The sequence below is a fragment of the Halobellus clavatus genome, from assembly GCF_900107195.1.
Classification (GTDB): domain Archaea; phylum Halobacteriota; class Halobacteria; order Halobacteriales; family Haloferacaceae; genus Haloquadratum; species Haloquadratum clavatum.
Genome location: NZ_FNPB01000005.1, coordinates 107,010 through 162,272, shown reverse-complemented (window position 1 = coordinate 162,272; position 55,263 = coordinate 107,010). Strand labels below are relative to the sequence as shown.

Sequence of the window (55,263 nt, the reverse complement as noted above, 5' to 3'; positions counted from 1 at the left end):
ACGGCCGCGAAAGTGTGGCGCGCGGACCGGCAGGACTGGAACACGGATACGGTCCGCATCGACGGATTCACGCGACAGAACGCCGACGTGAGCATCGGCGAACGGGTGACGATCCGCAAGGCCGAGGAGACGAAAGCCGAGAAACTGGTGCTCGCGCCGCCGGAGGAAGCGAGCGTCCAGTTCGGCTCCGACGCGGCCGGAATGGTCAAACGGCAGATCCTCAAGCGCCCGGTCGTCGAGCGCGACATCGTCCCGGTGATGTCGTCGACGAACCATCCGTTTATGCGGTCGCCGGGGCAGGCGATCCCGCTGATCGCCGTCGAGACCGAACCCGACGGGGTCTGTCTCGTGACCGAGGACACCGAGGTCGAACTCCGCGAAGAGCCCATCTCCGGCTTCGAGAAGACCGGCGGGGGGATCACCTACGAGGACATCGGCGGCCTCCAGAGTGAGATCCAGCGCGTGCGCGAGATGGTCGAACTCCCGATGAAGCACCCGCAGATCTTCAAGAAACTCGGGATCGAGCCGCCACAGGGTGTGCTCCTCCACGGCCCGCCGGGGACGGGCAAGACCCTGCTCGCGAAGGCCGTCGCCAACGAGACATCGGCCAGTTTCTTCTCGATCGCGGGGCCGGAGATCATCTCGAAGTACTACGGCGAGTCCGAACAGCAGTTGCGCGAGATCTTCGAGGACGCCACCGAGGAGTCGCCGTCGATCATCTTCATCGACGAACTCGACTCGATCGCGCCCAAGCGCGAGGACGTCACCGGCGAGGTGGAGCGCCGGGTCGTCGCCCAGTTGCTCACGATGATGGACGGCCTCGAGACCAGAGGCCAGGTCATCGTCATCGCGGCGACGAACCGGGTCGACAGCGTCGATCCCGCGCTCCGCCGACCGGGGCGGTTCGACCGCGAGATCGAGATCGGCGTGCCCGACGAAACGGGGCGGAAGGAGATCCTCCAGATTCACACCCGCGGAATGCCGCTGTCGGACGACGTCTCCCTCGATCACCTCGCGGACGAGACCCACGGGTTCGTCGGCGCCGACATCGAGTCGCTGACGAAAGAAGCCGCGATGAAAGCGCTCCGCAGGTACCTCCCGGAGATCGACCTCGACGAGGAGGACATCCCGCCGAGCCTCATCGATCGGATGATCGTCAAGCGACAGGACTTCCAGGGGGCGCTCGCGGACGTCGAACCCTCCGCGATGCGGGAGGTCCTCGTCGAGTTGCCGAAGGTGTCGTGGGACGACGTCGGCGGACTCGAAGATCCGAAACAGACCGTCCAGGAGAGCGTCGAGTGGCCGCTGACGTCCAAGGACCGGTTCGAACGGATGGGGATCGATCCGCCGAAGGGGGTGTTGCTGTACGGGCCGCCGGGGACGGGCAAGACCCTGATCGCGAAGGCCGTCGCCAACGAGACGAACGCGAACTTCATCTCGGTCAGGGGACCGCAACTGCTCTCGAAGTGGGTCGGCGAGTCCGAGAAAGCCATCCGGCAGACGTTCCGGAAAGCCCGGCAGGTCAGCCCGACGATCATCTTCTTCGACGAGCTCGACAGCCTCGCGCCCAGCCGGGGCGGTGAGACCGGCAACAACGTCTCCGAACGAGTCGTCAACCAGCTCCTGACCGAACTGGACGGGCTGGAGGAGAACGGCAACGTGATGGTGATCGGGGCGACCAACCGGCCGGATATGATCGATCCGGCGCTGATCCGCTCGGGTCGGTTCGACCGCCTCGTCATGATCGGTCAGCCCGACGAGGAGGGTCGCGAACAGATCCTCAAGATCCACACGCGCGACTCGCCGCTGGCACCCGACGTCAGCCTGCGTGAGATCGCAGAGATCACCGAGGGGTACGTCGGTTCGGACCTCGAGACGATCGGTCGCGAGGCCGCTATCGAGGCACTCCGCGAGGACGGTGAGGCCGAGGCGATCGAGATGCGGCACTTCCGCCAGGCGATGGAATCCGTCCGGCCGACCATCACGGACGATCTGATGGACTACTACGAGGAGATGCAAGAGCAGTTCAAAGGCGGCGGTGGCGATGGGCTCAGCGACCGTCGTGGCGGCCGGATCGGCTTCCAGTAACGGGGCCGGGCCGACTCGCGTCTCGATTTCGCCGCGCTATCTGACGATTGTCACTGGGACCGGTGAGCGGCGCGCGACGTGTTCGGCGACGCTCCCGAGGAGCAACCGCGAGACGCCGCGACGGCCGTGACTGCCGACGACGACGTGGTCGGCGTCGCGCTCGTCGGCCTGTTCGACGATCGTCGCGGCCGGCCGACCAACCTCGACGGCCGTCTCGACGCTGCCGTCACCCGCACGCTCGGCGCTGAACAGGTCGCGCCCGTCGTCGAGGGTCGCTTCGGCCTCGGCTTTCGCCTCCTGGTACCAGTCCTCCGAATCCGTCGGGAGGACGCCGGCGCTGTAGCCCGCCTGGACGGGATTGATCACGTGGAGCAGCGTCACGCTGGCGTCGCCCCACTCCCCGGCGGCGAATCGGAGCGCGTGCATCGACTGCGGCGAACCGTCGATCGGGACCAGCACGTGCCTCGGCATACCTCCGCCTACAGCGCCGTCGTATAAAAAACGGCGTCCGCGGGAGGGGTGAACGTGTCCCCGACGACTACCCACCGGACGCCCACCGTCGACGCCGTCGCTCACTCACCGTGACGAGTGAGGCAGACCGGGAGCCCGACGAGTTCGACCGGCTCGGAGTTGTCAGGCGAGTACACGACGGCCTGCCCCTTCTCCATATATGGCACCTTGTCTTCGAGCGTCGGAGGGATGTTCACGCTCTGGATGGCGTCCTCGTCGCCGAGATTGAGGACGAGTCGGGTGTTGATCTGTTTGAATACCGACTCGGCGACGTCCTGGGGGTCCTGCGTGACCAAACAGAGCCCGAGCCGTTCTTTCCGGCCCTGTTTCGCGGCTTCCGTGAACTTCGAGATGACCTTGCGCGCCTGAACGGTATCGGCGTCGGCGAGGAAGTTGTGCGCCTCGTCCATCCCCAAGAGCAGCGGGGTCTCCTTGATGCGAGCGGAGTCGGGCGCGTTCGAGAGTTTGTCGTCGATGAGCATACTGGAGACCGCGAGCACGAACAGTTCCTTCGCCCGGCTGGTCGAGAGGTGGTACGTCGGGATCACCGTCAGCCCGCCGGGGCGGACGAGCTGGTGGTCGAGTTCGGTGATCGGCCGGGCGGACTGATCGAAGACGCCATCTGGGATCCCGCGAACCCGTCGCTTGACAGCGTCGAACGTCGCCTCGTGGACCCGCCCCGCCTCGTCGAGTTCCGATTTGAGAGCCGGGTTGTCGAGGAACGTCAGGAACTCCGCGTAGGTTCCTCCGTCGCCGTACTCCCCGAAGAAGCGGTTCAGGAGCTGCCGGAGCGCGGGGTATTGGTTCTCGTTGAGGCTGCTCCCCGCGACGAGCCACGGGCGGTCCTGTGCCATCGAGAACGGAATCGTGAACGCCAACTGCTCTGCGCGATGGTTGCCGCCGCCGTAGGAGATGCCGTCTTCTTTCGGGACCAGAGCGAGCGTGTCGTCGTGGCCGCCGTGGACGATGCCCTCGCGCTCGTAGCGCCTGGCGGTCGCAGGATCCATTGCGGGGTTGTCGTCGTGCATCTGCGCGTACTCGTCCTGCGGGTCGAACTGGACGACGGCGAGTCTGGCGTCGCGACCGTCGTCCATCTCGTAGGTCCGGTCGTCGGCGAGCAGTTGCCTGAGGACGTTCTTCGTGGCGTGGGTCTTCCCCGAACCGGTGCCGCCGGCGACGAGCGTGTGACGGAAGAGCAAGGGGTCGCCGTCGGCGTAGTCGTCGCGGAGGCGGTAGTCGATCGTCGGTGGCTGAGCCGCGGTGCGGACCTTCTCGCCGCCCACAGAGAGGTGCCCGAGAAAGATCCCATCGCCCGGGATCTTCAGCCCGGTCTTGATCTGGTCGGGGTCGGTCGCCTCGGTGACGATCGCACCGGGCTTGGGGACGCGATCCACCATCCGTCGTTTCAGCGCCGCGTCCTCGTCCTCCCCGCTCGCGTCGCCGTCTTCGAAGAGCACGGCCAGCGGGTCGAGTTCGGCGACGAACTTGTAATCGCGCTCTTCGAACTCGTCGCGACGCATCGCGCGCCGGGCGTGGATCTCGGTAGCGTCGTCGGTCTGGAACTCCTGGGCGTACTCCAGGGCGGTGATCTTCCCGAACAGCAGCTCGTCGTCCGGGTACGGAACGAGCAGGTACTTCCCGAGTCGGACGGTGTCGCGGTTGTCCGTGGTGACGTAGGCGCGTAACGTCGTCTCGTCGCCGTCCTCGGCGACGCGGAGTCCCTGCGAGACGGCGATCGCGCCGAGGCCGCGGTCCTCTCCCGCCGGCGACGCGTCGTAGGACTCGAAGTCGACGTCCGGACCGGTCGCCTCGCCGCCGTCTGACGTCGGGTCGGTGCTGGCACCGGGATCGCCGGGAGACTCGGACGCTTCGCCGGAGGATGCCGGCTCGCCGGCGTCGGTCGGTGGCGCGTCCTCGCCTGCGTCGCTGTCACTCGTCGGCCGTTCGTCCGAACCCGGCTCGAAGTCCCCGAGATCCATCTCGTCTACGGTCTGCGTCGGCAGCGACTAAAACGCCTCGCACGCGGCGGGGGCCTTTTCACCGCCGGACGCCTATCACCTGTATGTTGCTCGTGCGCGGTCACGGTGGTGGGACGACGCTCACCGGGACGATTTTCGAACGGGGGGAACGCGCGCCGTCGTACAAGGGCGCGCCCGACGAGGACGCCCCGTACGTCTGGGTCTGCGATGCCTTCTACGAGGTCGAGAGCGGCGGCTCGGAGACGACGATCGACGGCGAGACCAAGCACGTGGCGTTCGAATCGCCGATGCCACGCGGCTTCGAGACGCGCGAGCAGGCGCTCGAATCCGCCCGCGAGCACGTCCGGACGCAGTTCGCCCGTGTCGGCGTCGCCGAGTCCGACGTCGAGATCGAGGTGCTGAAAGAAGAACCGAGCGCAGAGCACTCGTAAGCCGGACGCAGCCGCCATCTCGGCCACACGACGCTTACTCGAAGTCGCCCCAGCGGAGTTCGTCGTAGCGCTTGACCTCGTCGGTCTCGAGTGTCTCCTCGAACTTCCGCCGGAGCGCGGACTTCTCGCCGGCGCTGATGCGTGCGAGTTCGTCCGCCTTCGCGACGGCCTCGGGCGGCCCGCGCCGCGCCGCTACCTCCCCGACGAACTGCCGCGTGAGCGCGTCCCTGATGGATTCGTTACGGGCGAACGCCCGCGGCGTCTCGACACGATAAAGCACGTCGGTCTGTGGCTCGTAGATGGCGAAGAAACACGTCTCGTACAGTTCGGGATCGAGTCGGCGCTCGACGCCGTAGGCGTCGCCGTCGGCCGCGACGGTGGCGTCGACGCCGCCGCGGGAGACGAACCAGTTCGTGAACGTCACCGCTGCGGTGCGGCGGCCCTCACGGCCGTGAGTCGGTTCGTCCGGGCCCAAGTCGCCCTCGCGGCGTTCGAGGAGTCGGGTGAAGAACGCGGCGTCGTCGGTCCACGGGACGTCGACCGCGCCGTCTCCCTCCCGGTTCCGGAGCGTTCCAACGATCCGTTTCGAGGCTGGGTTCTTGACGAACCCGCAGAGCGGGACGCCTCGCTCGACGAACGATTCGACGAGGCGGACGTAGTTCTCGACGATCGAGCGGGGCTTGAGTTCCTCCGAGAGCGCACGGAGTTCGGCGTCGCGTTCGCGCCAGTTGAGCAACTCGACGGGATAGAGCGGGCCGTCGAGGATCAGGAGATCTGAGACCGTCTCGGCGTGTTCGAGCGCGTGCGAACTCTCGGCCAGATAGAGTGCGAGCGCGTGAACGATCCCCTCGGCGTAGCGGTTGACCCGCGGGACGTTGAGCACTCGCCATCGACAGTAGCCGTCGTCGACCTTCCGCCAGGGCTCGTCCAGCGGCACGGTGGCGTCGGTGACGTGCGTGGCCGCGACGATGCTCCGGTGGCGGTGGAGATCGAGATCGGACGGCACCGATGCCATCGCGGCCTGCGCGAGGTCGACGACGAGTCCGTTCTTGAACGTGGTGGGGTTGATCGTCCCCGAGTCGAGACCGTGAACGGTCTCGAACGGGCTGTCGGCGAGGGCGACAGCCTCAGCGTCGGCCGCCCGGAGTCGCTGCTCGCCGATCGGCTCGATTACGACGCGTCCCTCCGGGCCGTAGAGGGGATCGAGAAACTGCGACCAGATCCGCGCGGCGACGTCGGCGTGGTCCGTGTCGTCCACCTGGCTCGCGAGATACGCCGCGAGATCCGCGATGCTGTCGACGTGGACGGGGTCGAGTGTCACATCCGCACTCTCGGCGGCGGGCGAGAAAAAGCCCCCGAGTGGGAACAGTCATACGTCACGACGCTCTATGGGCGCGCGTGACTATCACCGCGGTGGGGTTCGATCTCGACGAGACGCTCGCTGTCCCGACACGGGACCGGGCGACGATCCTCGGAGACGCCGCAACGATCGCCGACGCACCACCGCTCTCCCGCGAGGCGTACCTCGACGCCCACCGCCGGAATCTGACCGGCGAAACCCGGACGCCGATCTTCGCCGACTTGCTCTCCGCGTACGAGACCGACGTCGACCCCGAAGCCGTCGCCACCGCGTACCGCAACGAGATCGCCGACGCGCTGGTCCCCGTCCCCGACATCGAGTCGTTTCTCGACCGACTGCACGACGAGTACCGCGTGGGGCTGCTCACCAACGGCCCGCGGGTGGCCCAACGCGACAAACTGAGCACGCTCGGCTGGACGGATCGCTTCGACGCCGCGCTCGTGACTGGCGAACTCGACGCCGGAAAACCGGATCCGATCGCTTTCGAGGCCCTGCTGGACGCGCTCGGAACCGAGCCCGGTGAGACCGCATACGTCGGCGACGACGTGACCGCCGACATCGCCGGCGCGGCCAACGCCGGATTGGTCCCCATCCAGGTACTCTTCGAGGGCGGTCCCGAGCCGTCACCGAAAGCGGCCGCACACGTCCCACGCGACGAACTCGTCTCGCGGTTGCCAGACCTGCTCACAGAACTCTGATCGCGAGCGTCCGGGGCAGCGGTCTGTGACCCTTATGCGGTCGGCTCCGACAGTTCACCGACGACGGTGTCGAGCGCTGGCAGGAGCCACTTGACCTGCGCGCCGTCCTCGACGAAGACCAGCGTCTTCGGCGGCCTGACGGCCTTCGGTCTGACGCGGAGCCCCTCGGCCTCGGCGGCCTCTGCGACGGCGTCGACGGCGCGCTCGAAGGCCAGGCGGACGCGGTCCGGTTGGACCGAGACCGTCGCGACGCGTTCTGAGTGGCCGTCGTCGTGATACTCGATGGCGTACGCGAACGCCCCGTCTGGCGTCGGCTCGACGTCGGGGGCAGGATCCGTGACCGCGAGCGCAGCGAGGGCGTCGTGACCGGTGATCTCCGAAGCGAGAAACTGCGCGATGCGCCGGCCGTCGGTCAGTCGGTCCTCGACCATACACCCGTTTCACCCCAGGGCGAAAAGAGGGCTCCGTTCGCGAGCGCACGGTCGCGCACCGGGATCACTCGCCGAGTTGGTCCCGGGCCGCCTGCGCCACGGCACCGACTGCCACGTCGTGCCGGCGTGCGTAGAGGGCCGCAGCGGCCTCGACGGAGATTCCGAGCGTCCGCTGTTTCTCGTTGATCGCCGCCACCGCCTCCTGTTTATCGTGGCCGGCGGTGACGAGCGCGTCGAGGATCTGCTCGAACGTCGACTGTTCTCGAAGGATCGACTCGTCCGGTTCGAACTCCTCGGGGACCGACACCTCGCTCGGGTCGAACTGCGCGACGACCTCGCCGTCCTCGCGGCCGAGGAGGCCCCGACTCGCCCCAACGTCGATGAGCCGCTTGGCCTGATCGGGGGAGAACCAGCTTCTATCGAGCGCGAGCGCGACGACGAACTCGCCCTCGCCCAGCCGCGTCGTCCCCTGTTGCTTGAACGGGACGGCGACGGCGACTTCCAGGCTCATACCACCTCCAGGACCGCCCCGGCACAAGAGTCCCCGGATTCAGGTCGCGACCACCGAGAGGTGTGGGTGCTGGCGGGAACGACGTCGGCTGGTAGGAGCGCTGTCGAGCGGCGGAACAGCGTCGGCCGGCGGGAACGGCACCTACTCGCGGTCTCAGAACTGTCCCACAGAGCCGACGAACAACAGCGCGGCAGCCACGAGCGACGCGACGCTGCTTGCGAGCACGAGCGGAACCGTCGACGCGACGCCGACGACACCGCCACACGCCAGACTGAGTCCCATCCCGCCCAGGACGTAGTCGAACCGCGTCGGGGCTCCGTTCGGCAGGTGGTGCATCGGTAATTACATCTAATTACCACGGCACACAAGTATTTTGTGACCTTCTGCCCGGCAGATTCGACGGAACGGAGGCAGCGCCGTGCGGTGAACGTCTCTCTCCCCGGCGCTGGGTTCCAGGAGTTTTCTGAGTACGAGACACACCGTTGGAACAGGCCGGGGCGGCTCGGACGGTGCACCCCGGTCCGACGGTCCTGGGTCAGTGACCATCGAACTCGACGGTGTCCGGGTCGACGTACTGTCCCGCGTCGACGACCGACTGGTCCGCGTTCGGTCCCCCGCGAGCGATGACGACGGTCCGTCCGGGATCGTCCGTGAGACTGCCATCCGCTGCGGCCGCCGGCCGCTCGTCCCCGTCGGGCAAGACGGTCGTCGCCCCGGCGAGAATGGGCGCGACGAGACCGGCCGCGACGACGCCGGGTTCCCTGATCGGTTCGTCGATCACGACGGTATCGCCCGGGGAGAGCCCCGCACTGTCGACGACCGTCACGGCCGCTGAGAGCATTGCTGCGTGGGTGTACGTTCGGTCCTCAGCGAGCAGGAGCGGATCGTCGGGGGCGACATCGGCCGGGTGGACCGCGGGATTCTCGCTCCAGACCTCGGCTTCCCAGTGCGTCGTCTTTGGATCGTCCGGCGGCCCGCCGTGGACGGCGAGGTTGTGCCCCGGCGGTAAGGCGAACTCCCGCTCGCGGGCGACTGGCGCGAGGACGGTCCGGGGCGGATCGCCGCGGACGGTGTCGGCGAACCGTGTCGCGGCGCCCAGTTGCGCCGCGCCGTAGAGCGCGAGGACGGGTTCCGGGGCGGTGCCGGGAACCACGAGCACCTCGTCGCCGCCGCGGACCCCGAGGTACCGGAGGACGTTCCCCGACTTGTACGACGTCGTGACGAAGTCGCGGTAGCTGTAGGCCCGACCGGACGACGGCGCCCGGAGCGCGACCCCGGACGTCCGTCGGTCGCGAGCGACGAGGTCTCCGAGCGTTTGCGGGTCCGAACAGGGCGCGGGCCACGACTCGTCCGACTCCGCAGGCTCGCCGTCGGCTCCGGCGTCGGCGTCGCTGTCGGGATCAGTGGGCATACCGGGGCTCAGTTACGGGTCCGCAAAACGCCGTCGGATGGGTGGCCCGAGCGGAGCGTCAGGGCGCGCCCACTGCGACGAACGTGCTCGCTTCCTCAGCAGTCAGCTGCCGTCCGGTGTCTCCGGCGACGCGCACCGCGTCGCCCGGTTCGAGTTCCACCTCGTCGCCCTCGATGTCGAGGGTGGCCGCGCCGTCGACGAGATAGTACACTTCCTCCTGTCCGTCGGACTCGTGATCGTGTTCCATCCCCTCCCAGCCGGCGTCGACTTCGATGACGGTGAACCCCAGGTTCTCACAGTCGAGGTCCTCTCGGAGGAAGTACAGTCCCGGTGCCTTCTCGTCGCCATCGGCGTAGTACGTTTTCGTGTACGACATCGTTCCGACGTACGGCCGAGTGCAACCTGAAAGTGAGGGTTGCGGAGGAACCGGACGACAGTGGGGCGCGACTCGGGACCACGTATTTGCCACTGGCTGCTGTGCGGGCGACTATGAGCCGCGAGTTCAGCGTCGTCGACCCCGAGGACGTGCCGACAGAGCAGTTCACCACCTGCGAGACGTCAGTCAGGAAGCTCAGCGAGCGGCTCGGTGCGACCGAACTCCGGGTGAATCAGGTGATCGTCCAACCGGGCGAGGTGACCACGCCGCACACACACGACGGGCAGGAGGAGGTGTTCGTCGCGATGACCGAGGGCCAGATCGGTATCGAGGGGACAGTCCACGAGATCGCGGCGGGAAACGTCGTCCGCGTCCCGCCGGAGACGACACGAAATCTCCGGAACCACAGCGACGACGAGACGCACGTGTGGCTCGCGTTCGGGGCGCCGCCGGTCGGGTCGGTCGAGGATTTCGGGGCCTACGTCGTCGAAGAAGAGGGGTGAACTGGCGGTCGGCGGAGGGAGACACACGCTATCGAGGGAGGCCGCGGTGCTGCCGTCCCGGTACGACTCCGTGCACGACGCCAGTGCACCAGTCGTCGAAAATGCGACCGCATTGCGTAGTCGTGATCGTGGCGAGTTGCTCGGTCGCGGTGCAACGCAACTGGGTTTCTGAGCGGTTGTTCGTGACGCCACACGGGAGTTCAAGCCCTCCACTCCGGGTTCCTGGTTGTGAACGGTGTTCGTTACCTCGTTCAGATCCCATCCGTGTGACCATTCATCATCCCAAGTGCAGCCGCTATCTTCGGCAGGTCGTCGTCTGTCGTCGTGGGCGTACTTGTGACAGGGAAAACCGCCACGGCGGTCGCTACCGCAGGAACGCTTGCCGACCTAGTCTTGAGCGACTGGTTCGGCCGGGGGCCCTGTCGCGGGGGCCGGCGGTTCGTGCGTCCCGAAGTCCGGGTGGGTCTCCTCCATCCAGCCGTAGACGACTGCGCCGGAGACGAACATCAAGAGTGCAGTCAGATAGAACGCCGCTTCGGCGTTCACGAACTCCATCGAGAGCCCGATGAGTACGGCTCCGACGGCATAGCCGGAGTCGCGCCACATCCGGTAGACCCCCATCCCCGCAGACCGCCACGTCGGGTGGGCGGCGTCGCTGGGGACGGTCATCAAGTTCGGATACAGGAGAGCCATCCCGAGCCCAGAGACCGCAGCCAGGACAGCCCACGCGAGGTACCCGTCGACGAGTACCATCCCAAGCACACCCGCGCCTGCGAGGAACATCCCCGCGATAACGGGCGGCCGGCGTCCGATGCGGTCCGCAAGCCCACCGGTCGCAATCTGCAAGAAGTACATCGCGCTGTGGACGCCGACCACGACCCCGACTGCCCCGATACCGAGGCCCTGGCTCACCAGGTAGAGCGGAACAGCGATCCAGAACAGCGTGTCCACGAAGTTCTCGACGTGGCCGGCCTGCGCGGCCGCGAACAGCGTCCGATCACCGTAGGTGGCGCGCGTCAGCACCTCGTTGAACGGGAGGTTCGCGTCGTGGTGATCGTCGTCTCCCTCCGCCTGGGCGTACTGGACCGTCTCTGTGATCAGGAAGATCGAGATGAGGAACGCCAATACGACGACGACGGCGAGGAAGTAGAACGGTTCGGGCCGGAGGTTCCACTGGCCGGCGATGAGGCCCGTGATCCAGGCACCGACTGCGACGCCGCTGTAGCCGAACGATTCGTCGATGCCGACAGCGAGACCGCGCTGATCGGGGCCCGCGAGGTCGATCTTCGCGTTGATCGCCATACTCCAGGTCAACGCCTGGTTGATACCCAGCAGGATGTTCCCGACCGTGATCCAGCCCCAACTGGGAGCGAAGATGAGGATGATCGGCAGGGGAAGCGCCGTCGCCCACCCGGCGACGAGCACCGGCTTGCGGCCGTACTCCTCACCCCATTTGCCAGCGTAGAGATTGAGGATCGACTTCACGATCCCGAACGAGACGACGAACGAGCCGATCACGAAGAACGACTCGACGCCGAGGACCTCCTCGCCCAGCACGGGGACGACGGTGCGTTCAGATCCGATAGTCAGACCGGTGGCGAACACCAGCAGGACGTGCAGCGAGAACTGCCCGAGGTGTTCGCGGATGCCCTGTGTGATCTCAGTGGTTGTGCTCATCGGTTCACTCGGCGGCGCAGTTGTTGGGGCCCAGTTCCAGTTCAGCCAACTCGTCGGCGGGAACTGCCTCTCGACCGACATTCGTTCGCTTGACGCGCTCGAAGTTCGGGGGATGCTCCGGGATGTCCGAGGCGAGTGCTGTGACGAAATCCGCGCGGTCGCGGCCGAGTTCGTCGTTCCGGTCGCTGACCGCCGCGAGTGTCGCGGTCACCGGCGGGTCAGGCGAGCCAGGGTCGTGTGCTGGCAGGACAACCGCGTCGTCCGGTCGGTCCAGCAGGCGCTGCAGGCTCTCATAGAGCGTCGCGGCGTTCTGCTCAACGTCGGAGTCTTCGATTCCCGCTTCCACACCGAGTTCGACGCGTCCCACGCTCTCGTGGAAGAGTGTATCGCCCGTGAGCAGGGCGGCACCGTCGATGTCGAACGAGACGCTGCCCTCGCTGTGTCCCGGCGTGTGAATGACCTCGATGTCGAGACTGCCGACTGTTACAGTTTGTCCGTCCTCGGCTGGCGTCGCATCGATTGCGAGCGCGTCTTTCGGGTGGAGGTAGTACGGGACGCCGTGTCGGTCGGCGAGTTCCGCAGCGCCGGAGACGTGATCCGCGTGGGCGTGGGTGTCGAAGACACCGGTGAGTTCGACGTCGTACTCGTCGAGAATCGCTTCGTACTCGTCGAGGTACTGTGACGGGTCGAAGACTGCGGCTTCGCCGTCCGAGATGAGCAGATGCGAGAGACAGCCCGTCCCCGGCCGTGCGACCTGAATGAGCGTGCCATCGAGGTCGACCGGCACTGGTGCGTGCCGGTGGACACGGCTCCAACCGTTCATTCCGTCGGTGAGCGTCACCGCGTCGTAGCCCAGCGTCTGGAGCACTTCCGTCGCGGTCTCCGAGACGACACCGGCAGCACAGACGGTAACGATCTGTTCGTCACGGGGGAGGTCTGAGAGGGCTTCAGCGGCCTGTGCAGAGCCCGCAGTCAGTTCGTCGTAGACGTCGACGTGGACGCTCCCCGGAATGTGCCACTCCTCGAAGTCCGCTTCGTGGCGAATGTCGAGGACGAGCGGGCCGTCGTCGCCAGTGTGCAACCGTTCGCTGAGTGCTTCCGGTGAAATCTCCTGCATCGGTACTCCCGAATACGAGGGATCCTCGCATATAGGCGCTGCCGGACATAACCGGCACTGTTAATCATCGCCATTACAAAGTCGTTCGTGTGAGTCTGTACGAGGCCTCCGTCCGGGTCAAACACGAGTGTCCATACCGGCAGCTCTCCGAGCGTCACCCGGATCTGACCATCCGTGAGTGGCCCCTGAGCGACTGCCAAGTACTCGAGATCACCGCAGAAGCGACACCGACTGCCGAGTTGCGTGAGGACATCGACGAACTCGGAACGATTCTGCACGAATCGAAAGACGACGACGGCTACCACGTCGTCACGCAGTCCTGTCTCTGCTCCCTCGAACAGTCGATCATCGATCGCTTCGAGGAACACAACTGTCTGTATCAGTCGCCGACGATCTACCGCCAGGGCTGGGAGCACTATACGATGGTCGCCTTCGACAGTGCAGACATTCGAGCGCTGCTCGGCGAGTTGCGGGCTGACAGGGAGATCGAGTTGCTCTCGAAGACCTCGATCTCAGAGACGCAGATTCCCCACAGTATGCTGGCTCCGGCAAGTCAACTGTTCGAGAGCATCACCGACCGGCAGTTGGCAGCACTCCAGTTGGCCCTGGAAAGTGGCTACTACGAGCAGCCGCGGCAGACCTCGCTTCGAGATCTGGCCGATCAGACCGCCGTCGCTCGGTCGACGTACGAAGAGCACCTCCGAAAGGCAGAGAACAAACTGCTCACGAACGCGGGACAGTTCTTACGCCTTGTCACCGCGACGTCCACGGCCGACCCGCTCCAGATCGAAGAGACACGACGGGCCGAGCAGGCTGCCGATTAGCTGCCAACAGACGACTGGCAACCCGTGCGCCGTTCAGCTCGGACCGCGATCAGTTACTCCCGCTCGACACGGGGTTGGCGGGGCGGTCGTCTGTGGGATCCCCGGTGATGACCCCGTCGAGACTGCTGCTCCGGCGACCGCCACCATCGGAGTGGGGAGAGGGCCCAGCCGGGTGACCGCAATATCCTTGGCTGGGTTGCGTGAACACGAATCATATGACTGACGGACCCGATTCGGACTCGTCTCCGCTTTTTGATGCGAAGGAATACGACGAACCGTCCGTGTTCACACCGAAAGCCCTGCTGGACAACGCCCGACAGCAAAAAGACCTCTCCGAGCGACCAGTTCCGGACGTCTGTGTCCTCGATCCGGACGGAGACATCGTGCGCCAACTGAAGGCCGCTGGAGACGCACGGAAAGACGACGCGTGGCCGGGCTATCACACGGATCTCTATCGGTTCGAGCGAAACGGCGAGGAGTTCGGAATCGTCGGGTGTGCTGTGGGGGCATCGTTCGCTGTGCTACTGGCGGAGCAACTGTTCGCTGCCGGCTGTGAGTTCCTCATCAGTGTCACCTCGTCCGGACAGATCGTGCCCAAAGATGACCCGCCCTACTTCGTGCTCATCGAACGGGCGCTCCGCGACGAAGGAACGAGCCATCACTATCGATCCGAAGGTCGCTACGCAGCGCTCGATGACGAACTCGGCGCGTCGGTCGAAGAGGCCTGCAGACGCGTCTCTCGGCCGGTGTACACGGGAGCCACGTGGACGACTGACGCGCCGTTTCGAGAGACGGAGACGGCGATTGCGCGTGCACGATCCGAAGAGATCCTCGCCGTCGAGATGGAGGCAGCGGCATTGTACACGTTTGCGGAGGTTCGAGAGCGGCCAGTTGTGTGCTTCGCGCACGTGACGAACCAACTGGGACAGACCGAGGACGACTTCGAGAAGGGTGACGCAGCCGGAAGTCGAGACGCCGTGGCGGTGATCGAAGCGGCTGCGACCGCCTGGCGATCGTCTGATTGAATCAGGGTCTACCGGAGACACGCGGCGGTCGGTGTACTGAAAGGAGATGGGAACTCGACGGTGCGTTGCCAGTGCTGGATGTCCTCGAAGGCCAGACTCGCGTCTGACAGCGCTCGAGTCGGTGAGGGGTCGGGACGACGCTCGACCCGCTGGCGCAGTAACAGATCGAAGCAGCTGACTGGGCTTCATCGGGTCGACGTAAGAGCACGGACCCGTCCGTGTCCACCTCAGTTCTCGGCGAACTGGAGCGCGCCAGTGGCCGTTTCGGTCAGCGCTTTTTCGTCCCGGCGGGAGTCGATCACGCCGCCGCAGTTCGGACACTCGTAAATGAGTGATTCGGCGAGTACGTGAAGGACCCAGTCGCCGTTGATACGACTTTCGTGACCGCAGTCAGGACAGTAGAGCGTCACCTTGTCGGGCGGCTGTCGCTCGGCAGTGGAGGTAGCGGGTGCCATTTCTTTAATTTGGCTCCAGATAGGCATAACCGTTCGGACTGCGGTCCGGACGGGATCGGAGCCGACGAGTGCGGCCGTCGACACACAGAGGGACTGACGGCCCGACGGGTGAGGCGGCTCCCAGCGCGGAAGAAGGACCCCATCCGTACGGTGCGACGGCGGCTACCGCGCGCAGGAATCGCCTACGAGTCGTCGAACGTCTGCCACTCCGTCTCCGTTCCCAGGATCTCAGCGAGCGAGGTGACCATCGACTGCAGTTCGCGGATCTGTCGTTGTTGTTGCTCGACGACGTTCTGCAACTCGGTGATCGCTGGTCGGTCCTCCTCGTACTGTTGGCTGAGCCCCTCGATGTCTGTCGAAAGTCCTTCGACCGCCTCGGAGAGGTGGGTGATGTCTTGCTCGGTCGCCAGCCCGTGATCGCGCGGTTCGGAGAGCATCTCGCGGTGAGCGATAATCGCATCCGAAACGCTCTCGCTGCCGTCAGGGAGCGCAATCGTGAGCGGGGACTCGTCGGAGGTCTCCGTGTCGGGAGCGGCGCTGTCGGAGTCACTGGAGGGCTGCTGGTCTGTGCCTGTGTCTGCGTCTGATGTTTCCTCGCTCATACGAACGGAGTCGTTCTGGAACGACAAAAGTGACCGTCAGACATCCCACGGCGCTCAACAGTTTCTGGTCGAGTCGAGAGTCGGTGGCGCGGACTGGAGTCGGTCGGACCCGGTCACTTCCTCTTTGCTCGGAGAGCAGTGGCGAGACCCGCTCGGTTTGGACACTGCCTCCGGGGTCGGTCGAAACAGGCGGTCACAGGTGGAGGGACCGGATGCAGGCGGCTCCGACGTCGAAGGCACGAATGATCTGAGGCAGGGAGTCGCGGTGCCGTGGAAAAGCGAAAAAATCTATGCGTCCGATCCGTGAGGTAGAATCGTCGAGTCGCGTGCGCGTAATCGACGTTGCGGTCCGAAAAACAGTGATCGAAATAACAGGACGGGGTATCACGGGGCGACGCCAGTGATGGTCCGGATCGGAGGAGGCGGGTGCTTGGACCGATAGCGCAATCAGCGATCGCGCTCGTGTTCTGGGTGACGCTGGTCCTGTACGGCGTATCCTCGCTCTGGTGGCTCCTCGAAGTGACTGTGCTGGCCTACGGATGGCGGGCCGACGACGAGACCGAGATCGGCCTGGACAGTATTCAGGTGCGCATTCTGACGTACAACTCGCCGTCGACGGTGCAGGTGACCGTGAACTCGGTCCCAGAGCAGATCGCCGAAACGAAGGTGATTGCCGAGGCCGAAATGGACATCGACGGTGCAACCGTCCACGTCGTGCCCGACGATTTCGAGAGTGAGGCGCAAAAGAAGGGCCGAGCGATCGAGTGGGCTCGGCAGCACCTCGACTGTGCACAGGAGTACGTCCTGTATCTCGACGAGGACAGTATTATGGTCAACTTCGAGGGGCTTCCGGCGGCGGATCTGATCCAGATCTCCGAACACCCGCTCCGAACCGGGTCGTGGTTCGTCTACCTCTGTGAGGTGTTTCGGGTCGGCTATCAGCGCGAACAGCGCGCCTTTCATCGGATGGCCTACCCGCTGTATGCGTGGGGTGGCGCCGTCGCCGTCCGTCACGAACTAGAGAATCAGGTCACCTGGGACGTCCCGACGATCACCGAGGATACGACGTTTATCTGGCGGGCCGCAGAGTACGTGGACCGGCAGGGGGGCCGCTTCGAGTATCGGTTGCTCAACAGGCGATTCAGAAACCAGGCCCCACCGTCGCTCCGGGAGATGTTCAATCAGCGACGGCGGTGGATGTCGGGGACGATCCGAGATATGCATCGGCTCCCACGCCGGTATCTCCCGCTGCAGTTCACGCGGATACTCACGTGGACGCTGTCGCCGGTGATACCACTGCTGTCAGTACTGGCGTTTCTGTACCCGACGTTCCTCCCACAGCACACCCTCTATCAGATCACCTCGATCGCCCTGTTCAGTATGCTGTTCGTGTATATGATTGCCGGGATGGTCGAGTACCGGACGTATCCCGAGAAGTGGCCGGTGTACCTCGTGCTGACACCGGTGGTCGTCGCACTCCACGCGGTCGGAGCGCTGTGGGGGGTGATCCGGCCGGCACGGGACTTCAAAATCACCGAGAAGACGCCCGGCAGGGTCGATATGGAGACGCTCTACGACTTGAATCCCGACCTGGAAGAAGAGGCTGTTACGCCGAACGGAAATTCAGATTCGACGACGACCTCAGGGGACGGCTGAGCGGCCGGTCACCCCCAGATGTTCCCGTTAGCATAGTCGGTCTCGCAACTGCACGTATCGATACCGACCGCAGCGTACACTCCACAGGTCCCGGTGATCGCACCGGTTCCGAGAATAAAGGCGAGTACCGCAAGCACACCGATCGCTGCGAACGTACTCGGGTCCTGTGGGAGCGAATAAAAGAGCCAGACCGCGAGTCCGACAGCGATTGGCGTGAGAATCGCTCGTACGATTCGGTCGCGGCGACCGACGTTCTGTTTCCGTCCCGCCATAGCGAAAGGTACGTTCGTTTGACAAATAAACGAATCGGAACCGCACCTCCCGGCCATTCAGCCGCGGTCAGGGGTGCAGTCCGCCGGTCACGGCGTCCTCAGTCGTGCTCAAAACGAGTTCTTGATCTTCTCGAAGAAGCCCTCGCTGATCTCGATGTCCTCGCCGCCGGCTTCGGCAAAGGCTTCCAGCGCCTCTTTTTGCTCCTGATTGAGGTCCTCGGGCGTCACGACCTGCACTTGGACGTAGAGGTCGCCGTGGCCGCGGCCGCGGAGGTGGGGCATTCCCTCGTTACGGATCCGGAACTCCTCGCCGCTCTGGGTCCCTGCGGGGATCTCCAGTTCGGTCGTCCCCTCGACGGTCGGGACTTCGACGGTCGCCCCGAACACCGCCTTCGGGAACGAGATCGCGTGTCGGTGATAGAGGTCGTCGCCGTCGCGTTCGAACGCGTCGTGATCGCGAACCGAGACGTCGATCAGCAGGTCGCCCTTGGGGCCGCCGTTCTCGCCCGGCGCACCTTCGCCTTCCATCCGGAGGGTCTGCCCGTCGCGGATCCCGGCGGGGATGTCCACCGAGAGGGTCGCCTCCTCGCGGGTGACGCCGTCCCCGCCACAGACCGAACAGGTCTCGCTGACGGTCTCGCCCGAGCCATCACACCGCGGACAGCTCTGGGTCTGCTGGACCCGCCCCAGCGGCGTGTCGCGAACAGTCGTCGTCTGGCCACGGCCGTTGCACTCCGGACAGGTGGTGACGTCGGCGTCCGCGGGATGCCCACGGCCGTTACACTCCGAGCACCGTTCCGGACGGGCGACTGTGAACTGCTTTTCGACGCCCTCGTAGACCTCACTGAGGTCGAGTGAGACCTGGGTCCGGAGGTTCTGTCCCTGTCGGGGGCGGTCCCGACCCTGGGCACCGCCTCCGCGGCCGCCGAAGAACTGATTGAAGATGTCCTCGAAGGGACTGCCCTGGCCGCCGCCGCCCATCCCGCCGAACGGGTCCCCCTGACCGCGACCGCGCCCACCCGCGCCGCCGCCACCGACGCCACCGCGTTTCTCGGCCTGCTCGAAGCGCTCGTGGCCCAGCTGGTCGTACATCTGGCGCTTCTCGTCGTCGGTGAGGACCTCTTTGGCCTTCTTGATCTTCTTGAACTTCTCCTCGGCGTCGGCCTCGTCGGAGACGTCCGGGTGGTACTCAGCGGCCTTCTTTCGATAGGCCTGCTTGATCTCGTCCTCGGACGCGTCCCGGGAGACACCGAGCACGTCGTAGAAGTCCTCGCTCATTCGTTGTCGGAGTCGTAATCGGTTGAGGTACTTCAACGGACCGGGTCGGCGGAGCCGCGCGGATGAGAGCGAGCGGGCGGTCGCTCGTACACTTTTGTACCCGCCGGACGAGAGGCGGGGTATGAAAGCCGTCACGTTCAGCGAACACGGCGACCGCGACGTCATCGAGTACACCGAGGTTCCCGTCCCCGACGTCGGCCGCGACGAGGTGCTGGTCGACGTCAAGGCCGCCGCACTGAATCACCTCGACGTCTGGACGAGGCGTGGATTGGGATTCGAGTTGGCGTTCCCCCACATCCCCGGGAGCGATATGGCCGGCGTCGTCGAGGAAGTCGGGACCGACGTGACGCGGTTCGAGCCCGGTGACCGCGTCGCGCTCACCGCCGGAGTCACCGGCGGCGACGGCCCGACGGATGGGAGTATCGCCTCGCGCCGCGACGACCCGACACTCGCGCCGGACTTCAGCATCATCGGCGAGCACAGTCGTGGCGTCCACGCGGAGTACGCCGCGGTCCCGGCGGCGAATCTGCTCCCGGTGCCCGAGGACGTCCCCTGGAAGGTTGCCGGGTCGGCCACGCTCGTCTTTCAGACCGCCTGGCGGATGCTGATCGACCGCGCGGCGGTCCACGCGGGCGAACACGTGCTGGTCCACGGGGCGTCCGGCGGGGTCGGCCACGCGGCCGTCCAGATCGCCGATCACGCTGGCTGTGAAGTGTCCGCGACTGCCTCGACCGAGGGGAAACTGCAGTACGCCGCCGACTGTGGCGCGGACCACCTGATCAACTACGAAACCACGGACTTCGCCGAGGCGGTACACGACATCACCGACGGCCGTGGCGTCGACGTCGTCGTCGACCACGTCGGCGAGGCGACCTACGAGGGATCGCTCGCGAGTCTCCGGAAGGGCGGCCGGTTCGTCACCTGTGGCGCGACCTCGGGACCGAACCCCGACGCGGCGCTCAACCGCATCTTCTGGAATCAACTCGAGGTCATCGGCTCGACGATGGCGACCCCCGAGCAGGCCGAAGCGGTGCTCGAATTAGTCTGGGACGGCACGCTCGAACCTCGGATCCGCGCGACCCTCCCGATGAGTGAGACTGCGCGCGCACACGAGATGATTGAGAACCGTGAGGGCTTTGGGAAAGTGGTCGTAATCCCCGATAGTGAACGCTGACGACGAGGGATACGTCCACCGCCCCGAGGGGGCCGAGACCGAGAGCGACGCGGATACCACGAACGACGGCTTCGGCGTCCGGGGGTGGGTCCTGATCGCCGTGCTCGTCGTCTGTCTGCTCGTCGTCCCCGGAATCATCTACGTCCGGCCGGGACTCCTCTCGGCGGTCGGCATCCCCTACGTTGCGTCGTTGCTGGTACTCCCGCTCCTGCCCGCCGCCGCGCTCGGACTCACGGCAGTCTGGGCGATGACCGCAGCGACTACCGACGACGAGACCTGACCGAATCGCCGGACGTCGAACCCCCTGATTGTAGTTCGACTTGTAGGTTTCCGGAAAGACTTATCAGCCTGTATGCGTGAGAACCTCTCGCACAGATGTTTGGACCGTTCTCCACGAGCTACTACCTGGGTCGACTGTACGTCGAACCGTCCGACCGCGACGTCCCGGCGATCCAACGGACGGAACACGAGCAGGTGAACGAGCAGCTCTACGGCGACGACGGACTCTTTCGGGTCGACGCCCCACTCGTGATGAAACTCGACAGCGGGCACATCCCGGTGCTCGGCGACGAGGAGGTACCCTCGGGCACGCTCGCCGTTCCCGACTCGGTTACCGATGACGACCTCCCGCGCGAGCGCGACGTCCTCCTCGCGAAGCCGGATCGCGCTGCCGAACTTCTTCGATACTCGGGCTATCGATTCGGTGACGACGAGGCGGTGGCCTGACGGCGAGAGCCGTCTGGCATCAGCGAGCACTGAACCGGCAGGACGGCGGACAGCGCGGGAATGAATTGTTTTTATGTGCCTCGCCGTGTAGTTGGGAAATAGTCAGTGAGGTATCTTGTCGTGGTTATTAGTATCCCCGTTGACATAGATGGGTGTGATGGAGAGAGACTCCACGGCCTTCGGAGCCAAGTGGGAGAGAGCCCGACGCCCTCGAGTGGATAGCCGGAGACTCATTCACCAGTGCGAACTTACGACGTGTGGGCGTACTTGAGCAGTATCACCCTCGAAGATGCGGGGGTCACTGACATCCATCCCGAGCACTGCACTGTCTCCCTCACGCGGGACGATGTCGGACGAACGCACCTGATCGAGACGACCGTGTCGAACGACTGGATCAGCGACGACAGTCGGTCCTCGACGGCCACGATCGATGTCCGGAGCTCGGCGATCCCTGCTCTCACCGATCGTAACTTGTCGTCCGCTAACCGAGCCGGCGGGAGCAACGACTTCGACGGGCTCGACGGCGGACGAGGAGACGTCTTCGGGATAAACGTCTTCAGTATAGACTCGACTGACACGCTCGGTCGCAGCGATTCCCACGCCGCCAGCGTCGGTTCCGAGGTGGCGTCCGGTTACGTCACGAGCCCAACAGGGGTCGAAGAACGGTGGACCCTCCCCGGTCACTTTCGGAGGGGGACACGGACCGTCGGCAGGGCGATGGCGTTCGAGGACGGTCCCGCTGACGACGACTTGGAGAAGTTAGATCCGAGTGGCTGTGTCACGGAGGACGAGGAGTACATCCTAACCAAGAGCACCCGGGGCTTCGATGACGGTATCGACTACGTCTTCAACGACGTTGCTGCGTTGACCGAGACCACTCACGGATCTACCGTAGACCTGCGACAGGCAGCGAACAGCTAGCTACCGACCCACACGCATCCCCAATTTCCTGATCGACACATCAGACCCGACGCTGATTACCACACCAACCAACCCGGACGACAATCAATGACAGACGACGCACCTCAGACGCGCTCGGCCGTGCGAATCCTCGCCATCGCGCTCGCGGTCCTCGTAGCCGTCGGCATCGCACCGATCGCGGTCTCCGCACAGGAGACGCCACCGCATCCACACGATCGGGTCTACGGAGACGTCACGCAGGACGCCGAGACACTCACCTCCGGAGTCGAGGGCGAATCAAGCACGAGGGAGTCCAGTTCGGCGGGCAGCGAACGGGTGGGCTTCCAGATCCCCGCCGAATCGACACCGATCCCGACAGAGAATACCGCGTCGGCGTCCACCACCACGCGGGCGGCCACTGCCACACCGTCCAGCAGCAGCGGGAGCGCTCCGAGCGATGGAGGTGGCGGAGACGGTACTGACGGCGATAACACCAGTCGCGGCGAGAACAGCGCCGACGCGACCGATGACGACGCGCCGACGCCGACCCAGACGGCCACTGGCCCCGTGGGCGCGCTCGGGGGCGGTAGTTTCCCGACGATCATCGGCATCGTCGTCATCGTCGGTGTCTTCACCGGCCTCTACGTGTACCGCTCCGGCTGAAGGCGTTTTCACGTTTGGTGCCGTTTCGGTTTCTCGCCGCACACACGTCTCAACAGCGGCAGCAACGCCGTTCTTGCCGTTCGACGGTGGACGGCAGTCCCGAGTGAGTTCGTCACCCGACTGCGTCGGTGATGCGGTAGGTGACGAACGGGACGACGAATCCGAAACAGAAGCCGAGAAAGTGCGTGTAGTAGTTCAGCACGGTCGAAGCGTCGGTGCTGACCGGCGGGAACGTGACGAACGGCGTCAGCCCGAACAGCAACAGCCCTGCGACCGCGAGTTCGCCGTATCCCGGCGGCGTCTCGGTGTGTGCGTCACAGAGACGAGAGACCGACGTCGCGCGAACGACTTCGTAGCCGTAGATGGCGAGTCCGAGCGTCGCGATCCCGACGGCGACGATGCCGGGAACGCGGGAGGGGACGATGAGCACCGCGATCAAAATCGATCCAGCGAAGAACAGCGTCAGGGCGTGGTCGATCGTGAAATTCGAGTCGAACTGCACGCCCGCGTAGTCCACGAGCGCAAGCGGCAGTAGGCCCAAGAACGCCATATTCACGCCGGAGAAGCCGTAGCCGACGAGCGGCCGGAGGATGATGACGTTGAGCGCCGACAGCACGAACGGGAGCACCGCGAGGAACACGACGAAAGCGACGCGGAAGCGGTCGGCTTCGTCCGCGAGCAGGTAACAGAGATACGCAGTCGGTGCCAAGACGAGATAGACGAGGACGTTCGTCAGGAAGTGCTCCAGAGAGAGGTGAACGAAGTTCGAGAGGTAGGCGTCGACGAGCGTCGGCTCGGCGTACGAGAGCGCGAACGACTGTCGGATCGGCCGCGGGAGGGCGAACACGGCCACGAGGGCCACCGGGACGGCCGCGAGGAGTACCACGTCGATCGCCCGAGTGCGTCCCCGCACTGCCTTCCCGAAGGGGTCCATCGCCTCTCGATTAGGCCACTCGTGGCAAATGGGTACCGAAGCAGCGTGGTGGGCGATCGAGCGGCCGCGGCGGTCTGAAGCGGCCGGAGTGGCCTCTCAGTGACGCGCCGGACCGACGGCAACCGCTAAGTGGCCCGCGGCCGGCCGTCGAGACATGCTCGACGAGTTGCTCGGCCGGGCGGAACTCAAAACCCGGATCGAGGAACTGGAGGAGGAGAAGCGCCACCTGAAGCGGCGGGCCGAGGCTGAAGAGGAGCGCCGCTCGGAGGCGGCCAAGAAGCGCCAGGAGGCCGAAGCGGAAGTAAACCGACTCGAGGATCGAATCGAGGGACTCGAAGAGCGCGTCGAGCGACTCTCGGCCGAAGACGACATCGAGGTCGGGTTCCGCCGAACCGAAGCGATCCGCGGTCGCCGCCGCGAGGAGGTCCTCGACCGGCTGCAGTCGTTCGAGACCGGTCCGGAGGGCGCACTCACGGCGATGGTCACGGATTCGGTGCCCGAAGCCGTCGCCGACGTGCTCGGCCACCGCGCGGCGCTCGTACGACGGGCCGCTCCGTGTCTCGTCTGTGTCGACGACGCCGGTCTCGTCGCCGCGGCGCTGACGCCGCCCACGCCCCCTGCTCCGTTTGCGACGTGGGGCGAGTCCTTCCGCCTCGACCCGTCGTGGTTCGTTCCCATCGCGCCTGTGTGGGTCGCGCTGGTGCGCTCTGACCTGTTCGCGCTCGGGATCTACGACGGGAGCGAGGTCACCCTCGTCGACGACATCGAGTCCGACGTGATGGGCTCGCACTCGAAAGGCGGCTTCTCACAGGCTCGCTTCGAGCGACGGCGCGACCAGCAGGTCGACGACCACCTCGACCGGGCCCGGGAGGTGCTGGAGGCACAGCTAGCTGCCAGTCCGGCGGACTCCGCGGTCGCCCCGGGGCCCGACGCCGACGTGATCGTCCTCGGCGAGGAGACTGTGCTCGGTCGGTTCACCGACCTCGCAGACCGGACCGCCGCCGTCGACGCCACCGGCGACCCGGATCGGGCACTCCGCGACGCCGTGCGAGAGTTCTGGACCGTTCGGCTGTCGCTGCTGTGAGCGATGGCGGCGAATTGCCCAGAGGCGTCCCGACGGGAATGGGATCACGACGATTAACACACCGGTCGTCCTCCTCACGACTATGACTGCAGACACACACGGCGACGACGAACGGGTCGTCGTCCTCGCGCACGAGAAGTTCCCCGAACGCGCAAAGACGGCGACGGGCGTCCTCAAGTACGCCGAGTACGACGTCGTCGCCGTCCTCGATCGCGACCGCGCCGGAACCACGACGACCGACCACCGCGCGGACCTGCCGGCGGTGCCGATCGTCGAGTCGATGGCTGACGCCCCCACCGCCGACACGCTCCTGATCGGTATCTCCCCCATCGGCGGCGAGTTCGACGACTCCTGGCGGCCGGACGTCCGCACCGCGATCGAGCGCGGTTGTGACGTCGTCGCGGGACTCCACTCCTTCCTTTCAGCGGACGCGGAGTTCGCCGAACTCGCGGCCGAACACGGTGTCGAACTCAGAGACGTGCGGAAGCCACCGGCGGATCTGACGGTCGCCTCGGGCGCGGGCGCCGATGTCGACGCCGACGTGGTCCTGACAGTCGGCACGGACTGTTCGGTCGGAAAGATGACCGTCGCGCTCGAACTGCTGGCGGCCGCCCGTCACCGCGGCGTGGACGCCGGGTTCGTCCCGACGGGCCAGACGGGGATTATGATCGCCGGCTGGGGGAATCCGATCGACCGGGTCGTCTCCGACTTCACCGCCGGTGCGGTCGAGGAGATGCTCGTCGAGGTCGGCGACGAGTACGACGTCCTGTTCGTCGAGGGACAGGGGAGCATCGTCCACCCAGCGTACTCCGCGGTTACCTGTGGAATTCTCCACGGCGCGATGCCGGACGCGATGGTCCTCTGTCACAGCGCGGGCCGGGAGGCCATCCACGGCTACGAGTCGTTCGACCTCCCGCCGATCGACGAGTACGTCGATCTCTACGAGGGACTCGCCGCGCCCGTTCACCAGAGCGACGTCGTCGCCGGCGCACTGAACACCTCGGCCATCGAAGACGACGAGGCGGCCCGGGCGGCCGTCGAGGAGTACGCCGGCGCGCTGGCGGCCCCCGCGACCGACCCCGTCAGGTTCGACGCCGACGCGGTTCTGGATGCGGTCCTCGAGGAGGTGTGAGCACGGATGCCGACACTCACCACAGACTTCGAACGGCTCACGCTCCCGCTCGCAGACGAGTTCACCATCGCTCGCGGGACGCAGACCGACGCGGCGAACGTCGTCGTGCGGATCACCGACGGGGAGGGACGGACGGGAGTCGGAGCCGCCGCACCCGCGAGTTACTACGGGGAGACGGTCGAGACGGTCGAGGCCGTGCTCCCCGACCTGCTGGCGGTCGTCGAGTCCGTCGGCGATCCCCACGCGAGCGAGCGGATCGAACGGGAGCGCCGCGCCGTCGTCGGCGACAACCCTGCGGCGCACGCCGCCGTCGACGTCGCACTCGCTGATCTCGCAGCCACGCGACTGGGAGTCCCGCTGTACCGCCAGTGGGGACTCGATCCGTCGCGCGCGCCGAAGACCTCGTATACGATCGGACTCGACGACACCGAGCGGATGCGCGAGAAGACCCGGGAGGCGGTGGCGGCGGGCTACGACGTACTGAAAGTGAAACTCGGGACGGATCGGGACGCCGAGATCGTCGCCGCCGTCCGCGAGGCGGCTCCCGAGGCCCGACTCAGAGTCGACGCCAACGAGGCGTGGACGCCGCGAGACGCCGTCGAGACCATCGATGAACTGGTAGCACACGACGTCGAGTTCGTCGAACAGCCCGTGCCGGCGAGCGATCCCGAAGGGCTCCGGTTCGTCTCCGAACACGCCGCGCTCCCGATCGCGGCCGACGAGTCCTGCGTGCGACTTCCGGACGTGCCCGCCGTCGCGGACCGCGTCGACATCGTGAATCTGAAACTGATGAAGTGCGGGAGTCTGCGGGAGGCGAGGCGGATGGTCCACGCCGCCCGTGCGCACGGGCTGGAGGTGATGCTGGGGTGTATGATCGAGACGAACGCGTCCATCGCTGCGGCCTGTCACCTCGCGCCACTCGTCGATTACGCGGACTTGGACGGGGCGCTCCTGCTCGACACCGACGAGTTCGCCGGCGTCCCGATGGACGGGAGCGAGATCCGCCTGGACGAACTCTCAGAGCGTGGGCTCGTCGGCACCGGCGCCAGACAGCCCTGAGTCGCGACCCCCCCACGTCGGGCGGAGGTTTATATACGAACCCGGGGCCAGTGGGCGTGTGAGCTGACGTTCACCCCGCGCCGTCTTGCGGTCGCTCGGCACACCGGCGCGGGCCGCACGGACGAGTGCCGACTGTTCGCCACGACGGACCCAGCATACACAGGCTTAACAGCGCGCGCCGACTAGCAACGCGTAGATGTCGATAGTCACGCTCATCGGAGACCGGCTCGCGTCCCCGGGGACCGAGTTCGTCTACGAGGGCGAGTCCGCGGCGTGTGAGGGCTGCCCATACCGTCAGCAGTGCCTCAATCTCACCGAGGGCGTCCGCTACGAGGTGACCGAGGTCCGAGAGAGCGGTCAGCTCCTCGATTGTGCCGTCCACGACACCGGGGTTCGCGCGGTCGAGGTCGAACCCACCTCGATCGCCGCCAACGTCGCCTCGAAGGGCGCCTACGCCGGCAGCAAGGTGTCCCTGCCCGGCCCGTGCCCGCACACGGAGTGCCCGAGCCATCAGTACTGCGTCCCGGACGGGGCGGACTTCGAGTCGGAGTATCGGATCGACGAGGTGCGAGGCGACCCGCCGCACGAATTCTGTTATCTGGACCGTGAGCTGACGCTCGTGGAGCTCGCCCCGCCGGAGTCGACGGACTGAGAGGTCAGGCGAGCGTTCCGAGTCGGTCGGCCGCGTACCCGTACACGTCCTCGTAGCCGTTCGCAGAGAGCAACACGGGGTAGAACTCGTTCTCGGCGTTGAACGCTTCACCGTCGGCGGCAGCGACGGGGTCGCCCGGCGCGACCCGCTGGAAGTTGTCGACGAAGACGCGGTAGTCCTCGGCCGGGCCCTTCGGAATCTGATCCAGCAGGCGGAAGACCGTCACCTCGTCTCCATCACGCCGGTGGAGCGACAGCGGTGGCTCGACGTCGCCCTCGATCGGCGCGGGGAGGACGCCCGTCGCAGAGAGGAACGCGCGGACGATCCAGTACGCGTTGGTGGCGGCCTCGTCGCTGCGCTGGAGGCCGCACTCGACTTCGATGGTATGCGGGTGGTCGATGAGTCGACCGACAGCGAACCGGCCCGTCTCGACGAGGTACTCGATCGGCAGGTACGGGCAGACGGATCGGGCGACGGCGTCGACCTCTTCGACGAGTGCGAACGGTTCGGCGTACGACTGCGTCGAGTGCAGCGAGAGCACCGTCTTCCCGCGGAGTTCGCGGGCGAGGTCGTGTGCGAGCCGCCCCTCGTGCGTGTCAGCGTTCGGATCGCCCGGGAACGACCGATTGAGATCCGCATCCAGGTAGCGGACCCCCGCTTCGAGGGCCTCTTCGTTCGCGATCACCAGCTTCACTGGTCGCTCGACGCTCGGATTGTCGGCGCGGAAGCGTTCTATCGCGCGCTCACCGCAGGGCTCGTCACCGTGGATCGATCCGACGACAGCGACCTCGGGTGTCCCCTCCCCGAGTTCGTAAATTCGCATCACGTTCGGTCAGGAGGTCGAGAGTCAAATCTCTTTGTTTGTGGACCGCGAACGGTCACGTGTGACCGACCACACCCGTGACGACACCGTCGGCCCCCCACCGTTCGGCTCACCGACGGGCTGGGACCCCGAGCGCCACACCTCGAACGGGTGGAAACACGGAACGCTCCGCCGAGCGACGGTTCACGGCGTCAGACTGTACAACTCGAAGGACTACCACGAGTCGCACGACTGCTTCGAGCACGAGTGGTACAACTACGGCTCGGGAACGACCGAGAGCGCGTTCCTCCACGGGATGGTCCAGGTGGCCGCGGGCGCGTACAAACACGTCGACTTCGAGGACGACGACGGGATGCGTTCGCTGTTCCGGACCGCCTTGCAGTACCTCCGCGGCGTCCCAGACGACTACTACGGCGTCGGCGTCGTGGAAGTCAGATCGACACTCGACGCCGCGCTCAGCGATCCAGCCGCCCTCGACGGCTGGCGGATCGAAATCGACGGTGAGCGCCCCGAGGCCGGCGAACTCGACTACGAGTACGCCGAGCAGATCGACTGAGCGGGCTACTCGTCGCTGGCGCGGGCGAGTTCCTCGTAGGCCGCCCAGGACGGATCGACCGCGGGGTGTTCGATCGGATCACCGTCGACGATGACCGTCCCGGCGCCGGTCGCTTCGGCCGGCGACGCTACCGTTCCTGCGACCCCGACGGGAACTCCCTCGGCTTCGAGCGCGTCAACGACGGCCGACGTCCGATCGGGATCGACAGCGAGCACCAGCGTGCCGCCGGTCGTCGACGTCCAGGGGTCGATGCCGAGCGCTTCGCACGTCTGGGTGACGCCCGGACGGATCGGGATCGGCCCGGTGTGGAGGTCGAGGCGCACGCCGGCCCCGTTCGCTAGCTCGACGAACGCTCCGAAGAGCCCACACTCCGTCGCGTCGTGCATCGCGTGGACCCCGCCGGCGGCGGCCGCCGTCATCGCCTCGCGGACGCAGGCGGCCTCGTCCAGGCGCGCCTGCGCGGCGGCGAGCGTGTCGGCGTCGAGGTCGAACTGGTCCGGGAAGAGCGTCGTGAGGAGGCCCGTCGTCTCGACGGCCGGTCCCTTCGTCACGAGGACGTCGTCGCCGACCTGCGCGCCGTCGGGGCGGATCACCTCGTCCCGCGAGCCGACCGCGAGTGCGGTCGCGCCACCGACCCACGGGAACGAACAGCCGGCGTAGCGAGCGGTGTGCCCCGTGACGATCGAGACGCCGAGGTCGTCGGCTTCGTCGTGGATCGCCCCCCAGAGGGTCGCGAAGTCCTCGTCGGCGAACCCCGGCGGGAGGGTGAACGAGATGGCCAGATGCGACGGCGCGAGGCCCGAGACGGCGACGTCGGCGAGGACGAAGTCGAGGGCGAACCGGCCGGCGCGCTCGAAGCCCAGATCCGGGATGACCGAGACCGGGTCGGTCGCGATTGCGACGGCCGTGCCGTTGAGGTCGATGAGTCCGAAGTCGACGCCGTGCGTGGGACCGATCGCGACGTCGTCGCGGTCGCGACCCAGCCGCGGGAAGACGTACTGATCGAAGAAGTCGTGGTCGACTTTGCCCAGCTCCGCCATACTGAGGCCTCGACTCGCGCCGGTTTGAACGTGGCGCTGCCGGCGGTATCGTCCCGCTGGGACTCGCCGCGTGTGGGGTGTCGAAGAGAAGTGACGGTCGGTCGAGAGGCGGGGGGAGCCACCGACCGACCGGCTCACGAAGAGACGCGAGCGACGTCCGGCGGAGCTCATCCCGCGGGCCGCTTCCCACTCGCGTCAACAGGGACTTTTCGAGAACAGTACAAGTAACTCGCTAAGTGTCCTCTTGAGGGATATATAGACGCACACCGGCGAGCCTCCTCACTCGTCGGTGTCGACCGAAAGCTGGTCCATCGCCGACCCGTCAGCCGACTCGCGCTCCCAGGTTCGCGAAGACGACCCCTCGATTTCGGCGCGGATCTTCTCTTCGAGCAGATTCACCGCGACGTTGTTCGCCCCCTCCGGGACGATGAGGTCGGCGTGCTTCTTCGTCGGTTCGACGAACTGCTCGTGCATCGGTTTCACCGTCGAGAGATACTGTTCGATGACGCCGTCGAGGTCCCGACCGCGTTCGATCACGTCCCGGCGGATGCGCCGCAGGATGCGGACGTCGGCGTCGGTTTCGACGTAGAGCCGCAGATCCAGCATCTCGTTGACCTCCTCGTCGTAGAGCGCCAGGATGCCTTCTAAGACGATGACGTCTGTGGGTTCGACGTGCTCTGGGTCGTCGGTTCGGTTGTGTCGCTCGAAGTCGTAGACGGGCATCTCGATCGGCTGGCCCTCCAGCAGCGTCGAGAGCTGGGTTCTGAGAAGCTCCCACTCGAACGCCGAGGGGTGGTCGTAGTTGACCTGTTCGCGCTCCTCGAACGCCAGGTGACTCAGGTCCTCGTAGTAGTTGTCGAGCGGAATCCGGGTGACGGCGTCACCGACGCCCTCGGTGACGTGACGGGCGACCGTGGTCTTGCCCGCGCCGGTCCCGCCGGCGATCCCGATGACGAACGAGGGGATACTCATATGTGTGGTCCGGAACGCCCGAGCGCTTGAGACTGTCGGAGGGCGAGCGGAGACGCGTGAGTCAGTGGGGAGCCAGTGTGTCGTCTCTGGTCGATCACGGCGGTGACCGAGTCGTGCGCACCGGGGCGAGCACCGGGCCAACGGACCGGGAGGCTCGGATATCCTTCGTGGTAAAACAGTATATATAGACGTCCGTTCAGTCCTGTAACGGACACATTTATAGGGAGAAGACACAATTCGGGAAATATGGCACGTGATATCGTACGGCGTGACTTCCTCAAAAGCGCCGGTGCTGCAGGTGCGCTTGGAGTGACAGGACTGGCCGGTTGTATCGGCGGCGGCGGTGGCGGGGGCGCGGATGGCCCCGGTGGCCTCGTCGTCATCGGCTACCCTGAGAGTGGGATCCAGCTGTTCCGCGACTACTACAGTGTCTCCGATGGAAGCGAGGAGATTCTGGTCCCCGACGGCCTCCGCGACGGCGCGATGCCGGGGCAGGTCGGGAACGATATGGAGAACGTGACGGGCACGGCCCCCGCGGCCGGCGGCCCGAACCAGGACGCGTTCAACAGCCTCTTCCAGGACGAGTACGGCTCGTCGCCGGGCGTCTTCACGTCCCAGTCGTACGACTCGGTCGCGCTCCAGTTACTCGCGAACGCGGCAGCGGGCGAGAACAGCGGGACGGCGATCCGCGATCAGATGCGACGGATCGCGAATCCCGAGGGAATGACCGTCACGCCGAACAACCTCGTCGAGGGCGTCGAGGCCGCCGCCAACGGCGATGACGTGAACTACCAGGGCGCGTCGTCGGCGACGAACTTCGACCAGAACGGCGACCCGGCCTCCGCGGCGTACGCGATCTGGGAGTTCAACGCCGACGAGGGCGCTGCAGAGACCCAGGAAGTTCAGAGCTTCGAGGGCGAAAACCCCGAGGGATCAGGCCCGTCAGCCGACAGCGGTCCGGGCGGGAGCGACCGCGAGATATCGGTCGGGATCCTCCTGCCGGAGACCGGCGACCTCGCGTCTGTCGGGGCGCCGATGATCCAGGCCGCACAGCTTCCGGCGATGCAGGTCAACGATGCGAACCCCGCAGGGCTCTCGGTCAACGCGCAGGTCGAAGACACCCAGACGTCCCCGAGCGCCGGGACGGCCGCCGCCGAGTCGCTCATCAGCGCCGGCGTGCCGAGCGTCTGCGGGTCGGCGTCCTCCGGGGTCAACGTCCCGGTCTCCCAGCAGGTGTTCATCCCCAACGAGGTCGTCGGCTGTTCGCCGTCCTCGACGGCGCTGTCGGTGACGAATCTGGACGACAACGACTACATCTTCCGGACGGCACCCTCCGACCGGCTGCAGGGCCGCGTGATGGCGCAGGTGATGGCAGAGCGACTCGAGGTGAGCAGCGTCTCGACGCTGTACGTCAACAACGACTACGGGCAGCAGCTCTCGAACCGCTTCGCCAGCGTGTTCGAGGACACGTTCGACGGCGAGGTCTACCGCCAGACCGCGTTCAACATCGGCGAATCCTCGTACTCCTCGGTCGTCGAGACGGCGCTCTCGGCTCCCGACAGCTGATCGGAACACACAGACACCGGATTTTTTGCACCGCGACGACTGTGAGCCGCGGCACCGTCGGTTCGGCCAGCGGCACCGATTTGGCAGGGACCGACGACTCGAGGCGGGCTCTCGGTCTCGAGCGAACGCAATCGACCGTCAGCCGCCGAGGAAGTCCTGACGGACCTGCTCGTCGTTCAGCAGCGTGTCTCCGTCGTCCATATATCGGTTCTTGCCGTTCGCGAGGACGTACCCGCGGTCGCACCGACGGAGTGCTTCCTTGGCGTTCTGTTCGACCATCAGCACCGCCGTGCCGTCGTCGTTGATGGCGTCGATCCGATCGAACATATCGTCGACGAGGTCGGGAGCGAGTCCCGCGGAGGGTTCATCGAGGAGCAGCAGCGACGGGTCGAGCATCAACGCGCGGCCCATCGCGAGCATCTGCTGTTGACCGCCGGACATCGTTCCGGCCTTCTGTGACTCCCGCTCTTCGAGGATCGGGAAGCGATCGAAGACCGCATCGAGCGCGTCCTGTGGCACCTCATCGAGGATATATGCGCCCATTTCGAGGTTCTCACGCACCGTCAGGGACGCGAACACGTTGTCGTTCTGGGGCACGTAGCCGATCCCCTCGTGGATGATGTCCTCCGGTCGGAGTCCGGTGATGTCCCCGCCGTCGAACAGCACGGTTCCGCCCATCAGATTGGTGAGTCCGAAGACGGACTTCATCACGGTGGACTTGCCGGCACCGTTGGGGCCGACGATGGTGACGTACTCGCCGTCGGCGACGTCCAGGTCGACGTCGGTCAGAATCTGGAGGTCGCCGTAGCCGGCGTCGAGATCGCGGACTTCCAGCAGCGCGTCGGGCTCCCGATCCGGAACGGTCTCCTGAGAGACCCCGGCGGCGTCGGCGTCGTCGCTGTCGACGGTCTCCGTGGCGATGTCGGAGTCGGCGTCGGCGCTCATACGTTGCCTCCGAGGTACGCCTCGATAACCTCTTCGTTCGCCTGAATCTCGTCGGGGCTGCCCTCGGTCAGGACCTGGCCCTGGTGGAGGACGATCACCCGCTCGCAGTTCTCCATTATCAGATCCATATCGTGTTCGACGAGCAGGAACGTATAGCCCTGCTCGCGGAGTTCGTGAATGTGGTCGAGCAGCCGGCGTTCGAGCGACGGATTGACGCCAGCGAACGGCTCGTCTAAGAGCAACATATCCGGATCGGTGAGGAGCGCCCGTGCCAGTTCGAGCAGTTTCCGCTGGCCGCCCGAGAGGTTCCCCGCATACTCCTCGGCGATGTGGTCGATCTCGAAGAATTCGAGGACGGCCCAGACCCGTTCGAGCAGTTCAGACTCCTGCTCGATCACGTCGTCGCGGAACCCGGGTGTGACCGAGCGCCAGAGCGCCTCGCCGCGCTGGAACTTCGGCGCCAACATCATGTTCTCGAGCACCGTCATCTCCTGGAGTTCACGGGCGATCTGGAAGGTCCGGACGAGGCCCCGGTTCGCGATTGCGTGTGGCGTCTCGCCGGTGATCTCTTCGCCGTCGAACGTCACGGAGCCGGCGTCGGGCTGCAGCATCCCGGTGATGAGGTTGAACGTCGTCGACTTGCCCGCGCCGTTCGGCCCGATGAGGCCGGTGAGACTCCCGCGCTCGACGCTGAAGGAGGCGTCGTCGACGGCGGTGATCCCGCCAAAGCTCTTCCGGAGGTTCTCTACCTCGAGCGGATACGGCTCTCCGACGTCCGGGCCGCCGGCACCCAGGTCCAGCGACCCCGACTCGGCGTCGTCGGCGTCGGGGACGCCGGCCGCCCCGTCGGGTTCGTCGGTGTCGATCTCGCTGCCGGTACTGGACGGGACATCACTCATCGGCCTCACCCCCGGTGGTGCCACCGTCGGTCTCGGCGGTCTTATCGCGAGCCTGCGACGCCGTCAGCGGAATCCCCGCTGCCGTCTCTTTGCGGTGTCCGAGCATCCCCTCGGGACGGTTGTGCATCAGCCAGATCAGGACCAGCCCCATGAACACGAGCTGGAGCTGCCGGATGCTGTCGATGGTGTAAAGCAGCAGGGGCGTGGGGTCGACGTTCGAGACCAGCGGCGCGATAGCCGGGCCGAACCCCGAGGGCGCGCTCGCGTTCGGCAGAGCGGCGTCGATGAGATTCTTCAGGTACCGCGGCCCCTGATAGAGCAAGGCGGCGAAGACTGCGCCGCCCAGGACGCTGCCGGTGTTCGAGCCGGCGCCGCCGATGATGAGCGCGATCCACACGAAGAACGTGATCCGGGGACGGAACGTGTTCGGCGTGACCGCGCCGCTTCGCATAAACCACAGCACGCCAGCGAGCCCCATCAGTCCGCACCCGAGCATAAACGCCTTCGTCTTGAACCGGTTGGTGTCCTTCCCGAGAGAGTTCGCGACGTCCTCGTCTTCGCGGATGGCCTTGAGCACGCGACCGAACGGCGACTCGCCGGTGCGTTTCAGCAGCCAGTAGTAGGCCGCGACGAAGAGGAGGAGGAGCAGCCCGTAGACGAGGCTGTCGACCACCGGTTTGGGGTTGTTGGGGACCAGCGCGCCGAAGGCGTCGACGAGGCCGAGGTACGCCCCGCCCAACCCGAAGACCTCGAAGAAGGCCGTCAGCGGATCCGTGTAGTTGAGGATCAGCCCCGATCCGCCGCCGAATCCGACGCGCGTGCCGAACAGCTCGAACTGTTCGAATTCGCCCGAGAGGAACGAGAACCGGACGATCTCCGACATCGCGATCGTCACGATTGCGAGATAGTCGGCCCGCAACCGGAGCGCCGGTAAGGCGACCACGAGTCCCACGAGTGCCGCGGCGACCGTGCCGGCGATCATCCCGACGATGATCGGGAGGCCCAGACCGCCGACCTGCGCCGCACCCCCGGGCTGATACAGCGGTTTCGAGACGAACGCCATCACGTAGATGCCGATCGCCATGAATCCCACGATGCCGATGTTGAACAGCCCCGTGTACCCCCAGTGGAGGTTGAGTGCGAGCGCCAGCATCGCGAAGACGGCGATGTAGAACGTCAGAACGGCGATGGTGTTGAACTGGCCGCGGAGCGAGTAGCCGAGGCCGACGCCGACCAGCACGTACGCGGCGTACACAATCAGGAGTATCGATAGGATGAGGCCGGTGTCGCCGCCGGGGATCCTGGCGGCGAGGTCATCGCGGACGCTCATGCGGTCGACCTCCCGGAGAAGAGTCCTTCAGGCTTCACGAGTAGCAGGACGATCATCACGAAGAACGCCGCCGCGCGAGAGAACGACGAGGGGATCCAGATGACCGAGAGCGACGCAGTCAGCCCGATGGCGAGCCCGCCGACGATCGCGCCGTAGATCGAGCCGATCCCACCGAGGATGACCGCTGCGAAGATCAACAGCAGCAGCAGCCACCCGTCGTTAAACCCGAGCGTCCCCTTCCAGAGGATGAAGATGTAGCCGGCGACGCCGGTCAGCCCGCCGCCGACGACCCAGACCGCACGGACGACGCGCTCCGTCGGGATGCCCGTGATCTGCGCGAGGTCCTCGTTGTCGGCCATCGCCCGCATCGCTTTCCCGAGTTTGGTCAGCTGTAACAACAGGTGCACGCCGAGCATCAGGCTGCCCGCGACGACGACGAGAGCGATGTCGTGTGCGTTGATCCGGACCGCCCCGTCGACGAGATACAGCGAGAGCGACGGCGGCTGTGCCGTCGTCCCCCGGACGCTGGAACTGAACACGAACTGCATCAGATAGCGGAGGGCGAACGCCACGCCGACGCTGGTGATGAGCAGCGTGATGCCGTCCTCGTCGCGGATCGGTTTGAACACCGTCCGGTCGATGAGCAGCGCCAGCAACACGGTCGAGATGCCGGCGACGACGATTCCGGCGACGACAGCCACCGGCGTCCCGGTGACGCCGATGCCGAGCGTCCCGCCGAAGACCGATCCGCTGGCACCGACGAGCAGCAGCGCGCCGACGTCAGCGCGGCCCAGTCCCGCGATCAGATACGTCGTCGCCCACCCGGAGAACGCGCCCGCCGTGATGTAGTCCCCGTGCGCGAAGTTCGCGAAGTTCAGAATACTGTACGTCATAGAGAGCCCGATACCCGCGAGACCGATGACCAGGCCGCGCATCAGCCCGTCCCAGACGAGTGATCCGACACCACTTAGCGACTGGGTCCCGGTCACGAGGCTTACGAGCAGGTCGAACAGCAGCACGACGCCGACGAGTCCCAGAAGAACGGACCCGGGTCGTGTGACCGCGAGCTCGCGTCCGCGTGTGTATGTTTCGCTGATCCCCATTGATAACTATCCTCACGATATTTGCCGTCACGAAACGATGATAAGTCTTTCTTCCCGCGATTACGATGGGAGAAAACCGTGATAAACGGATTCTGTCAGATGGGGTGAGGACCCGCAGTCGACCCGGCCGCCGCTGCGGGAGACCGGTCCGTTCAAGCACCCGGCTTCCGTCACACCCAGTCGTGGCGTCGAACACGCGTGTCGTCCTCGGAGCGGCGACCGCCGTCGCGAGCGTCGCGACCGTGGGAAGCCTCTACTTCAGCCTCGGATTGGGCCTGGTGCCCTGTGACCTCTGCTGGTACCAGCGGATCCTGATGTACCCGCTGGTCGTCGTACTCGGCGTGGCGGCGCTGGAAGATCGCCCGGGCGTCGCGCGGACGGCGCTCCCGCTCTCGGGAGTGGGGGTCGTCGTGGCGGCGTATCACGTCGCGATCCAAGTGCTCCCGAGCAGCGGCGGCACCTGCTCGGTCGGCGGCGGCTGTTCGTCGATCCTGTATCCAATGCTCGATGGGCTCCTGACGATCCCGCGGCTCTCGCTGATCGCGTTCGTTCTCGTGAGTGTGCTGACGGCGGGCGCGTGGGTCGATGCGTCCGGCTTCCGCACGGCCGGATCCTGAGCGAGTGTCCACCGCGGTCCGCAGGCGCGGCCCGACCGCCCGCCGGGTTACACTGGGTCGTCCCCGGACGTCGTCGGGTCGATCATCGGCCGTGGGTAGTCAGTGCCGAGTTCGATCCCGTGGGCGGCTTGCTCGTCCGCCGACAGCGTCCACGGTGCGTGTGCCTGTTCCGGCGACAAGCCCTCGAGTTCCGGGAGCCAGTGCGTGACGTACGCTGCGTCGGGATCGTACGTTCGGGCCTGCGCGAGCACGTCGAACGCCCGCTCGCGTGAGTCGTTGCCGACGCCCGCGATGTACGCCCAGTTCCCATAGTTGGACGCGGCGTCGTAATCGACGAGTTGCGTCTCGAAGTGTGCGGCCCCGCGTCGCCAGTCGATTCCGAGGTCGTTAGTCAGGAACGAAGCGACGTTCTGCCGGCCACGATTCGACAGGTACCCCGTCGCGTCGAGTTCGCGCATATTCGCGTCGACGAACGGGATCCCGGTCTCACCGGCGGCCCACCGTTCGAACGCCGTCGGGTCCCAGCGCCAGTCGACGTCCTCGCGGCGTCTGAGACCGCCGGGGGCGAAGAACTGCCGGCCGTGTTTCAACACCTGGAACTGGAAGAAGTCGCGCCACCGGAGTTCGAAGCGGAGCCAGTACGTCGAGTCGTTGGCGACGCGGTCGCGCTCGTAGGCCTCGACCTCCTCGTGGACGCGGCGGGGCGACAGGCAGCCCTCGTTGAGCCACGGGGAGAACTTCGAGGAGTAGTTCGCGCCGAGGAGCCCGTTTCGGGTCTCGCGGTACTCTCGGAGGTGATCGCCTTCCCAGAGATACGCCGAGAGCCGGTCGAGCGCGGCCGCTTCTCCGCCCGGGAACGGGTGGACGCCGCGATCGTCCGGGCCCGCCGCGTCCGCAGCGGGATCGTCCAGATCGCGCGAACCGGCCGTATCGCCGCCGCCGATCGACGCGACCGACGGGAGGTCGCCCGGGTCGAGCGCGGCGGGATCGACGTCCGGATCGTCTGCCGCCGGGAGCGGCGGCACCGACGGACGCGACAGCGTGGCTCGGATCGGTACGTCCGCCTCGACGCGATCTTTGAACGGCGTGAACGTGTCGTCGATCTGGGTGTAGGGGGTCGGGAGGTCGGCGACGTGATGGAGCGTCCGTCCCCAGAACCGCCGCGTCGAGCGGCCGGCATCGCGAAGCGCGGCGACCGTTTCGGCGCTGATCGCCCGCTCTTCGGGTCCGGGCAGGGCGTGAAACGCGACCGTCTCGGCACCGGCGGCGGCCGCGAGTTCCGGGAGCACCGCCGCCGGCCGGCCCCGGCGGATCAGGAGGTCGGAGCCAGCGTCCCGGAGTCGACTGCGGAGGGCGGCGAGCGACTCGCGCCGGAAGCGTGCCCGGTGCGGACCCACTTTCCGGTACCGGAACGACTCGGGTCCCCCGTACGATCGGTCGCCGGTGCGACGCGGAGCGACGCAGTACACCGGGAGGAGGCGGTCCGCCTCGGCAGCGGCCGCGAGCGCCTCGTTGTCGTGCGTCCGCAGGTCGCGGCGGAACCACACGATGGCGGTCTCGGGCATACGTGAGCAGCGGCGGCCACGCACCTGAGCGTGTCGGCCGGCGCGGAACCACAGGAGCGGGCGATGCGCGTCCGGCCGGCGAATAGTTATATGCGATACCGCGGCCAGACGCCCTGTGAGTTGACAGCGACCCCGCGCCGAAGAGCGGTTGTCCGGGACAACGGCGCGGGAGCGACGCAGGACCGGCTGTTCGCCAATCGATCGATGCGTCCGGCCGAGCGTGGCCGACGGAGGCAGGCGCGCCGACGGACGGCAGTCAGCCGTCGCGGAGCCGATGCACCAGCGAACTCCGCTGTTTGAGGAGCTGGTAGGTCGCGGAGGCGACGAGCAGTGCCGAGATGAAGAGGCCGATCGTACTCGGAGCGGCCAGCCGCAGTACCGGGACGCCGAGCAGCGACGCCGTCAGCGAGAGGGTACCGAGGATGCCGAGTCCGAGGTAGTACTCCGCCCACGAGAGCCCATAGCGGGGGACGACCTCCATGTAGACCGCGACGTCGTCGGCGTTGTCGTCGAGCGAGACCGTCTTGCCGTCGGGGTCATACTCGACGATGCCCAGTTCGTCGAGCTTCGGGAGATGCGTCTGGTGGAGCGAGACGTAGACGCTCTGTCGCACGTTGCGCGGCGGCGGCGACTCGTCGGCCTCGATGCCGCCGATGTGCTCTGAGAGATCCGAGACCGTTTCCGTCCCGTCGGCCGAGCGGAGCCGTTCGAGAACGAGGCGCCGCCGATCGTTTCGGAGAACGTCGTGGATCTCTGACGCGTCCAAGCCATCGCTCTCCGCGTCCGACACGACATCCCCCTCAGTCATACTACTCTACTATGCGAGGGCGTCCTACATGAATGTGTCCGAATCGGGATCTCGGGACGGCGGGAGAAACGGATCGGTCCGAAGAGAGTCAGTCGCTCGGACGGGGACGGGCGACGAACAGCGTCTGGACGATGCTGTAAGGATCGTACACCGACTGGTGGCACTGGCAGTACACGTCGTTCTCGGCGTTGAACTTCGCCGAGCCCTCGCTCTTGTACTGCGGGACGCAACAGAAGTGCGTACACTTGTTGAGCCAGGCGATGAACCCGTCTTCGGTCGACGCTTCGAGCCACGGGTCCTCCTCGGCCATCTCCATCACCTGTTCGGACTTGATGACCTGGATCGGGATGGTGTCCTCGGCGTCTTCAGAGCGCCAGCGGCCGGTCGCGGGCTTTCCCAGTCCCGGATCGCCGACCCCGTTGCCCCATTCTTGGTAATCTGAGAAGTCGTCGACGTGAAGCCGATCGCCCTCGGAGTACGCTTCACTCTGCCACTCGTAGCCGGGGTTCGATCCCGACCGGAAGTAGTTCTCAGAGTCGTAGTCCGGTTCGATCCCGGCGTAGGACTCGACGCCGCAGAACTGGAACCACTCAGTGGTGTAGGTCTCGCCCGATCCCTTGAAGTCCTCAGTCTCGGCGATCTGGACGGAGACACCGCCCTGTTCTTCGGTTTTCACCTCGGGCCAGACGCCCTTGAGGTACCCCTCGTCGTCGATCTCGACGGGGATCTGCGGCATCCCGCGGGGGGCGGGACCCGCGGTGTTCTCGATAGCGTAGGCCTGCGTCGACCCGCCACCCGCACCGGAGGCTTGCGTCGCGGAGTTGATCGTGGCCGCGCCCGTTGCGCCGACGCCGGCCAGTGCCGCACCGCCGACGACGCCCTTGACGAACCGGCGGCGACCCGACTGCGCCGGATACTTGTCGCGCTCGCTCATATCAGAACCTTCGGCCCGCCGGTAAAAAGGATGACGAAACCCCCGGTCGACCGGCAACGTCGCGGGGCGGCGACGACCCGGTTTCGTACACACAGGTTTTTACTCAGTGTGGGGTATATCGCTCGGTATGGATTTGCACAGCAGGGACGTCAAGCAGGACGTCCGGGAACTCGGTGCGCTCCTCGGCGACGTATTAGCGGAACAGACCTCCGAAGGCGCATTCGAAACGGTCGAAGACATTCGAACGACAGCGATCGACTACCGGAAGGGCGAACAGGAGTCGCGCCAGGAGCTGGACCGAATTCTCGATGCACTCTCTCCCGAGGGCGAAAGCGTCGTCGCTCGGGCGTTCACGACGTACTTCGAACTCATCAACCTCGCCGAAGAGCGCGAGCGCGCCCGCGCCGTACGTGAGGGGTCACAGTCCGGTGATCTCGAGGACGGACTCGTCGCGACCGTGGAGTCGCTGATCGACGCCGACGCCGACCCCGAGACCGTCCAGCGCGTCCTCGACGAGGTCCTGATCGAACCGACGTTCACGGCGCACCCGACCGAAGCGCGCCGTAAGACGGTGAAGGCGAAGTTGCGGTCGATCGCGAACCGGCTCGAGGAACTCGACGAGCGGCGGGTCACCGACCGAGAGCACGACCAGCTGTGGCGGAAGGTCGACGCCGAGGTCACGAGCCTCTGGCAGACGTCACAGGTCCGCGAGCGCCGTCCCGAACCGCAGGACGAGGCCCGGAACGTCCAGTGGTACATCGAGTCGATCCTGTTCGACGTCGTCGGCGAAGTGTACGCCGAGTTCGAAGACCTGCTGGCCGAGGAGTATCCCAGCGTCGACGTCCCGAAGCTGTTCGAGTTCCGGTCGTGGGCCGGGTCCGACCGCGACGGGAACCCGTTCGTCACGCCCAAGGTGACCACCGACACCCTCGAACGCCAGCGCGGTGTCGTCCTCGAGAAGTACAGCGATGCGCTCAAGCGCCTCTCCGGCGTCCTGAGCCAGGATGGTCGACGAGTCGACGTCGGCGCGGAGTTGGAGCGATCCCTGAAAGCCGACCGCGCGCGACTCCCGGGCGTCGCCGACGAAGCCGAGGAGCGATACCCCGGAGAGCCCTACAGACAGAAACTGAAACTGATGCGCGAGCGGCTCCGGCGCATCGAGGACGTCCGCCCGGACGGATACAGCGACAAGGCAGAGTTCCTCGGGGACCTGGAGGCCATCGATCGGAGCCTCAGGTCGGTCGGTGCAGACGTCGTCGCCGACGAGTACGTCGAGCCGCTGATGCGGCAGGTCGACACGTTCGGTTTCACGCTGGCAAACCTCGATCTGCGAGATCATCAGGAGAACCACACCGAGGCCGTCCACGAAGTGCTCGCAAACGAGGGGATCGACTACCGTGACCGCGACGAGGCGGGCCGGGTCGAGGTCCTGACCGAAGGGATCCTCCAGTCCGAGCCGGTGATCGACCTCGAAGCCCCCGGCGACGTCTCCGAGACGGCCGATCGCGTGCTGCGTCGCTTCGAGAAACTCGGGGAGTGGCAGCGGGAGTTCGGCGTCGGTGCCATCGACACCTACTGCATCTCGATGACAGAGGAACCCAGCCACGTGCTCGAGGTCCTCTTCCTCGCGGATCAGGCCGGCGTCGTCTCGCTCCCGGACCACTGCGGGCTCGACATCGTTCCCCTCCTGGAGACCGAGTCCGCACTCAACGGCGCGCGCCGGATTATGGGCACGCTCTTCGAGAACGAGGCCTACGGGAAGGCGCTCGCGGCCCGAAACGACACCCAGGAGATCATGCTCGGGTACTCCGACTCCAACAAGGAGAACGGGTTCCTGGCCGCGAACTGGGACCTCTACAAGAACCAGCGTCGACTCGCGACGATCTGTGACGACTTCGACGTGAAGATGCGGCTGTTCCACGGCCGCGGCGGGTCGATCTCGCGGGGCGGCGGTCCGATGAACGAGGCGATGTTGGCGCTGCCCAACGAGACCGTCTCCGGGCAGATCAAGTTCACCGAGCAGGGCGAGGCGATCGCCGAGAAGTACGCCAATCCACAGATCGCCGAGCGCAACCTCGAACAGATGCTGAACGCGCAGGTCCGCGCCCGGCATCAGGCCATCCGCGAACCCGAAGAGGACGTCCGCGACGAGTGGGTCGAAGCGATGGACGAGATGGCCCCAACGGCCCGCACGCGGTACCGCGATCTGCTCGAATCCGACGGGTTCGTCACGTACTTCGGCCAGGCGACGCCGATCGGCGTCATCGAGGACCTCAATCTCGGGTCGCGGCCGGCGTCGCGCTCCGGCGAGCGAACTGTCGAGGACCTGCGGGCGATCCCCTGGGTGTTCTCTTGGACCCAGTCGCGCTGCATCATCACGGGCTGGTACGCGCTCGGGACCGGCATCCAGCAGTACCTCGATTCGGGCGGCGATATCGAGACGCTCCGAGAGATGTATCAGGAGTGGCCGTTCTTCCGGACGACGCTGGACAACGCCTCGCTCGCGCTGGCGCGCACTGACTTCGAGATCGCCGAGTACTACGCGGCCCTCGCGGACGACGAACTCCGCGAGGAGTTCTTCCCGCACCTGCAGGAGGAATACGAGCGCGCCCGGGACGTCGTTCTCGAGGTGACCGGTCAGGACTCGCTCCTCCGGCGGGAGTGGCTCGACGAGAGCCTCCGTCGGCGGAACCCCTACGTCGACCCGCTGAACGTACTGCAGACGCATCTGCTGACCAAGACCCACCGGACCGACGAGGAGGAGCAGACCCTGCGGCTGACCGTCAAGGGCATCGCCGCTGGGATGAAAAACACCGGGTGAGCGAGGCGTCGCCGTGCGGGCGCGTCGCTCCGCGGAACATCGAGCGTCGACTACTGATTCCAGGGCGCGGCGTCGAAGTCGACGATGCGGTGTTGGCGGTCGATCCCGTCGATCGTCGCGATCTCCTCGGGGGTGAGATCGAGATCCAGCGCCGCGTGGTTCTCGCGGATGTGTTCGGGAGCCGACGACCGCGGGATCGGCGTGACCTGGTCTTTCGCGTCCAGCCACGCGAGCGACACCTGCGCCGGGGTGGCGTCGTGTGCCGCCGCGATGTCGGCGATCTGCGGAACGTCGGCGACCTCGTTTCTGGCGATCGGACAGTACGCCACGAGCTGGTGACCCTCGTCGAGAGCCAGCCGGTGGAGGTCCGGTTGGGGCAAGAGCGGATGCATCTCGACCTGGTGGGCCGCCACGGGTGCGTCGAGTCGGTCGATCGCGGTCTCGAGTTGATCGGGGCGGAAGTTGCTGAGGCCGACGCGCTCGACGAGTCCGTCCGCGACGAGTTGATCCAGCGCGGGAAGCGTCTCCGCGGGGTCGTAGGTGTTGATCGGCCAGTGGACGTACAGCAGATCGATGGTGTCGACGCCGAGTCGCTCGGCGCTCTCGCGGGCCGTCGCGACGACGTCGTCGAAGCCGAGATTGCCGGTCTCGAGTTTCGTCGCGAGGAGCACCTCGTCGGCGTCGCGGTCGGCGCGTTCGAGACCGCGGGCCACGATCGCCTCGTTGTTGTAGCCCTGTGCGGTATCGACGTGCTCGTAGCCGTCGTCGACGGCCGCAGCGACCGCCCGCTCGCACGTCTCGGGGTCGGTCAGATCGTACGTTCCGAGTCCGATCGGTGGGAAGTCCATACCGAGTTGTCGGGCGGCGCCGTCTCCATCCTTTCGGTGTCGGGGGGAATCGCCGCCGCCCGTGTCGGTGCCCCTTTGTCGTCACCGGTCCAACCGTCGGCTATGACCGACGACGGCACCAACCGACTGCTCGTCTACGGCGCGTACGGCTACACCGGCCGATTGATCGTCGAGGCGGCCGCCGAGCGCGGACTCGATCCGATCGTTGCGGGGCGCGACCCGGCGAAGACGCGCGGGGTCGCCACCGCTCACGACGTCCCCGCACGCTCGTTCGACGTGCGCGCGGCCGAATCGCACCTCGGCGGCGTCGACGCCGTGCTCAACTGCGCCGGGCCGTTCACCGAGACCGCCGACGCGATGGTGGAGGCCTGCCTCGCGACCGGGACCGACTACCTCGACATCACGGGCGAACTGCCGGTCTTCGAGCGGCTCCGTCGCCGCGACGACGACGCGCAGCGCGCGGGCGTGACACTCCTCCCGGGCGTCGGCTTCGACGTCGTCCCCACCGACTGCCTGGCGGCGCACCTCCACGACCGCCTCCCCGACGCGGACCACCTCTCGCTGGCGCTCGAAGCCGACGGGGGCGTCTCGCCGGGAACGCTGAAGACCGTCCTCGGCGGACTCGGCGACGGTGGGGCGGTCCGCCGCGATGGCGTCCTCCGCCACGAACGGGTCGCCGCGCGGATCCGCGTGGTCGACTTCGGCGACGGACTCCAGCGGGCCGTCTCGATCCCGTGGGGCGACGTCTCGACGGCGTACCACACAACGGGGATCCCGAACATCGAGGTGTATCTCTCGGCCCCCGCCGGCGCGCGGGCCGGGATGAAACTGACCTCGTACCTCGGCGACGGCCTCGACAACGGGGCGGTCCAGCGCGGCCTCTCGTGGCTGATCGACCGCTACGTCGACGGCCCCGACACGGAGACGCGGAGGTCCGGTACCGCGCGCGTCTGGGGCGAAGCGCGAACCGGCGACACCCGGGTCGTCTCCCGGCTTCGGACGCCCGAGACCTACCAGTTCACCGTCGAATCTGCGTTGCTGGCGGCGGAGAAGGTCCTCGACGGCGACGCGCCCGAGGGCTATCAGACGCCCGCGTCGGCGTTCGGCCCGGACCTGGTGCTCGAACTCGACGGCGTCGAGCGGGTTGACCTCGATGCGGGCGAGGTCGTCGAGCGCGCGTCGGCACCGGACGCGACGGTGCCGGCCGAGTGACGGCGGCCGGAGCGCGCCGTGGTCCCGGGATCGGCAAGGGCTGACCGCGCGTCGGATTTTTCGCGGTATTTCTTCGGTTCGAGCACGAATCGATGCGTTCGGCGAACGATAGCCCGTGTGCATCCCTCCCAGAGCGTCCGCCGCTCCGAAACGGTTTTGATGCGGCCTCGCACACACTCGGTATGCCGAAGGAACCCGAAACCGGGTACGACCCCTCGTTGGGTCGGAAGTTCATTTTCGTAACAGGTGGGGTGATGTCCGGGCTGGGCAAGGGGATCACCGCGGCCAGCACCGGCCGGCTGCTGTCGAACGCGGGCTTCGACGTGACGGCGGTCAAGATCGATCCGTATCTCAACGTCGACGCCGGCACGATGAACCCCTACCAGCACGGGGAGGTGTACGTCCTCAAAGACGGCGGCGAGGTCGACCTCGACTTAGGAAACTACGAGCGGTTCCTCGGGGTCGACATGACCTCCGATCACAACGTCACCACGGGCAAGACCTACCAGCACGTCATCGAGAGAGAACGCGCGGGCGACTACCTCGGCAAGACGGTCCAGATCATCCCGCACATCACCGACGACATCAAGCGCCGCATCCGGGAAGCGGCTGAGGGGACCGACGTCTGCATCGTCGAAGTCGGCGGCACCGTCGGCGACATCGAGGGGATGCCCTACCTCGAGGCGCTGCGACAGTTCGCCCACGAGGAAGACGACGAGGACATCCTGTTCACGCACGTTACGCTCGTCCCGTACTCGAAGAACGGCGAACAGAAGACCAAGCCGACACAGCACTCGGTGAAGGAACTGCGGTCGATCGGGCTCCAGCCGGACATCCTCGTCGGACGCTGTGAGGACAAACTCGACATCGAGACGAAAGAGAAGATCGCGCTGTTCTGTGACGTCCCGATCGACGCGGTCTTCTCCAACCCGGACGTCGAGGACGTCTACCACGTCCCGCTGATGGTCGAAGAGGAGGGCCTCGACCAGTACGTGATGGAGCGCCTCGGACTCGACGAAGCGGCGCTCCCGCCCGCAGAGCGCGACAACCGCTGGCGCGAACTGGTCACCCGCGAGCGGACCGAAGAAGTCGACATCGCCCTCGTCGGGAAGTACGACCTCGAGGACGCGTACATGTCCGTCCACGAGGCCCTGAAGCACGCCGGGATCGAACGCCAGACCGAAGTGAACGTCCAGTGGGTCGACTCCGACGAGATGCTCGACCGACACGAGAACCGACTCAAGGAGGCCGACGGCGTCGTCGTCCCCGGTGGCTTCGGCTCCCGCGGCATCGAGGGGAAATTGAAGGCCATCGAATACTGCAGAGAGAACGACGTGCCGTTCCTCGGACTCTGTCTGGGCTTCCAGATGGCGGTCGTCGAACACGCCCGGAACATCCTCGGTCACGAGGACGCCAACTCTGCAGAACTCGATCCCGACACCGACTCCCCCGTCATCGACATCCTGCCCGAGCAGTACGAGGTAGAGGAGATGGGCGGGACGATGCGGCTCGGGGCCCACGACACGGATATCGATCCAGGATCGCTCGCCGAACACGTCTACGGAGACACCGTCTGCACGGAGCGACACCGGCACCGCTACGAAGTCAACCCCGAGTACATCGACGAGTTGGCGAAGGGCGCACTCGACTTCTCCGGGCGGGCCGACAACCGGATGGAGATCCTCGAGCGAACCGATCATCCGTTCTTCTTCGGGACGCAGTTCCACCCGGAATTCCGCTCGCGACCCGACCGCGCGAGCCCGCCGTTCGTCGGCTTCCTCGAGGCGGTCGCCGGAGAGTTAGACGCGCGCGAACTCGCAGATCAAGAGGTGCAAGCCTGATGGTTAACACGATCGAATTCATCGAAGACGCGGTCGAAGAGATCGACGAACAAGTGGGCGAGGAGAACGCCGTCATCGCGCTGTCCGGTGGCGTCGACTCCTCTGTCGCGGCCGCCCTCGCGTACCGGGCGATCGGCGACCGGCTCACCCCGGTCTACGTCGACACTGGCCTGATGCGCAAAGGCGAGACCGACCAGATCAGAGAGACGTTCTCGTATATGGACTCGCTGCGCATCGTCGAGGCGCAGGACCGGTTCCTCGACGCGCTGTCGGGGATCACCGATCCCGAAGAGAAGCGCCACGCGATCGGCGAGCAATTCATCCGCGAGTTCGAGCGTGAGGCGACCTCCGCCGAGGCCGAGTACCTCGTGCAGGGGACGATCTACCCCGATCGGATCGAGTCTGAGGGAAACATCAAATCGCACCACAACGTCGGTGGTCTCCCGGAAGTCGTCGACTTCGAGGGAATCGTCGAACCTGTCCGTGAACTGTACAAAGACGAAGTCCGGGAGGTCGCCCGCGAACTGGACCTCGAGGAGATCATCTCCGAACGGATGCCGTTCCCCGGTCCGGGGCTGGCCATCCGGGTCGTCGGCGAAGTCACCAGAGAGAAGGTCGAAATCGCCCGCGAGGCGTGCCACATCGTCGAGGAGGAGGTCGAGGAACACGACCCCTGGCAGGCGTTCGCCGCAGTCGTCGGCAAGGGGACCGGCGTGAAAGGCGACAACCGCGTCCACGGCTGGATCGTCTCTGTCCGTTCGGTGGAGTCCCGCGACGGGATGACCGCCCGGGCCCAGGAACTGCCGTGGGAGACGCTCCAGCGGATTCAATCGCGGATCACCGGCGAGAACGAGAACGTCGCTCGCGTCGTCTACGACGTGACACACAAGCCGCCGGCGACCATCGAGTACGAATGATGCAGGTGTTACTCACCGGCGCGGACGACGAGGGCCTCGGAGCGGCACTGGAGGCGCTGGGCGCGGAGGTCACCCGCGTCGAGGGGATCGCCACCCGCGAGTCGCTCGACGCCGCGGGGCTCGAGGCGGCCCACACCCTCGTCCTGACCGAGATGGACGACGCCTCCGCGATCCCGGTGGCCAAGGAGGCCAACACCGAGATCCGGATCGTCGCCTACAGCCGCGACTCGCTGCCGGAGTTCGCGCGCGGGCAGGCCGACCTCGCGATCGACCCCGCACTGCTCGCGGCCGACGTCGTGGCCGAAGAGCTGGTCGACGGCCGCGTCGACACCGAGGCCTGAGGTCGGTCCTCACTACCCTTCGTCCCGCAACTGCGTCGCGCACAGCGACGGCCCCGGCACGAGCGAGTCGTCTTCGGCGTCCGGGAGCCCGATCGCCGGGCGGCCGTCGTCGCCGACGAAGATCGAGAGCCCCGTCCACGCGGGCGCGTCGGGATCCGAGAGCGTCCAGGTCGCCGTCGCGTCGGGGTCGTCGGCCGCCGCGTCCGCGACGTCGACGGTGACGCGGTAGGTCCCCCGGCGGACAGCGAGGCCAGCGAGGACGTACTCGTAGGCCGGGTCCGGCGCGTCGTCGCTCGCCGCGACCGTCGTCGAGAAGATCGGTTGCGGCGGCCCGTCGTCGAGGTAGTCGACGAGGACGCGCACGTCGTGGGTCGCCCCGTCGAAGCGGAACAGGTGGAGTTCGGCGCCGTAGTACTCGTCTGGGTCGACGACGTTCGCCGCCGGATCGTCGGCCGCGAAGGGGCGGTCGGCGGACTCACAGACGACGGCGCTCCAGGGAGCCACCTTATGAGTGCCGTCGCGACCGACGAAGTGCGGGACCTCGTGGCGGTTGATCCCGTAGCCGCCGCGATCGTCGTACTCGCCCGAGGCGCGACACGCGCCGAACAGGTAGAAGCCCGCCTCGGTCGCGACGGCGAGCGCGGCGCTCGGCTCGCCGATCTCGGGGTTCCGCGCCGGCGCGTCGCCGGCGTACTCGGCGATCTCGTTGCGGGCGGCGACGCGCTCGTACTCGCGGACGAACGCGAGGGCCTCGGCCTTTGACGGCGAGTCGGGCGGCTCGGGGAGCGGCGCCGTCCCGCTGATCGGCGTCGCCGTCGGACCCGGAATCGTCGGCTCCGACGTGGGTCGGGGCGTCACTGGCGCGCTCCGGCCGTTACAGCCGGCGAGCGATGCAGGGAGGAGGGTCAGGGCGGCGAGCAGTCGTCGGCGTCGCATCGCCGGGAGTCGTCTCCGGAAGCTCAAGGCGTTTGTGTCGGGGCGGCGACGAGTGGGGAGTCAGGCGAGTCCCAGCACTGACTCGGCCGCAGCGCCGACCTCGGGGACCGCGTCGGCTGGCGCGTAGACGCCGAGCCGCCACTGTGCGCGCTCGGCGGCGCGCAGCGCGCCGACCAGTTCCGAGGCGTCCGAGAGTTGCTGAACGCTCCCGTCGACGACGACCCGCGAGCGCGACTCTTTGAACCGGGGGCGCGCGGGAACGTCCAGTATCACGTCGTCGCGGGCGACGGCCGCGCGCTCAGCGATGTCGGCGGCGGCCGCCCGGGTCTCGGCGCGGTCCATCTCCACGACGTCGGCGGGGACGTCGCCGAGGGAAGCCCAGACGGCGCGTTTGTAGAGGTCGCGGTACTCGATCCGACGGGCCAGATCGGGCGTCGTCGCTCGGAGCGCGACGAGCAGATCGTGATCGGCCATCCGACGGAACTCGGCGACGTCGACCGACGCGTTGGAGCCCTCGTTCCGACCGTCCGATCCGGCGTCCAGCAGTCGCTCGGACGCGCGTTCGAGCATCGCGCCGGCGATTCGGGAGACGTGGTGGCGGTAGACCGTCCCGTTCATCAGCGCTCGTGCGAGCAGCAGCGACTCGGCGGTCTGAACGTTCCCGGCCGCGAGGACGAGCCGCCCGTCGCGGTAGCGGAGTTCCCTGATGAGCCGTCCGACGTCGATCGTTCCATAAGGGACGCCGGTGTGGTGGGCGTCGCGCACGAGGTAGTCCATCCGATCCACGTCGAGTTCGCCCGAGATCAGCTGTCCGAGTTCGTCCTCGCCGCGAACGAGGGCCGCCACCCGGTCGGGATCGAGATTGTGACCGCGCAGGACCGCCGCGGCCTCGGTGTCGTCGAGGAGCCAGCCGATCTCGTCGTGGTGGTCGCCCGTTCGGCGGCGGATGACCTCCTCAGTCTGGTGACCGTAGGGGCCGTGCCCGACGTCGTGGAGGAGGGCGGCCGCGCGGACGTGGCGGGCCCGGTCCCCGCCGATCCCGAGGTGATCGAGCGCGCGTGAGGCCAGGTGATAGACGCCGAGCGAGTGCTCGAAGCGGGTGTGGTTCGCAGAGGGATAGACGAGACGGACGGTCGAGAGCTGCTTGACGTGTCGGAGCCGCTGAACCACGGCGGTGTCAAGCAGGTCCCGCGCGACCGGCCCGAGCGTGATGTAGTCGTGAACGCTGTCCTTGATCGCGTGCATATCCGGAGTCGGTGAGCCGAGTGGAAATAGCTCCGGATCCGACGGGGCGTGCCGCCCGCCGGGAGCCTCCCTGGCCGAGGAGGGAACGTTCAAACGGTCCCCCGCGTAACTGGTGGTATGGTCACGTTCCTCGCAGGGGGGACCGGAACGCCGAAACTCCTCGACGGCGCGGATGAGGTGTTCGACCTCGAGGAGACGACGGTGGTCGCGAACACCGGCGACGACGTCGAACTCGGAGGGCATTTCGTCTGCCCCGACGTCGACACCGTGCTGTTTCACGGCGGTGGCATCCTCGACACCGACACCTGGTGGGGGATCGAGGACGACACGACGGCGACCCACGAGGAACTCTCCCGACTCGCCGCGGCCGCCGGACTGGCTGATGGGCCGCGGTACCTCTCCGAAGAAGCGCAGACCGCAGGCCGCGACATCGCCGCCTGGCGGCGCTTCTCGGGCGTCGCGGAGTTCATGCAGATCGGCGACCGGGACCGTGCGGTGCACGTCACCCGCACGTCGCTGCTGGACGAGGGGCACTCGTTGACGGCGATCACCCGGACGCTCGCGGACGCGTTCGACCTCGAGATCGACCTGCTGCCGATGAGCGACGACCCCGTCGCGACGATGATCCACACCGACGAGGGCGAGATGCACTTCCAGGAGTACTGGGTCCATCGGCGCGCCGACCCGGAGGTCCGGGACGTGGAGTTCCGCGGGGCAGATGCAGCGTCGCCGACGCCGGCGGTGCTGGACGCGCTCTCGGAGCCGGTCGTGATCGGCCCGTCGAATCCGGTGACAAGCCTCGGGCCGATGCTCGCGATGGACGCGTTCGCCGACGCGCTCGCGGCGACGCCGGTCGTCGCCGTCTCGCCGTTCGTCGAACGCGAGGTGTTCTCCGGCCCGGCCGCGGAACTGATGGCGGGTGTCGGCCGTGATCCCTCGACCGCCGGCGTCGCCGCCGCGTACCCCTTCGCGGACGCGTTCGTCCTCGACGAGGCGGACGGGACGGAACTGGACCGGCCGACGGTCCGGACGGACACCCGGATCGACGGCCCGGCGGACGCTGCACGCGTCGCCGGCGCGGTCGAGACCGCACTGGCGGCCGCGGGAGCGACAGACTGGTGAGTCGAATGACGGCGCGGGAGTCCGAACCCAGAGATCGGTCGCCCCTGTTCACGCCGCGGGTGGCGCTCGCGAGTCTCAGCGGGGAGGCCGACGCGGCGTGGGCCCGGGCGGGAAGCGACCACGCGGGCGCGGCCTTCCTCGGCGGGGTCGCGATCGACGAAGCGACCCGCGAGGGAGCCCGCGCGCTCGTCGAGCGCGACCGCGAGGAGTTCCTGCCCGCGGACCCGATCGGGTTCGTCGCCGACGAACTCGACGCGCTCGCGGACGTTCCGATCCGACCCGGCGTGAACGTCCGGAGCACGACGCCCGATCCGGTTCGGGAGGTCGCACAGATCTGTGCGGACCGCGGCGCGATCCTCGAGATCAACGCGCACTGTCGGCAGGCCGAGATCTGCGCCGTCGGCGGCGGCGAAACGCTCCTTCGCGAGACGGATCGGCTCTGTGAGTACGTCGCCGTCGCCGCCGACACGGGGGCACCTGTGAGCGTGAAGGTCCGGACTGAAGTCCCGGGCGTCGACCTCGCCCAGACGGCGCGCCGCGCCGCCGACGCGGGCGCGGACGCGATCCACATCGACGCGATGGACAGCGAGGCCGTCGTCGGCGACGTCGCGGAGGCAGCGCCGGACCTGTTCGTGATCGCCAACAACGAGGTCCGGGACCGCGAGAGCGTCCGCGAGTATCTCGACCTCGGTGCCGACGCGGTGAGTCTCGGGCGGCCGAGCACCGATCCGCGGGTTCGGCGCCGCGTCGGCCGCGCCGTCGACGCGTGGTTCGCCGAGCCGTCGAGGTGAGGCCGGCGTCGTCACCCGACCACGCATCGAAGAGTCCTTGGTCTCGCTCTTCGAGTAGGCGAGTATGAGTGCAGATCAGCGCGACGAGGCCGCACCGGCCGAGGACGCTGGCGACAGCGGCGAGGGGGAAGCCCACGAGAACGCGCTCCAGGACGTGATCGCGGTCGACAGCGACGACAACCGGACCGGACTGGTCAACCGACTCGACGCCCACACGGGCGATGGAATCCGTCACCGGGCGTTCACCTGCCTGGTCTTCGACGGCGAGGGGCGACTCCTCCTGGGCCAGCGAGCGCCGGGCAAGCGCCTGTGGGACACCCACTGGGACGGCACGGTCGCCTCGCATCCCGTCGAAGGACAGTCCCAGATCGACGCGACGAAACAACGGCTCGAGGAGGAACTGGGCATCACGCCCGAGCAGTACAGCGACCTGCGCGTGACGGACAAGTTCGAGTACAAGCGCTACTACGAGAACGCCGGGCTGGAGTGGGAGGTCTGTGCCGTACTGAAGGTCACGCTCGACGACGTCAGCCTCGACCCCGACGAGGACGAGATCGCCGGACTGCTGTGGGTCGATTACGAGCACCTTCACGAGCACCCGAAGTGGTACCGACAACTCCGCCTGTGTCCCTGGTTCGAGATCGCGATGCGGCGCGACTTCGAAGACGAGTAGCGCGCAGACGGAATCCCCTTTTACGCGCGTCGCGTTGGATCGGTCGATGACCGACAACGCAGCCGACTCCACGCCGGAGCCGGAACTCTACGACTCGCTCGACGGGCAGGTCGCGCTGGTGACGGGGGCGAACCGCGGCATCGGCCGGCAGATCGCCGAGAACCTCTCGGATCTCGGCGCGACCGTCTTCGCGGCGACGCGGTCGATACGCCACGAGGTCCCCGACGCGTGGGAGCACCTCCTCGTCGACGTCACCCAGGAGGGCGAAATCTCCGACGCGGCCGACGAGATCTTCCAGGCCGCCGGCCGCCTCGACATCGTCGTCAACAACGCCGGGGTCGGCGAGTTCGACTCGGACATCGTCTCCGAGTCGGTCGACACGATCGACCGGACGCTCGCGACGAACCTCCGTGGGCCGATGCTCGTCTGCAAGCATACCGTGCCGCTCTTGCTGCAGACCGACGGGGGCCGCGTCGTCAACCTCTCCTCGGGGATGGGCGCACTCGGGGAGGGACAGTCAGGCGGCTCCCCGGCCTACCGAGTCTCGAAGACCGGAATCAACGGGCTCACAGCCTACCTCCACGGGGAGTACGGCGAGAAGGGATTACTGGCGAACTCGGTGTGTCCGGGCTGGGTCCGCACCGAGATGGGCGGCGAGGGAGCCGATCGGTCGATCGAACAAGGGGCGGAGACGCCCACGTGGCTCTGTCGGTTCCAGCCGGGGTCGCCGGCGGGACGGTTCTGGCGCGATCAGGAGCCGATCGAGTGGTGACGCCGTCGTCGAGCGCCACAGCAGCAGGGTGGACAACTCTTTGAACCCGGCCACCGTCCGCCCGTGTATGTCGAGTGAGCCAGGACTCGAAGCGGTCCCGGGGGCAATCGCGGACTACGCGGCCGGCGTCGCTGACGCGGCCGGACGGGGGCTGGTCGTGCTCGCAGTGCCGATCCTGCTCGTCGTCGGACTCGTGCTGGCGATCGTCGGTGGAGGAATCGCGCTCCTGTTGCTCGCTGTCGTGGGGCCGGCGATCGTGGTCGCCGTGGCGCTCGAACTTCCGGATCGGATTCGTGCGGCCCTCGACTGAGGCGGCGGAACCGTCCGTGCCGTAGCGCGGAATCGCCACTCGGATCGCCCGGAAATTAAGAGGGCGGCCGCCCCACAGGGGTGTACGACGATGAAGTCACCCGAGGTCGGAACTCTGCTGCCGCCGCTCGTGACGCCGTTCGCCGACGGTGAGATCGACTGGGAGTCGTTCGACGAACTGTTGACCCACGTCGTCGACGGCGGCGTGAGCGGGGTGTTCCCCTGTGGGACCACCGGAGAGTTCGCGAGCCTCACCCGTGACGAACGCCGGAAGCTCGTCGAACACACCGTCGACGTGGTCGGCGACGACGTGTCGGTGATCGCCGGCGGCACCGGGACCAGCGTCGGCGAGGCGATTAATTGGCTGGAGACGCTCGACGATCTGGGCGTCGACGCCGGCGTCGTGACGGCCCCGTACTACCACAACTCGAACGGCGAGGCCGGAGTCCGACGATTCTTCGAGGCGGTCGCCGACGCCAGTCCCCTGCCGTTGTTCCTCTACAATATCCCCGGGTGCGTGGGCGAGCGGATCCCGATCGAGACGGTCGTCGCCGTCGCAGACCACGACGCGGTCTGCGGACTGAAGGACTCCAGCGGGGACTTCACGTACGGCGTCCGGGCGATGCATCGCACGCCGGAGGACTTCCGCCTCCTGCAGGGGTACGATTCGCTGCTGTTGCCGTCGCTTCGGATGGGATTCGACGGCGGCATCAACGCCCTCTCGAACGTGGTACCGGGCGCGTATTCGA

58 protein-coding genes (2 of these 58 running past the window's edge) are annotated in these 55,263 nt (G+C 66.7%); 30 read left to right on the top strand and 28 right to left on the bottom strand.

The features are described from left to right. On the top strand, positions 1-2,088 hold the 3' portion of the coding sequence (locus BLU74_RS09340; RefSeq protein ID WP_089767005.1) for a CDC48 family AAA ATPase. Its footprint begins 138 nt before the window's first position; 2,088 of the gene's 2,226 nt are visible here — the last part of the coding sequence; the start codon falls outside the window, past its left edge; the stop codon is at positions 2,086-2,088. A gap of 36 nt (positions 2,089-2,124) precedes the next feature. Here BLU74_RS09340 and BLU74_RS09335 read toward each other — a convergent pair whose 3' ends face one another. Together BLU74_RS09335 and BLU74_RS09330 are read right to left on the bottom strand one after the other, a co-directional pair. Next, a complete protein-coding gene (locus BLU74_RS09335) occupies positions 2,125-2,559 on the bottom strand; it encodes a universal stress protein (protein ID WP_089767004.1) in 435 nt (144 codons plus the stop codon). A 101-nt stretch (positions 2,560-2,660) separates the two neighbouring features. Beyond that, the gene (locus BLU74_RS09330; protein ID WP_089767003.1) at positions 2,661-4,577 is read right to left on the bottom strand and encodes an ATP-binding protein; all 1,917 of its coding nucleotides are present in this window, start codon (positions 4,575-4,577) and stop codon (positions 2,661-2,663) included. An 83-nt stretch (positions 4,578-4,660) separates the two neighbouring features. Here BLU74_RS09330 and BLU74_RS09325 point away from each other — a divergent pair, with 83 nt between their 5' ends. Continuing rightward, positions 4,661-5,008, top strand: coding sequence for a DUF7113 family protein (locus BLU74_RS09325; RefSeq protein WP_089767002.1), 348 nt, complete (start codon positions 4,661-4,663; stop codon positions 5,006-5,008). Positions 5,009-5,042: 34 nt separating this feature from the next. Here the strand turns inward: BLU74_RS09325 and BLU74_RS09320 are convergent, their stop codons facing one another. After that, positions 5,043-6,329 (bottom strand): DNA double-strand break repair nuclease NurA, encoded by a 1,287-nt coding sequence (locus BLU74_RS09320; RefSeq protein ID WP_089767001.1) that lies wholly within the window; start codon positions 6,327-6,329, stop codon positions 5,043-5,045. Positions 6,330-6,406: 77 nt separating this feature from the next. On the opposite strand from BLU74_RS09320, the gene BLU74_RS09315 reads away from it, so the two are divergent. Further along, the gene (locus BLU74_RS09315; protein ID WP_089767000.1) at positions 6,407-7,066 is read left to right on the top strand and encodes an HAD family hydrolase; all 660 of its coding nucleotides are present in this window, start codon (positions 6,407-6,409) and stop codon (positions 7,064-7,066) included. 32 nt (positions 7,067-7,098) lie between these two features. Here the strand turns inward: BLU74_RS09315 and BLU74_RS09310 are convergent, their stop codons facing one another. The 5 genes from BLU74_RS09310 to BLU74_RS09290 all read right to left on the bottom strand — a co-directional run bounded on the left by BLU74_RS09310 (position 7,099) and on the right by BLU74_RS09290 (position 9,795). Beyond that, positions 7,099-7,497: a DUF7993 family protein gene (locus tag BLU74_RS09310; RefSeq protein WP_089766999.1), complete on the bottom strand. Its 399-nt coding sequence runs from the start codon at positions 7,495-7,497 to the stop codon at positions 7,099-7,101. A 64-nt stretch (positions 7,498-7,561) separates the two neighbouring features. Continuing rightward, positions 7,562-8,008 carry a DUF2240 family protein gene (locus BLU74_RS09305; RefSeq protein WP_089766998.1) on the bottom strand — a complete coding sequence of 149 codons (447 nt, stop codon included), beginning with the start codon at positions 8,006-8,008 and terminating at the stop codon, positions 7,562-7,564. Between the two features lie 153 nt (positions 8,009-8,161). Then, positions 8,162-8,344, bottom strand: a complete 183-nt coding sequence (locus BLU74_RS09300; RefSeq protein WP_089766997.1) for a DUF8015 family protein — start codon at positions 8,342-8,344, stop codon at positions 8,162-8,164. Between the two features lie 199 nt (positions 8,345-8,543). Further along, positions 8,544-9,419 carry an acyl-CoA synthetase family protein gene (locus BLU74_RS09295; protein ID WP_089766996.1) on the bottom strand — a complete coding sequence of 292 codons (876 nt, stop codon included), beginning with the start codon at positions 9,417-9,419 and terminating at the stop codon, positions 8,544-8,546. Between the two features lie 58 nt (positions 9,420-9,477). Further along, on the bottom strand, positions 9,478-9,795 hold the full coding sequence (locus BLU74_RS09290) for a cupin domain-containing protein (protein ID WP_089766995.1): 318 nt from the start codon (positions 9,793-9,795) through the stop codon (positions 9,478-9,480). Positions 9,796-9,908: 113 nt separating this feature from the next. Here BLU74_RS09290 and BLU74_RS09285 point away from each other — a divergent pair, with 113 nt between their 5' ends. Next, positions 9,909-10,298: a cupin domain-containing protein gene (locus BLU74_RS09285; protein ID WP_089766994.1), complete on the top strand. Its 390-nt coding sequence runs from the start codon at positions 9,909-9,911 to the stop codon at positions 10,296-10,298. Between the two features lie 387 nt (positions 10,299-10,685). Here the strand turns inward: BLU74_RS09285 and BLU74_RS09280 are convergent, their stop codons facing one another. Further along, the gene (locus tag BLU74_RS09280; protein ID WP_089766993.1) at positions 10,686-11,975 is read right to left on the bottom strand and encodes an MFS transporter; all 1,290 of its coding nucleotides are present in this window, start codon (positions 11,973-11,975) and stop codon (positions 10,686-10,688) included. A 4-nt stretch (positions 11,976-11,979) separates the two neighbouring features. Then, complete coding sequence (locus tag BLU74_RS09275; RefSeq protein WP_089766992.1) at positions 11,980-13,092, bottom strand: MBL fold metallo-hydrolase; 1,113 nt, start codon at positions 13,090-13,092, stop codon at positions 11,980-11,982. Between the two features lie 89 nt (positions 13,093-13,181). On the opposite strand from BLU74_RS09275, the gene BLU74_RS09270 reads away from it, so the two are divergent. Together BLU74_RS09270 and BLU74_RS09265 are read left to right on the top strand one after the other, a co-directional pair. Beyond that, positions 13,182-13,916 carry a helix-turn-helix domain-containing protein gene (locus tag BLU74_RS09270; RefSeq protein WP_089766991.1) on the top strand — a complete coding sequence of 245 codons (735 nt, stop codon included), beginning with the start codon at positions 13,182-13,184 and terminating at the stop codon, positions 13,914-13,916. 215 nt (positions 13,917-14,131) lie between these two features. Beyond that, positions 14,132-14,941, top strand: coding sequence for a nucleoside phosphorylase (locus BLU74_RS09265; protein WP_089766990.1), 810 nt, complete (start codon positions 14,132-14,134; stop codon positions 14,939-14,941). Between the two features lie 227 nt (positions 14,942-15,168). Here the strand turns inward: BLU74_RS09265 and BLU74_RS09260 are convergent, their stop codons facing one another. Together BLU74_RS09260 and BLU74_RS09255 are read right to left on the bottom strand one after the other, a co-directional pair. Then, a complete protein-coding gene (locus BLU74_RS09260; protein ID WP_089766989.1) occupies positions 15,169-15,396 on the bottom strand; it encodes a DUF8106 domain-containing protein in 228 nt (75 codons plus the stop codon). 182 nt (positions 15,397-15,578) lie between these two features. Next, positions 15,579-15,998 carry a hypothetical protein gene (locus BLU74_RS09255; protein ID WP_089766988.1) on the bottom strand — a complete coding sequence of 140 codons (420 nt, stop codon included), beginning with the start codon at positions 15,996-15,998 and terminating at the stop codon, positions 15,579-15,581. Between the two features lie 426 nt (positions 15,999-16,424). Here BLU74_RS09255 and BLU74_RS09250 point away from each other — a divergent pair, with 426 nt between their 5' ends. Continuing rightward, entirely contained in the window at positions 16,425-17,654 is a 1,230-nt protein-coding gene (locus BLU74_RS09250; RefSeq protein WP_139175704.1) for a glycosyltransferase family 2 protein, read from the top strand. Between the two features lie 8 nt (positions 17,655-17,662). On the opposite strand, the gene BLU74_RS09245 is transcribed toward BLU74_RS09250, so the two are convergent. Further along, positions 17,663-17,926: a YgaP family membrane protein gene (locus BLU74_RS09245; RefSeq protein ID WP_175454609.1), complete on the bottom strand. Its 264-nt coding sequence runs from the start codon at positions 17,924-17,926 to the stop codon at positions 17,663-17,665. Positions 17,927-18,034: 108 nt separating this feature from the next. Then, positions 18,035-19,204: a molecular chaperone DnaJ gene (gene dnaJ / locus BLU74_RS09240; protein ID WP_089766985.1), complete on the bottom strand. Its 1,170-nt coding sequence runs from the start codon at positions 19,202-19,204 to the stop codon at positions 18,035-18,037. Positions 19,205-19,325: 121 nt separating this feature from the next. Here dnaJ and BLU74_RS09235 point away from each other — a divergent pair, with 121 nt between their 5' ends. From BLU74_RS09235 to BLU74_RS09215, 5 genes are all read left to right on the top strand, one after another. Next, the gene (locus tag BLU74_RS09235; protein WP_089766984.1) at positions 19,326-20,378 is read left to right on the top strand and encodes a zinc-binding dehydrogenase; all 1,053 of its coding nucleotides are present in this window, start codon (positions 19,326-19,328) and stop codon (positions 20,376-20,378) included. After that, a complete protein-coding gene (locus BLU74_RS09230) occupies positions 20,368-20,658 on the top strand; it encodes a DUF7977 family protein (protein ID WP_089766983.1) in 291 nt (96 codons plus the stop codon). Before BLU74_RS09235 ends, BLU74_RS09230 begins: the two co-directional genes overlap by 11 nt. 95 nt (positions 20,659-20,753) lie before the next feature. Next, on the top strand, positions 20,754-21,104 hold the full coding sequence (locus BLU74_RS09225; RefSeq protein WP_089766982.1) for a DUF5802 family protein: 351 nt from the start codon (positions 20,754-20,756) through the stop codon (positions 21,102-21,104). Positions 21,105-21,344: 240 nt separating this feature from the next. After that, on the top strand, positions 21,345-22,025 hold the full coding sequence (locus BLU74_RS09220; protein WP_089766981.1) for a hypothetical protein: 681 nt from the start codon (positions 21,345-21,347) through the stop codon (positions 22,023-22,025). 87 nt (positions 22,026-22,112) lie between these two features. Then, positions 22,113-22,667 carry a hypothetical protein gene (locus BLU74_RS09215; protein ID WP_089766980.1) on the top strand — a complete coding sequence of 185 codons (555 nt, stop codon included), beginning with the start codon at positions 22,113-22,115 and terminating at the stop codon, positions 22,665-22,667. A gap of 112 nt (positions 22,668-22,779) precedes the next feature. Here the strand turns inward: BLU74_RS09215 and BLU74_RS09210 are convergent, their stop codons facing one another. After that, positions 22,780-23,601 (bottom strand): hypothetical protein, encoded by an 822-nt coding sequence (locus BLU74_RS09210; RefSeq protein ID WP_089766979.1) that lies wholly within the window; start codon positions 23,599-23,601, stop codon positions 22,780-22,782. A 154-nt stretch (positions 23,602-23,755) separates the two neighbouring features. On the opposite strand from BLU74_RS09210, the gene BLU74_RS09205 reads away from it, so the two are divergent. The 4 genes from BLU74_RS09205 (at position 23,756) to BLU74_RS09190 (ending at position 27,528) form a co-directional block, all read left to right on the top strand. Continuing rightward, complete coding sequence (locus tag BLU74_RS09205; RefSeq protein WP_089766978.1) at positions 23,756-24,685, top strand: Vms1/Ankzf1 family peptidyl-tRNA hydrolase; 930 nt, start codon at positions 23,756-23,758, stop codon at positions 24,683-24,685. Positions 24,686-24,767: 82 nt separating this feature from the next. Then, entirely contained in the window at positions 24,768-25,817 is a 1,050-nt protein-coding gene (locus BLU74_RS09200; protein WP_089766977.1) for an N-acetyltransferase DgcN family protein, read from the top strand. 6 nt (positions 25,818-25,823) lie between these two features. Beyond that, positions 25,824-26,876: a dipeptide epimerase gene (locus BLU74_RS09195; protein ID WP_089766976.1), complete on the top strand. Its 1,053-nt coding sequence runs from the start codon at positions 25,824-25,826 to the stop codon at positions 26,874-26,876. A gap of 196 nt (positions 26,877-27,072) precedes the next feature. Continuing rightward, positions 27,073-27,528 carry a UPF0179 family protein gene (locus tag BLU74_RS09190; RefSeq protein ID WP_089766975.1) on the top strand — a complete coding sequence of 152 codons (456 nt, stop codon included), beginning with the start codon at positions 27,073-27,075 and terminating at the stop codon, positions 27,526-27,528. Between the two features lie 4 nt (positions 27,529-27,532). Here the strand turns inward: BLU74_RS09190 and BLU74_RS09185 are convergent, their stop codons facing one another. Further along, positions 27,533-28,351, bottom strand: coding sequence for a M14 family metallopeptidase (locus tag BLU74_RS09185; RefSeq protein WP_089766974.1), 819 nt, complete (start codon positions 28,349-28,351; stop codon positions 27,533-27,535). A 61-nt stretch (positions 28,352-28,412) separates the two neighbouring features. Here BLU74_RS09185 and BLU74_RS09180 point away from each other — a divergent pair, with 61 nt between their 5' ends. Beyond that, entirely contained in the window at positions 28,413-28,907 is a 495-nt protein-coding gene (locus tag BLU74_RS09180; RefSeq protein ID WP_089767112.1) for a DUF309 domain-containing protein, read from the top strand. Between the two features lie 5 nt (positions 28,908-28,912). Here BLU74_RS09180 and BLU74_RS09175 read toward each other — a convergent pair whose 3' ends face one another. Together BLU74_RS09175 and udk are read right to left on the bottom strand one after the other, a co-directional pair. Then, positions 28,913-29,947: an AIR synthase family protein gene (locus BLU74_RS09175; protein WP_089766973.1), complete on the bottom strand. Its 1,035-nt coding sequence runs from the start codon at positions 29,945-29,947 to the stop codon at positions 28,913-28,915. 279 nt (positions 29,948-30,226) lie between these two features. Then, positions 30,227-30,919: a uridine kinase gene (udk, locus tag BLU74_RS09170; RefSeq protein WP_089766972.1), complete on the bottom strand. Its 693-nt coding sequence runs from the start codon at positions 30,917-30,919 to the stop codon at positions 30,227-30,229. 246 nt (positions 30,920-31,165) lie between these two features. Between udk and BLU74_RS09165 the strand changes: the two genes are divergently transcribed. After that, positions 31,166-32,485 carry an ABC transporter substrate-binding protein gene (locus tag BLU74_RS09165; RefSeq protein ID WP_089766971.1) on the top strand — a complete coding sequence of 440 codons (1,320 nt, stop codon included), beginning with the start codon at positions 31,166-31,168 and terminating at the stop codon, positions 32,483-32,485. Between the two features lie 138 nt (positions 32,486-32,623). Here BLU74_RS09165 and BLU74_RS09160 read toward each other — a convergent pair whose 3' ends face one another. The 4 genes from BLU74_RS09160 to BLU74_RS09145 are packed head-to-tail and all read right to left on the bottom strand — an operon-like array spanning position 32,624 to position 36,594. Beyond that, positions 32,624-33,430 (bottom strand): ABC transporter ATP-binding protein, encoded by an 807-nt coding sequence (locus BLU74_RS09160; RefSeq protein WP_089766970.1) that lies wholly within the window; start codon positions 33,428-33,430, stop codon positions 32,624-32,626. After that, positions 33,427-34,329, bottom strand: coding sequence for an ABC transporter ATP-binding protein (locus BLU74_RS09155; RefSeq protein WP_089766969.1), 903 nt, complete (start codon positions 34,327-34,329; stop codon positions 33,427-33,429). Before BLU74_RS09155 ends, BLU74_RS09160 begins: the two co-directional genes overlap by 4 nt. Further along, a complete protein-coding gene (locus BLU74_RS09150; RefSeq protein ID WP_089766968.1) occupies positions 34,322-35,659 on the bottom strand; it encodes a branched-chain amino acid ABC transporter permease in 1,338 nt (445 codons plus the stop codon). The genes BLU74_RS09155 and BLU74_RS09150 overlap by 8 nt, the downstream gene beginning before the upstream one ends. Continuing rightward, positions 35,656-36,594, bottom strand: coding sequence for a branched-chain amino acid ABC transporter permease (locus tag BLU74_RS09145; protein WP_394327870.1), 939 nt, complete (start codon positions 36,592-36,594; stop codon positions 35,656-35,658). Before BLU74_RS09145 ends, BLU74_RS09150 begins: the two co-directional genes overlap by 4 nt. Positions 36,595-36,944: 350 nt before the next feature. On the opposite strand from BLU74_RS09145, the gene BLU74_RS09140 reads away from it, so the two are divergent. Continuing rightward, entirely contained in the window at positions 36,945-37,379 is a 435-nt protein-coding gene (locus BLU74_RS09140) for a disulfide bond formation protein B (RefSeq protein ID WP_089766966.1), read from the top strand. A gap of 47 nt (positions 37,380-37,426) precedes the next feature. On the opposite strand, the gene BLU74_RS09135 is transcribed toward BLU74_RS09140, so the two are convergent. The 3 genes from BLU74_RS09135 to BLU74_RS09125 all read right to left on the bottom strand — a co-directional run bounded on the left by BLU74_RS09135 (position 37,427) and on the right by BLU74_RS09125 (position 40,686). Then, on the bottom strand, positions 37,427-38,944 hold the full coding sequence (locus BLU74_RS09135) for a DASH family cryptochrome (protein WP_089766965.1): 1,518 nt from the start codon (positions 38,942-38,944) through the stop codon (positions 37,427-37,429). A 256-nt stretch (positions 38,945-39,200) separates the two neighbouring features. Then, positions 39,201-39,752, bottom strand: coding sequence for a DUF7344 domain-containing protein (locus BLU74_RS09130; RefSeq protein WP_089766964.1), 552 nt, complete (start codon positions 39,750-39,752; stop codon positions 39,201-39,203). Between the two features lie 88 nt (positions 39,753-39,840). Continuing rightward, a complete protein-coding gene (locus BLU74_RS09125) occupies positions 39,841-40,686 on the bottom strand; it encodes a Rieske 2Fe-2S domain-containing protein (RefSeq protein WP_089766963.1) in 846 nt (281 codons plus the stop codon). Positions 40,687-40,813: 127 nt separating this feature from the next. On the opposite strand from BLU74_RS09125, the gene ppc reads away from it, so the two are divergent. Beyond that, complete coding sequence (ppc, locus tag BLU74_RS09120; RefSeq protein WP_089766962.1) at positions 40,814-43,507, top strand: phosphoenolpyruvate carboxylase; 2,694 nt, start codon at positions 40,814-40,816, stop codon at positions 43,505-43,507. Between the two features lie 50 nt (positions 43,508-43,557). Here ppc and BLU74_RS09115 read toward each other — a convergent pair whose 3' ends face one another. Beyond that, positions 43,558-44,355: an aldo/keto reductase gene (locus BLU74_RS09115; protein ID WP_089766961.1), complete on the bottom strand. Its 798-nt coding sequence runs from the start codon at positions 44,353-44,355 to the stop codon at positions 43,558-43,560. 102 nt (positions 44,356-44,457) lie between these two features. On the opposite strand from BLU74_RS09115, the gene BLU74_RS09110 reads away from it, so the two are divergent. The 4 genes from BLU74_RS09110 (at position 44,458) to BLU74_RS09095 (ending at position 48,666) form a co-directional block, all read left to right on the top strand. Beyond that, positions 44,458-45,567: a saccharopine dehydrogenase family protein gene (locus tag BLU74_RS09110; protein ID WP_089766960.1), complete on the top strand. Its 1,110-nt coding sequence runs from the start codon at positions 44,458-44,460 to the stop codon at positions 45,565-45,567. A 182-nt stretch (positions 45,568-45,749) separates the two neighbouring features. Continuing rightward, positions 45,750-47,408, top strand: a complete 1,659-nt coding sequence (locus tag BLU74_RS09105; RefSeq protein WP_089766959.1) for a CTP synthase — start codon at positions 45,750-45,752, stop codon at positions 47,406-47,408. Beyond that, positions 47,408-48,325, top strand: a complete 918-nt coding sequence (gene guaA, locus BLU74_RS09100) for a glutamine-hydrolyzing GMP synthase (RefSeq protein ID WP_089766958.1) — start codon at positions 47,408-47,410, stop codon at positions 48,323-48,325. Before BLU74_RS09105 ends, guaA begins: the two co-directional genes overlap by 1 nt. Then, positions 48,325-48,666, top strand: a complete 342-nt coding sequence (locus BLU74_RS09095; protein ID WP_394327868.1) for a DUF7126 family protein — start codon at positions 48,325-48,327, stop codon at positions 48,664-48,666. The genes guaA and BLU74_RS09095 overlap by 1 nt, the downstream gene beginning before the upstream one ends. Before the next feature lie 12 nt (positions 48,667-48,678). Here the strand turns inward: BLU74_RS09095 and BLU74_RS09090 are convergent, their stop codons facing one another. Next, on the bottom strand, positions 48,679-49,602 hold the full coding sequence (locus BLU74_RS09090) for a hypothetical protein (RefSeq protein WP_089766956.1): 924 nt from the start codon (positions 49,600-49,602) through the stop codon (positions 48,679-48,681). Between the two features lie 60 nt (positions 49,603-49,662). Then, positions 49,663-50,847, bottom strand: a complete 1,185-nt coding sequence (locus BLU74_RS09085; protein ID WP_089766955.1) for an HD domain-containing protein — start codon at positions 50,845-50,847, stop codon at positions 49,663-49,665. 117 nt (positions 50,848-50,964) lie between these two features. Here BLU74_RS09085 and cofD point away from each other — a divergent pair, with 117 nt between their 5' ends. The 6 genes from cofD to BLU74_RS09055 form a co-directional block, all read left to right on the top strand. Then, positions 50,965-51,969, top strand: coding sequence for a 2-phospho-L-lactate transferase (cofD, locus tag BLU74_RS09080; RefSeq protein WP_089766954.1), 1,005 nt, complete (start codon positions 50,965-50,967; stop codon positions 51,967-51,969). Positions 51,970-52,013: 44 nt separating this feature from the next. Next, on the top strand, positions 52,014-52,760 hold the full coding sequence (locus tag BLU74_RS09075; RefSeq protein ID WP_089767111.1) for a tRNA-dihydrouridine synthase: 747 nt from the start codon (positions 52,014-52,016) through the stop codon (positions 52,758-52,760). 64 nt (positions 52,761-52,824) lie between these two features. Next, positions 52,825-53,433, top strand: coding sequence for an NUDIX hydrolase (locus BLU74_RS09070; RefSeq protein WP_089766953.1), 609 nt, complete (start codon positions 52,825-52,827; stop codon positions 53,431-53,433). 46 nt (positions 53,434-53,479) lie between these two features. After that, positions 53,480-54,205, top strand: coding sequence for an SDR family NAD(P)-dependent oxidoreductase (locus BLU74_RS09065; RefSeq protein WP_089766952.1), 726 nt, complete (start codon positions 53,480-53,482; stop codon positions 54,203-54,205). Between the two features lie 67 nt (positions 54,206-54,272). Continuing rightward, positions 54,273-54,515, top strand: a complete 243-nt coding sequence (locus BLU74_RS09060; protein ID WP_089766951.1) for a hypothetical protein — start codon at positions 54,273-54,275, stop codon at positions 54,513-54,515. A 90-nt stretch (positions 54,516-54,605) separates the two neighbouring features. Then, positions 54,606-55,263: the 5' portion of a dihydrodipicolinate synthase family protein gene (locus BLU74_RS09055; protein WP_089766950.1), read on the top strand. Its footprint extends 218 nt past the window's final position; the window shows 658 of its 876 coding nt (coding positions 1-658); it begins with the start codon at positions 54,606-54,608; the stop codon falls past the right edge of the window.

Excerpts from the sequence above, each read along its gene's own strand:
- BLU74_RS09330 (WP_089767003.1), bottom strand. The coding sequence starts at position 4,577 with ATGGATCTCGGGGACTTCGAGCCGGGTTCGGACGAACGGCCGACGAGT.
- BLU74_RS09200 (WP_089766977.1), top strand. The coding sequence starts at position 24,768 with ATGACTGCAGACACACACGGCGACGACGAACGGGTCGTCGTCCTCGCG.
- BLU74_RS09185 (WP_089766974.1), bottom strand. The coding sequence starts at position 28,351 with ATGCGAATTTACGAACTCGGGGAGGGGACACCCGAGGTCGCTGTCGTC.
- BLU74_RS09110 (WP_089766960.1), top strand. The coding sequence starts at position 44,458 with ATGACCGACGACGGCACCAACCGACTGCTCGTCTACGGCGCGTACGGC.
- BLU74_RS09285 (WP_089766994.1), top strand. The coding sequence starts at position 9,909 with ATGAGCCGCGAGTTCAGCGTCGTCGACCCCGAGGACGTGCCGACAGAG.
- BLU74_RS09130 (WP_089766964.1), bottom strand. The coding sequence starts at position 39,752 with ATGACTGAGGGGGATGTCGTGTCGGACGCGGAGAGCGATGGCTTGGAC.
- BLU74_RS09265 (WP_089766990.1), top strand. The coding sequence starts at position 14,132 with ATGACTGACGGACCCGATTCGGACTCGTCTCCGCTTTTTGATGCGAAG.
- BLU74_RS09305 (WP_089766998.1), bottom strand. The coding sequence starts at position 8,008 with ATGAGCCTGGAAGTCGCCGTCGCCGTCCCGTTCAAGCAACAGGGGACG.
- BLU74_RS09145 (WP_394327870.1), bottom strand. The coding sequence starts at position 36,594 with ATGCGCGGCCTGGTCATCGGTCTCGCGGGTATCGGGCTCTCTATGACG.
- BLU74_RS09245 (WP_175454609.1), bottom strand. The coding sequence starts at position 17,926 with ATGGCGGGACGGAAACAGAACGTCGGTCGCCGCGACCGAATCGTACGA.
- BLU74_RS09195 (WP_089766976.1), top strand. The coding sequence starts at position 25,824 with ATGCCGACACTCACCACAGACTTCGAACGGCTCACGCTCCCGCTCGCA.
- BLU74_RS09275 (WP_089766992.1), bottom strand. The coding sequence starts at position 13,092 with ATGCAGGAGATTTCACCGGAAGCACTCAGCGAACGGTTGCACACTGGC.
- BLU74_RS09325 (WP_089767002.1), top strand. The coding sequence starts at position 4,661 with ATGTTGCTCGTGCGCGGTCACGGTGGTGGGACGACGCTCACCGGGACG.
- BLU74_RS09090 (WP_089766956.1), bottom strand. The coding sequence starts at position 49,602 with ATGCGACGCCGACGACTGCTCGCCGCCCTGACCCTCCTCCCTGCATCG.
- BLU74_RS09085 (WP_089766955.1), bottom strand. The coding sequence starts at position 50,847 with ATGCACGCGATCAAGGACAGCGTTCACGACTACATCACGCTCGGGCCG.
- BLU74_RS09205 (WP_089766978.1), top strand. The coding sequence starts at position 23,756 with ATGCTCGACGAGTTGCTCGGCCGGGCGGAACTCAAAACCCGGATCGAG.
- BLU74_RS09260 (WP_089766989.1), bottom strand. The coding sequence starts at position 15,396 with ATGGCACCCGCTACCTCCACTGCCGAGCGACAGCCGCCCGACAAGGTG.
- BLU74_RS09190 (WP_089766975.1), top strand. The coding sequence starts at position 27,073 with ATGTCGATAGTCACGCTCATCGGAGACCGGCTCGCGTCCCCGGGGACC.
- BLU74_RS09310 (WP_089766999.1), bottom strand. The coding sequence starts at position 7,497 with ATGGTCGAGGACCGACTGACCGACGGCCGGCGCATCGCGCAGTTTCTC.
- cofD (WP_089766954.1), top strand. The coding sequence starts at position 50,965 with ATGGTCACGTTCCTCGCAGGGGGGACCGGAACGCCGAAACTCCTCGAC.
- BLU74_RS09095 (WP_394327868.1), top strand. The coding sequence starts at position 48,325 with ATGCAGGTGTTACTCACCGGCGCGGACGACGAGGGCCTCGGAGCGGCA.
- BLU74_RS09235 (WP_089766984.1), top strand. The coding sequence starts at position 19,326 with ATGAAAGCCGTCACGTTCAGCGAACACGGCGACCGCGACGTCATCGAG.
- BLU74_RS09280 (WP_089766993.1), bottom strand. The coding sequence starts at position 11,975 with ATGAGCACAACCACTGAGATCACACAGGGCATCCGCGAACACCTCGGG.
- BLU74_RS09105 (WP_089766959.1), top strand. The coding sequence starts at position 45,750 with ATGCCGAAGGAACCCGAAACCGGGTACGACCCCTCGTTGGGTCGGAAG.
- BLU74_RS09160 (WP_089766970.1), bottom strand. The coding sequence starts at position 33,430 with ATGAGCGCCGACGCCGACTCCGACATCGCCACGGAGACCGTCGACAGC.
- BLU74_RS09155 (WP_089766969.1), bottom strand. The coding sequence starts at position 34,329 with ATGAGTGATGTCCCGTCCAGTACCGGCAGCGAGATCGACACCGACGAA.
- udk (WP_089766972.1), bottom strand. The coding sequence starts at position 30,919 with ATGAGTATCCCCTCGTTCGTCATCGGGATCGCCGGCGGGACCGGCGCG.
- BLU74_RS09065 (WP_089766952.1), top strand. The coding sequence starts at position 53,480 with ATGACCGACAACGCAGCCGACTCCACGCCGGAGCCGGAACTCTACGAC.
- BLU74_RS09125 (WP_089766963.1), bottom strand. The coding sequence starts at position 40,686 with ATGAGCGAGCGCGACAAGTATCCGGCGCAGTCGGGTCGCCGCCGGTTC.
- ppc (WP_089766962.1), top strand. The coding sequence starts at position 40,814 with ATGGATTTGCACAGCAGGGACGTCAAGCAGGACGTCCGGGAACTCGGT.
- BLU74_RS09070 (WP_089766953.1), top strand. The coding sequence starts at position 52,825 with ATGAGTGCAGATCAGCGCGACGAGGCCGCACCGGCCGAGGACGCTGGC.
- BLU74_RS09165 (WP_089766971.1), top strand. The coding sequence starts at position 31,166 with ATGGCACGTGATATCGTACGGCGTGACTTCCTCAAAAGCGCCGGTGCT.
- BLU74_RS09295 (WP_089766996.1), bottom strand. The coding sequence starts at position 9,419 with ATGCCCACTGATCCCGACAGCGACGCCGACGCCGGAGCCGACGGCGAG.
- BLU74_RS09290 (WP_089766995.1), bottom strand. The coding sequence starts at position 9,795 with ATGTCGTACACGAAAACGTACTACGCCGATGGCGACGAGAAGGCACCG.
- BLU74_RS09215 (WP_089766980.1), top strand. The coding sequence starts at position 22,113 with ATGACAGACGACGCACCTCAGACGCGCTCGGCCGTGCGAATCCTCGCC.
- guaA (WP_089766958.1), top strand. The coding sequence starts at position 47,408 with ATGGTTAACACGATCGAATTCATCGAAGACGCGGTCGAAGAGATCGAC.
- BLU74_RS09150 (WP_089766968.1), bottom strand. The coding sequence starts at position 35,659 with ATGAGCGTCCGCGATGACCTCGCCGCCAGGATCCCCGGCGGCGACACC.
- dnaJ (WP_089766985.1), bottom strand. The coding sequence starts at position 19,204 with ATGAGCGAGGACTTCTACGACGTGCTCGGTGTCTCCCGGGACGCGTCC.
- BLU74_RS09300 (WP_089766997.1), bottom strand. The coding sequence starts at position 8,344 with ATGCACCACCTGCCGAACGGAGCCCCGACGCGGTTCGACTACGTCCTG.
- BLU74_RS09175 (WP_089766973.1), bottom strand. The coding sequence starts at position 29,947 with ATGGCGGAGCTGGGCAAAGTCGACCACGACTTCTTCGATCAGTACGTC.
- BLU74_RS09135 (WP_089766965.1), bottom strand. The coding sequence starts at position 38,944 with ATGCCCGAGACCGCCATCGTGTGGTTCCGCCGCGACCTGCGGACGCAC.
- BLU74_RS09210 (WP_089766979.1), bottom strand. The coding sequence starts at position 23,601 with ATGGACCCCTTCGGGAAGGCAGTGCGGGGACGCACTCGGGCGATCGAC.
- BLU74_RS09335 (WP_089767004.1), bottom strand. The coding sequence starts at position 2,559 with ATGCCGAGGCACGTGCTGGTCCCGATCGACGGTTCGCCGCAGTCGATG.
- BLU74_RS09060 (WP_089766951.1), top strand. The coding sequence starts at position 54,273 with ATGTCGAGTGAGCCAGGACTCGAAGCGGTCCCGGGGGCAATCGCGGAC.
- BLU74_RS09225 (WP_089766982.1), top strand. The coding sequence starts at position 20,754 with ATGTTTGGACCGTTCTCCACGAGCTACTACCTGGGTCGACTGTACGTC.
- BLU74_RS09115 (WP_089766961.1), bottom strand. The coding sequence starts at position 44,355 with ATGGACTTCCCACCGATCGGACTCGGAACGTACGATCTGACCGACCCC.
- BLU74_RS09255 (WP_089766988.1), bottom strand. The coding sequence starts at position 15,998 with ATGAGCGAGGAAACATCAGACGCAGACACAGGCACAGACCAGCAGCCC.